General features: G+C 51.2%; 59 protein-coding genes, 1 pseudogene and 1 riboswitch (2 of these 61 only partly in view). Of the genes and pseudogenes, 44 read left to right on the top strand and 16 right to left on the bottom strand.

Annotated features, from left to right (window positions below; genetic code table 11):
- The 3 genes from I8U18_RS10555 to I8U18_RS10545 form a co-directional block, all read right to left on the bottom strand.
- Positions 1-78, bottom strand: partial view of a DUF2512 family protein gene (locus tag I8U18_RS10555; RefSeq protein WP_033100067.1) — the 5' end (the start) only. It extends 279 nt beyond the left edge of the window; 78 of the gene's 357 nt are visible here — the first part of the coding sequence; the start codon lies at positions 76-78; the stop codon falls past the left edge of the window.
- Between the two features lie 70 nt (positions 79-148).
- The gene (locus I8U18_RS10550; RefSeq protein WP_232330909.1) at positions 149-370 is read right to left on the bottom strand and encodes a YbdD/YjiX family protein; all 222 of its coding nucleotides are present in this window, start codon (positions 368-370) and stop codon (positions 149-151) included.
- Positions 367-2,448, bottom strand: a complete 2,082-nt coding sequence (locus I8U18_RS10545; protein ID WP_033100068.1) for a carbon starvation CstA family protein — start codon at positions 2,446-2,448, stop codon at positions 367-369. Before I8U18_RS10545 ends, I8U18_RS10550 begins: the two co-directional genes overlap by 4 nt.
- A gap of 237 nt (positions 2,449-2,685) precedes the next feature.
- Between I8U18_RS10545 and gatC the strand changes: the two genes are divergently transcribed.
- From gatC to I8U18_RS10515, 6 genes are all read left to right on the top strand, one after another.
- Entirely contained in the window at positions 2,686-2,976 is a 291-nt protein-coding gene (gene gatC / locus I8U18_RS10540; RefSeq protein WP_198064747.1) for an Asp-tRNA(Asn)/Glu-tRNA(Gln) amidotransferase subunit GatC, read from the top strand.
- A gap of 11 nt (positions 2,977-2,987) precedes the next feature.
- Positions 2,988-4,454 carry an Asp-tRNA(Asn)/Glu-tRNA(Gln) amidotransferase subunit GatA gene (gatA, locus tag I8U18_RS10535; protein ID WP_198064746.1) on the top strand — a complete coding sequence of 489 codons (1,467 nt, stop codon included), beginning with the start codon at positions 2,988-2,990 and terminating at the stop codon, positions 4,452-4,454.
- Complete coding sequence (gene gatB / locus I8U18_RS10530; protein WP_198055852.1) at positions 4,451-5,881, top strand: Asp-tRNA(Asn)/Glu-tRNA(Gln) amidotransferase subunit GatB; 1,431 nt, start codon at positions 4,451-4,453, stop codon at positions 5,879-5,881. The genes gatA and gatB overlap by 4 nt, the downstream gene beginning before the upstream one ends.
- 186 nt (positions 5,882-6,067) lie before the next feature.
- Positions 6,068-6,370: a hypothetical protein gene (locus I8U18_RS10525; protein WP_033100072.1), complete on the top strand. Its 303-nt coding sequence runs from the start codon at positions 6,068-6,070 to the stop codon at positions 6,368-6,370.
- A gap of 47 nt (positions 6,371-6,417) precedes the next feature.
- Entirely contained in the window at positions 6,418-7,197 is a 780-nt protein-coding gene (locus I8U18_RS10520) for a sirohydrochlorin chelatase (RefSeq protein ID WP_033100073.1), read from the top strand.
- Positions 7,198-7,297: 100 nt separating this feature from the next.
- Complete coding sequence (locus I8U18_RS10515) at positions 7,298-7,501, top strand: hypothetical protein (protein WP_033100074.1); 204 nt, start codon at positions 7,298-7,300, stop codon at positions 7,499-7,501.
- Positions 7,502-7,585: 84 nt separating this feature from the next.
- Here I8U18_RS10515 and I8U18_RS10510 read toward each other — a convergent pair whose 3' ends face one another.
- A complete protein-coding gene (locus tag I8U18_RS10510; protein ID WP_033100075.1) occupies positions 7,586-7,837 on the bottom strand; it encodes a YkuS family protein in 252 nt (83 codons plus the stop codon).
- A 410-nt stretch (positions 7,838-8,247) separates the two neighbouring features.
- On the opposite strand from I8U18_RS10510, the gene I8U18_RS10505 reads away from it, so the two are divergent.
- From I8U18_RS10505 to I8U18_RS10475, 7 genes are all read left to right on the top strand, one after another.
- Complete coding sequence (locus tag I8U18_RS10505; RefSeq protein ID WP_033100077.1) at positions 8,248-8,931, top strand: YidC/Oxa1 family membrane protein insertase; 684 nt, start codon at positions 8,248-8,250, stop codon at positions 8,929-8,931.
- A 209-nt stretch (positions 8,932-9,140) separates the two neighbouring features.
- The gene (gene gndA / locus I8U18_RS10500) at positions 9,141-10,559 is read left to right on the top strand and encodes an NADP-dependent phosphogluconate dehydrogenase (RefSeq protein WP_198055855.1); all 1,419 of its coding nucleotides are present in this window, start codon (positions 9,141-9,143) and stop codon (positions 10,557-10,559) included.
- A 246-nt stretch (positions 10,560-10,805) separates the two neighbouring features.
- A complete protein-coding gene (locus I8U18_RS10495; RefSeq protein WP_033100079.1) occupies positions 10,806-12,104 on the top strand; it encodes an NCS2 family permease in 1,299 nt (432 codons plus the stop codon).
- A 301-nt stretch (positions 12,105-12,405) separates the two neighbouring features.
- Entirely contained in the window at positions 12,406-13,290 is an 885-nt protein-coding gene (locus I8U18_RS10490; RefSeq protein ID WP_033100080.1) for a YegS/Rv2252/BmrU family lipid kinase, read from the top strand.
- A gap of 132 nt (positions 13,291-13,422) precedes the next feature.
- On the top strand, positions 13,423-14,799 hold the full coding sequence (gene rlmD, locus I8U18_RS10485; RefSeq protein WP_232336363.1) for a 23S rRNA (uracil(1939)-C(5))-methyltransferase RlmD: 1,377 nt from the start codon (positions 13,423-13,425) through the stop codon (positions 14,797-14,799).
- 167 nt (positions 14,800-14,966) lie between these two features.
- Positions 14,967-15,617: a nitroreductase family protein gene (locus I8U18_RS10480; protein ID WP_052154021.1), complete on the top strand. Its 651-nt coding sequence runs from the start codon at positions 14,967-14,969 to the stop codon at positions 15,615-15,617.
- 154 nt (positions 15,618-15,771) lie between these two features.
- A complete protein-coding gene (locus I8U18_RS10475; RefSeq protein ID WP_052154022.1) occupies positions 15,772-16,368 on the top strand; it encodes an N-acetylmuramoyl-L-alanine amidase family protein in 597 nt (198 codons plus the stop codon).
- Between the two features lie 126 nt (positions 16,369-16,494).
- Here I8U18_RS10475 and I8U18_RS10470 read toward each other — a convergent pair whose 3' ends face one another.
- Positions 16,495-16,932, bottom strand: a complete 438-nt coding sequence (locus I8U18_RS10470) for a peptidylprolyl isomerase (RefSeq protein ID WP_033100082.1) — start codon at positions 16,930-16,932, stop codon at positions 16,495-16,497.
- Positions 16,933-17,085: 153 nt separating this feature from the next.
- On the opposite strand from I8U18_RS10470, the gene I8U18_RS10465 reads away from it, so the two are divergent.
- The 4 genes from I8U18_RS10465 to I8U18_RS10450 all read left to right on the top strand — a co-directional run bounded on the left by I8U18_RS10465 (position 17,086) and on the right by I8U18_RS10450 (position 18,747).
- Entirely contained in the window at positions 17,086-17,517 is a 432-nt protein-coding gene (locus I8U18_RS10465; RefSeq protein ID WP_033100083.1) for a hypothetical protein, read from the top strand.
- Between the two features lie 63 nt (positions 17,518-17,580).
- Entirely contained in the window at positions 17,581-17,820 is a 240-nt protein-coding gene (locus tag I8U18_RS10460; protein WP_033100084.1) for a hypothetical protein, read from the top strand.
- Between the two features lie 17 nt (positions 17,821-17,837).
- Complete coding sequence (locus I8U18_RS10455; protein WP_033100085.1) at positions 17,838-18,137, top strand: imm11 family protein; 300 nt, start codon at positions 17,838-17,840, stop codon at positions 18,135-18,137.
- Between the two features lie 145 nt (positions 18,138-18,282).
- A complete protein-coding gene (locus tag I8U18_RS10450) occupies positions 18,283-18,747 on the top strand; it encodes a hypothetical protein (protein WP_033100086.1) in 465 nt (154 codons plus the stop codon).
- 917 nt (positions 18,748-19,664) lie between these two features.
- On the opposite strand, the gene I8U18_RS10445 is transcribed toward I8U18_RS10450, so the two are convergent.
- The 3 genes from I8U18_RS10445 to I8U18_RS10435 all read right to left on the bottom strand — a co-directional run bounded on the left by I8U18_RS10445 (position 19,665) and on the right by I8U18_RS10435 (position 20,813).
- On the bottom strand, positions 19,665-19,892 hold the full coding sequence (locus I8U18_RS10445; RefSeq protein WP_033100088.1) for a helix-turn-helix domain-containing protein: 228 nt from the start codon (positions 19,890-19,892) through the stop codon (positions 19,665-19,667).
- Positions 19,893-19,905: 13 nt separating this feature from the next.
- Complete coding sequence (locus I8U18_RS10440; protein WP_198055860.1) at positions 19,906-20,382, bottom strand: DUF2975 domain-containing protein; 477 nt, start codon at positions 20,380-20,382, stop codon at positions 19,906-19,908.
- A 158-nt stretch (positions 20,383-20,540) separates the two neighbouring features.
- Positions 20,541-20,813, bottom strand: coding sequence for a hypothetical protein (locus I8U18_RS10435; protein WP_152568490.1), 273 nt, complete (start codon positions 20,811-20,813; stop codon positions 20,541-20,543).
- Positions 20,814-20,960: 147 nt separating this feature from the next.
- Here I8U18_RS10435 and I8U18_RS10430 point away from each other — a divergent pair, with 147 nt between their 5' ends.
- From I8U18_RS10430 to I8U18_RS10385, 10 genes and pseudogenes are all read left to right on the top strand, one after another.
- Complete coding sequence (locus I8U18_RS10430; RefSeq protein ID WP_198064745.1) at positions 20,961-21,938, top strand: DUF3048 domain-containing protein; 978 nt, start codon at positions 20,961-20,963, stop codon at positions 21,936-21,938.
- Between the two features lie 82 nt (positions 21,939-22,020).
- Positions 22,021-22,341, top strand: coding sequence for a YerC/YecD family TrpR-related protein (locus I8U18_RS10425; protein ID WP_033100169.1), 321 nt, complete (start codon positions 22,021-22,023; stop codon positions 22,339-22,341).
- Positions 22,342-22,436: 95 nt separating this feature from the next.
- A pseudogene (gene pcrB / locus I8U18_RS10420) lies at positions 22,437-23,123 on the top strand (heptaprenylglyceryl phosphate synthase); the annotation flags it as partial.
- 109 nt (positions 23,124-23,232) lie between these two features.
- Positions 23,233-25,422, top strand: a complete 2,190-nt coding sequence (gene pcrA, locus I8U18_RS10415; RefSeq protein WP_198055863.1) for a DNA helicase PcrA — start codon at positions 23,233-23,235, stop codon at positions 25,420-25,422.
- An 18-nt stretch (positions 25,423-25,440) separates the two neighbouring features.
- The gene (ligA, locus tag I8U18_RS10410) at positions 25,441-27,477 is read left to right on the top strand and encodes an NAD-dependent DNA ligase LigA (protein WP_198055864.1); all 2,037 of its coding nucleotides are present in this window, start codon (positions 25,441-25,443) and stop codon (positions 27,475-27,477) included.
- A gap of 218 nt (positions 27,478-27,695) precedes the next feature.
- On the top strand, positions 27,696-29,381 hold the full coding sequence (locus I8U18_RS10405) for a transglutaminase domain-containing protein (RefSeq protein ID WP_033100172.1): 1,686 nt from the start codon (positions 27,696-27,698) through the stop codon (positions 29,379-29,381).
- Positions 29,382-29,616: 235 nt separating this feature from the next.
- Entirely contained in the window at positions 29,617-30,555 is a 939-nt protein-coding gene (locus I8U18_RS10400) for an RluA family pseudouridine synthase (RefSeq protein WP_033100092.1), read from the top strand.
- Between the two features lies 1 nt (position 30,556).
- Entirely contained in the window at positions 30,557-31,009 is a 453-nt protein-coding gene (locus I8U18_RS10395; protein ID WP_033100093.1) for an NUDIX domain-containing protein, read from the top strand.
- A gap of 285 nt (positions 31,010-31,294) precedes the next feature.
- Positions 31,295-32,944 carry an esterase/lipase family protein gene (locus tag I8U18_RS10390; protein ID WP_198064744.1) on the top strand — a complete coding sequence of 550 codons (1,650 nt, stop codon included), beginning with the start codon at positions 31,295-31,297 and terminating at the stop codon, positions 32,942-32,944.
- A gap of 235 nt (positions 32,945-33,179) precedes the next feature.
- Positions 33,180-33,956 carry an SDR family oxidoreductase gene (locus I8U18_RS10385; protein WP_198064743.1) on the top strand — a complete coding sequence of 259 codons (777 nt, stop codon included), beginning with the start codon at positions 33,180-33,182 and terminating at the stop codon, positions 33,954-33,956.
- Positions 33,957-34,040: 84 nt separating this feature from the next.
- Here the strand turns inward: I8U18_RS10385 and I8U18_RS10380 are convergent, their stop codons facing one another.
- A complete protein-coding gene (locus tag I8U18_RS10380) occupies positions 34,041-34,220 on the bottom strand; it encodes a hypothetical protein (protein ID WP_198055867.1) in 180 nt (59 codons plus the stop codon).
- Between the two features lie 151 nt (positions 34,221-34,371).
- On the opposite strand from I8U18_RS10380, the gene I8U18_RS10375 reads away from it, so the two are divergent.
- The 3 genes from I8U18_RS10375 (at position 34,372) to I8U18_RS10365 (ending at position 38,811) form a co-directional block, all read left to right on the top strand.
- On the top strand, positions 34,372-37,077 hold the full coding sequence (locus I8U18_RS10375) for a transglycosylase domain-containing protein (protein ID WP_198055868.1): 2,706 nt from the start codon (positions 34,372-34,374) through the stop codon (positions 37,075-37,077).
- 100 nt (positions 37,078-37,177) lie between these two features.
- Entirely contained in the window at positions 37,178-38,224 is a 1,047-nt protein-coding gene (locus I8U18_RS10370) for a YkvI family membrane protein (RefSeq protein WP_033100097.1), read from the top strand.
- Positions 38,225-38,241: 17 nt separating this feature from the next.
- Positions 38,242-38,811, top strand: coding sequence for a glycerol-3-phosphate acyltransferase (locus I8U18_RS10365; protein WP_198064742.1), 570 nt, complete (start codon positions 38,242-38,244; stop codon positions 38,809-38,811).
- A gap of 41 nt (positions 38,812-38,852) precedes the next feature.
- On the opposite strand, the gene I8U18_RS10360 is transcribed toward I8U18_RS10365, so the two are convergent.
- Positions 38,853-39,647 carry a DUF2797 domain-containing protein gene (locus tag I8U18_RS10360; protein ID WP_033100099.1) on the bottom strand — a complete coding sequence of 265 codons (795 nt, stop codon included), beginning with the start codon at positions 39,645-39,647 and terminating at the stop codon, positions 38,853-38,855.
- A 256-nt stretch (positions 39,648-39,903) separates the two neighbouring features.
- Between I8U18_RS10360 and I8U18_RS10355 the strand changes: the two genes are divergently transcribed.
- Complete coding sequence (locus I8U18_RS10355; protein ID WP_160173816.1) at positions 39,904-40,071, top strand: hypothetical protein; 168 nt, start codon at positions 39,904-39,906, stop codon at positions 40,069-40,071.
- 22 nt (positions 40,072-40,093) lie between these two features.
- Positions 40,094-40,975 (top strand): SDH family Clp fold serine proteinase, encoded by an 882-nt coding sequence (locus I8U18_RS10350; RefSeq protein ID WP_033100100.1) that lies wholly within the window; start codon positions 40,094-40,096, stop codon positions 40,973-40,975.
- Positions 40,976-41,140: 165 nt separating this feature from the next.
- On the opposite strand, the gene I8U18_RS10345 is transcribed toward I8U18_RS10350, so the two are convergent.
- Positions 41,141-41,473, bottom strand: a complete 333-nt coding sequence (locus tag I8U18_RS10345; protein WP_033100101.1) for a metal-sensitive transcriptional regulator — start codon at positions 41,471-41,473, stop codon at positions 41,141-41,143.
- A gap of 993 nt (positions 41,474-42,466) precedes the next feature.
- Positions 42,467-43,306, bottom strand: coding sequence for an alpha/beta hydrolase family protein (locus tag I8U18_RS10340; protein WP_033100103.1), 840 nt, complete (start codon positions 43,304-43,306; stop codon positions 42,467-42,469).
- A 74-nt stretch (positions 43,307-43,380) separates the two neighbouring features.
- A riboswitch (cobalamin riboswitch) is annotated at positions 43,381-43,570 on the top strand.
- Between the two features lie 148 nt (positions 43,571-43,718).
- On the opposite strand from I8U18_RS10340, the gene I8U18_RS10335 reads away from it, so the two are divergent.
- The 11 genes from I8U18_RS10335 to I8U18_RS10285 all read left to right on the top strand — a co-directional run bounded on the left by I8U18_RS10335 (position 43,719) and on the right by I8U18_RS10285 (position 52,355).
- Positions 43,719-44,660 carry an ABC transporter substrate-binding protein gene (locus I8U18_RS10335; RefSeq protein ID WP_198055870.1) on the top strand — a complete coding sequence of 314 codons (942 nt, stop codon included), beginning with the start codon at positions 43,719-43,721 and terminating at the stop codon, positions 44,658-44,660.
- Positions 44,657-45,691, top strand: a complete 1,035-nt coding sequence (locus tag I8U18_RS10330; RefSeq protein WP_198055871.1) for a FecCD family ABC transporter permease — start codon at positions 44,657-44,659, stop codon at positions 45,689-45,691. Before I8U18_RS10335 ends, I8U18_RS10330 begins: the two co-directional genes overlap by 4 nt.
- Positions 45,692-45,706: 15 nt before the next feature.
- On the top strand, positions 45,707-46,495 hold the full coding sequence (locus tag I8U18_RS10325; RefSeq protein WP_052154027.1) for a heme ABC transporter ATP-binding protein: 789 nt from the start codon (positions 45,707-45,709) through the stop codon (positions 46,493-46,495).
- Positions 46,492-47,085, top strand: a complete 594-nt coding sequence (locus I8U18_RS10320) for a cob(I)yrinic acid a,c-diamide adenosyltransferase (protein ID WP_033100107.1) — start codon at positions 46,492-46,494, stop codon at positions 47,083-47,085. The genes I8U18_RS10325 and I8U18_RS10320 overlap by 4 nt, the downstream gene beginning before the upstream one ends.
- A 40-nt stretch (positions 47,086-47,125) precedes the next feature.
- Positions 47,126-47,482 carry an arsenate reductase family protein gene (locus I8U18_RS10315; protein ID WP_033100108.1) on the top strand — a complete coding sequence of 119 codons (357 nt, stop codon included), beginning with the start codon at positions 47,126-47,128 and terminating at the stop codon, positions 47,480-47,482.
- Between the two features lie 116 nt (positions 47,483-47,598).
- On the top strand, positions 47,599-48,042 hold the full coding sequence (locus tag I8U18_RS10310; protein WP_235281618.1) for a ferritin family protein: 444 nt from the start codon (positions 47,599-47,601) through the stop codon (positions 48,040-48,042).
- A gap of 268 nt (positions 48,043-48,310) precedes the next feature.
- On the top strand, positions 48,311-49,912 hold the full coding sequence (locus I8U18_RS10305; RefSeq protein ID WP_198055872.1) for a thiamine pyrophosphate-binding protein: 1,602 nt from the start codon (positions 48,311-48,313) through the stop codon (positions 49,910-49,912).
- Between the two features lie 191 nt (positions 49,913-50,103).
- Positions 50,104-50,643, top strand: a complete 540-nt coding sequence (locus I8U18_RS10300) for a peroxiredoxin (RefSeq protein ID WP_033100109.1) — start codon at positions 50,104-50,106, stop codon at positions 50,641-50,643.
- A 79-nt stretch (positions 50,644-50,722) separates the two neighbouring features.
- Entirely contained in the window at positions 50,723-51,163 is a 441-nt protein-coding gene (locus I8U18_RS10295) for a TlpA family protein disulfide reductase (RefSeq protein ID WP_033100176.1), read from the top strand.
- A gap of 14 nt (positions 51,164-51,177) precedes the next feature.
- The gene (gene gcvH / locus I8U18_RS10290; RefSeq protein WP_033100110.1) at positions 51,178-51,561 is read left to right on the top strand and encodes a glycine cleavage system protein GcvH; all 384 of its coding nucleotides are present in this window, start codon (positions 51,178-51,180) and stop codon (positions 51,559-51,561) included.
- Positions 51,562-51,929: 368 nt separating this feature from the next.
- Positions 51,930-52,355 (top strand): hypothetical protein, encoded by a 426-nt coding sequence (locus tag I8U18_RS10285; RefSeq protein ID WP_198055873.1) that lies wholly within the window; start codon positions 51,930-51,932, stop codon positions 52,353-52,355.
- Positions 52,356-52,391: 36 nt separating this feature from the next.
- On the opposite strand, the gene I8U18_RS10280 is transcribed toward I8U18_RS10285, so the two are convergent.
- The 3 genes from I8U18_RS10280 to pckA form a co-directional block, all read right to left on the bottom strand.
- Positions 52,392-53,150, bottom strand: a complete 759-nt coding sequence (locus I8U18_RS10280; RefSeq protein ID WP_160173817.1) for a DUF3050 domain-containing protein — start codon at positions 53,148-53,150, stop codon at positions 52,392-52,394.
- 301 nt (positions 53,151-53,451) lie between these two features.
- Complete coding sequence (udk, locus tag I8U18_RS10275; RefSeq protein ID WP_033100112.1) at positions 53,452-54,081, bottom strand: uridine kinase; 630 nt, start codon at positions 54,079-54,081, stop codon at positions 53,452-53,454.
- A gap of 203 nt (positions 54,082-54,284) precedes the next feature.
- Positions 54,285-55,868, bottom strand: coding sequence for a phosphoenolpyruvate carboxykinase (ATP) (gene pckA, locus I8U18_RS10270; protein WP_198055874.1), 1,584 nt, complete (start codon positions 55,866-55,868; stop codon positions 54,285-54,287).
- Positions 55,869-56,201: 333 nt separating this feature from the next.
- Here pckA and I8U18_RS10265 point away from each other — a divergent pair, with 333 nt between their 5' ends.
- Positions 56,202-56,582 (top strand): S1 RNA-binding domain-containing protein, encoded by a 381-nt coding sequence (locus tag I8U18_RS10265; protein WP_033100113.1) that lies wholly within the window; start codon positions 56,202-56,204, stop codon positions 56,580-56,582.
- Between the two features lie 263 nt (positions 56,583-56,845).
- Here I8U18_RS10265 and mnmM read toward each other — a convergent pair whose 3' ends face one another.
- A protein-coding gene (mnmM, locus tag I8U18_RS10260; RefSeq protein ID WP_033100114.1) for a tRNA 5-(aminomethyl)-2-thiouridylate-methyltransferase MnmM crosses the window boundary here: on the bottom strand, positions 56,846-57,028 show its 3' portion. Its footprint extends 387 nt past the window's final position; the window shows 183 of its 570 coding nt (coding positions 388-570); its start codon lies off the right edge, out of view; it ends in the stop codon at positions 56,846-56,848.

Here is a 57,028-nt window from a genome sequence, read left to right as displayed (position 1 = left end):
GTACACTTCGCTCAGGACCCGGTCTGCGAAGATTACGACGAGCGGACAGATGATCAATTTAAGCAACAATCCGGCCATTCTTTCTCCTCCTCTACTTACATCATCTCAGACCGGGATTCTTTTTATGCAAGAAGAGGTTGGAGAAAGGTTAACAACAGCGGCGGATAGAGCCTCCCCCGTATTTTTCGTCGATGGCCCGCCGGTGAAATTCCGCTTCGGTCAGCGGGGTTTCATCCGGATGAGCTTTCCGGAAATGTTCCAGATAGCGTTCATAGTTGGGCACTCCCGCGATTTCATTCAGCACATAGGCGATTTTTCGGAAAGCCCGTTTCCATTTGGGGCAGGCCTGATCGCCATTCATGCGCATCATCCCCCGATCACCCCGGATTGACGGCCGATATAGGGAGATTCTTTTAATGGAAGCTTTTCACGCTTGACCAGGATTTTGTACCAGACGCGGATTGCATCAATGACGATCACGGCCACCAAAATCATGAAGATCGCAGTAAGAATGGCATCGATCTGATTATTCAGCACGATTCTTTGCATTTCTTCGACCGACTTGGCCGGGTTCAGCACCTGTCCGGAGGAAATTGCTTTTTGGTAGACATCGGCCGCTTTCAGAAAACTGATCGACGCTTTTTCATGGAAAAGCTTTTGCCAGCCGGCTGTCATGGTTACTGCCGTCAGCCAGGCAAGCGGGACGATGGTGATCCAGGAGTAAGCCGTTTTGCCCATTTTGATCAATATGGTTGAGCCGACGACCAGGGCGACGACCGCCAGCATCTGGTTGGCGATTCCAAACAGCGGCCATAACGTGTTAATCCCGCCAAGCGGGTCGACTACACCCTGATAGAGGAAATATCCCCAGGCGGCGACGATGAGCGCGCTGGACAGGACGTTGGCCGGGTACCAGTCGGTTTTGCCCAGTTTGGGGGCAAAGCGGCCTAGCAAGTCCTGCAGGATGAAACGCCCCACCCGCGTTCCGGCGTCGATGGTGGTCAGGATGAAGACGGCTTCAAAGAGAATGGCAAAATGATACCAAAAAGCCATCATTGTTTTGCCGCCGATGATGCTCGAGAATATGGTGGCCATTCCAATCGCCAGCGTCGGAGCGCCTCCTGTGCGGGACAGGATGGTTTTTTCCCCGATCGATTGCGCCAACTGCTGAAGATCTTGCGGCGTGACTTTAAAGATGTCGCCAAATTGGGAAATCGTATGGGCGGCGGTTGCCAGATCCGTGCCGATCACCGAAGCGGGACTGTTCAGCGCAAAGTAGGTTCCCGGCGTCAAGACACAGGCGGCGATCAAAGCCATGATCGCGACAAACGATTCGGTCAGCATGCCCCCGTAGCCGATCATCGGCGCATGCGATTCGCGCATGATCATTTTCGGCGTTGTTCCCGAAGAGACCAGCGCATGGAATCCGGAGATGGAACCACAGGCGATGGTGATAAACACAAACGGGAACAGATTGCCGGCGAAAACGGGACCGGTTCCGTCGATAAAACGGGTAAACGCAGGCATCTGCAAATCCGGCATCACCAGCAGAATTCCGAGCGCCAAAGCCCCGATCGTTCCAACCTTGAGAAACGTGCTGAGGTAATCGCGAGGAGCCAGCAGCAGCCACACGGGCAGAACCGAAGCGATAAAGCCGTAGATGATCATCATCCAGGCAATCGTCTTTCCGTCAAACGTGAACAGGGCTGCGAGCGAAGGATGCTGGGAAACATACTGGCCGCCGTATAAAGCGAGCAAGAGCAGAACAAAGCCGATCAGGGATACTTCCAGCACCTTGCCGGGGCGGATATACCGCATGTACAGTCCCATGAACAAAGCGATCGGGAGCGTCATGGCGATGGTAAACATTCCCCACGGGCTGTTTGCGAGCGCTTTCACGACGACCAATGCGAGGACGGCAATCAGGATGATCATAATGCCCAGGATGGCAAACATCGCAGTAAATCCGCCGACCGGACCGATTTCTTCGCGGGCCATGTCCCCAAGCGATTTGCCGTTGCGGCGCATTGACCCGAACAAGATGATAAAATCCTGTACGGCTCCTCCGAGGACAACCCCGACGATAATCCATAAGGTTCCCGGGAGATAGCCCATCTGGGCAGCCAGAATCGGCCCTACCAGCGGTCCGGCCCCGGCGATCGCCGCAAAATGGTGTCCAAATAAGATCCATTTGTTGGTCGGCACAAAATCTTTTCCGTCATTATGAATTTCTGCCGGAGTTTTTCGATTGTCATCCAATTCAAAAACTTTTCTGGCCATAAAACGGGAATAAAACCGATAAGCGACTGCATAAGTGCAAATGGCGGCGACGATGAGCCACATGGCGTTGACCGATTCGCCCCGGTGCAGGGCCAAAATGGCGAAACCTGCTGCGCCGAGGGCGGAGATCGCAGCCCAAACGAGGATCGAAATCCAACGATTTTTCACGTCCGAGCCCTCCTGATTTCATAAATTCGATAAAAATAATGGAATTATACTTATTATACTGAAAAGATTTCAACATTTCGACACAAAAATATATTCTAACTCTACCCATTTGCCATTTTGTCGCAAGGGTATGATGAGGAATCAGCCCGTTTTGTGCTATACTGTTGAAAGATTTGAATGGGAAGACTGGAAATAGGTTTCCAATGTACCGATTGAGCGAATTTCGGAGGTGAAACGATGACGATTTCAAAAGAACAAGTGCAAAAAGTGGCTGCCTTGGCCCGCTTGAAACTGACCGAACAGGAAGCGGACCAATATACGGTTCAGCTTAGCAATATTTTGCAATTCGCCGAGAAATTGAATGAATTGGAGACGGAGCAGGTGGAACCGACGAGCCATGTGCTTCCGATGGCAAACGTTTTGCGTGAAGACGAAGTGATGCCCTCGCTTCCGCGTGAGAAAGCCTTGGCCAACGCACCGGATCAGCAGGATGGCATGTTCCGCGTTCCGGCAGTATTTGAAGAGTAAGGGGGAGAACGATGTCGCTGTTAAGAGAATCGCTCAAAGAAATACATAAGCGGCTTGCCAGCCGGGAACTTTCCGCGCGGGATCTGGCAGAAGAGTCGCTCAGGCAGATTGAACAGAAAGATAAAGAGGTGGGCGCTTTTCTCCTCGTCGATCAGGAAGGGGCCATGGAGCGCGCCGCCAAGTTGGACGAGCAATTGGCCGCAGAGGATCAGCGGGGGATTTTGGCCGCGTTGCCGGCGGGCATAAAGGATAACTTGTGTACCGAAGGAGTGACGACCACCTGCGGGAGCAGACTGCTCGCCAATTATGTGCCGATTTACAATGCGACAGTGGTGGACAAGTTGAATGAGGCCGGCGCAATCGCCATGGGCAAGCTGAACATGGATGAGTTTGCAATGGGGTCTTCGACGGAGAATTCCGCTTTCAAGCTGACGCGTAACCCATGGGATCTGGAACGGGTTCCCGGCGGTTCGAGCGGGGGTTCTGCCGCAGCTGTCGCAGCAGGCGAAGTCTATTTTGCACTCGGTTCGGATACGGGTGGTTCGATTCGCCAGCCTGCAGCATTTTGCGGAGTGGTCGGGCTGAAGCCTACTTACGGACGCGTTTCCCGGTATGGTTTGGTCGCTTTCGCCTCATCGCTTGATCAAATCGGCCCGCTGACGAAAAATGTCGAGGATGCCGCCTATGTGCTGCAAGCGATTTCCGGCTTGGATGTGAAAGATTCCACTTCCGCCGATGTGGAGGTTCCTGATTATTTGAGTGCGTTGACCGGGGAGATCAAGGGTCTTTCCGTCGGGGTGCCAAAGGAAATGATGGGGGAAGGCGTGTCAGCCGGCGTCCGCGCACGTGTGGAAGAGGCAATTCAAAAGCTGGAACAGATGGGAGCCACCATCAAGGAGGTATCGCTGCCGCATTCCGAGTATGCTGTCGCCACCTACTATTTGCTCGCTCCGGCGGAAGCTTCTTCCAACCTGGCCCGCTATGACGGAGTGCGATACGGAGTACGCAAACCCGGCAAAAATCTGCTGGACATGTACCTGGAAACACGGAGCCAGGGTTTTGGCCCGGAAGTGAAGCGCCGGATCATGCTCGGGACTTATGCGCTCAGCTCCGGTTATTATGATGCTTACTATCTCAAAGCGCAAAAGGTCCGCACCTTGATCCGTCAGGATTTTGAACGCATCTTTGAAGAAGTGGATGTGATCGTCGGCCCCACCGCCCCGACAACCGCCTTCAAAATCGGGGAAAAGATGGATGACCCGCTGACCATGTATATGAACGACATTTTGACGATTCCGGTCAACCTGGCGGGATTGCCGGCGATCAGCGTTCCCTGCGGTCTGGCGGACGGACTTCCGGTCGGATTGCAGGTGATCGGCAAAGCGTTTGACGAGTCGACGATCCTGCGTGTGGCGCACGCTTATGAGCAAGCAACGGAACGCTTACCCGTTCCGCCGTTGGGAGGGATCGAGGCATGAGCAAATATGAAACAGTAATCGGACTGGAGGTTCACGTTGAGCTCTCCACCAAGACGAAAATCTTCTGCAACTGTTCCACCGAATTCGGTGCGCCGCCAAATACCCATACCTGCCCGGTTTGCCTGGGGCATCCGGGAGTTCTTCCCGTGCTCAATCGCGAGGCGGTCAACTTCGCGATCAAAGCGGCGATGGCCTTAAATTGCGAGATTGCCGAATACAGCAAGTTCGACCGGAAAAACTATTTTTATCCGGACTTGCCCAAAGCGTACCAAATCTCGCAATATGACCAGCCAATCGGAAAAAATGGCTGGATTGAGATCGAAGTGAACGGGGAGAAAAAGCGCATCGGCATCACCCGTCTGCACTTGGAAGAAGATGCCGGGAAGCTCAACCACATTGAAAACGGAGAAGGCTCCCTGGTCGACTTTAACCGCGTCGGAGTTCCGCTGATCGAAATCGTCTCCGAACCGGATCTGAGATCGCCGGCTGAAGCGCGGGCTTATCTGGAAAAATTGAAAACGATCATCCAATATACCGGCGTCTCCGATGTAAAAATGGAAGAAGGTTCGCTGCGCTGTGATGCCAATATCAGTTTGCGTCCGGTGGGGCAAACGGAGTTCGGCACCAAAACGGAAATGAAAAACCTCAACTCCTTCCGCAACGTGGAACGGGCTTTGGAATATGAACAAAAGCGCCAGGCGGAACTGTTGGATCGCGGTGAACAGGTGGTACAACAAACGCTGCGCTGGCTGGAAAACGAAAACCGCACCAAAACGATGAGAAGCAAAGAGGAAGCGCATGACTACCGCTACTTCCCGGAACCTGACCTGGTTCGCCTGCACATCGACGAAGCGTGGAAAGAAGAGATCCGCCGTTCGATTCCTGAACTGCCGGATGCCCGCAAAGCGCGCTATATGCGTGAGTTCGGGCTGTCGGATTATGATGCGGCCATCCTGACCGGATCCAAAGCGGTGGCCGATTATTTCGACATGACCGTAATGGAAAAAGCGGATCCGAAAACCGCTTCCAACTGGATCATTACCGAGTTGCTCGGATACCTTAACGCTGAGGGAAAAGAAATCGGCGAAATCAAAATGAAGCCGGTTCATCTGGCCGGGATGATCAAGTTGATCCAGAACGGAACCATCAGCAGCAAAATCGCGAAAAAAGTATTCAAGGAAATGCTGCAAACCGGGAAAGATCCGGAACAAATCGTGAAGGAAAAAGGGCTCACGCAAATCAGCGACGAAGGCCAGATCAAGGAGATCGTCGTGAAAGTGCTGTCCAATAACCCGCAGTCGATCGAAGACTTTAAAAACGGGAAAGACCGGGCGCTCGGTTTTCTCGTCGGCCAAGTGATGAAGGAGACGCGGGGCAAAGCGAATCCGCAGCTTGTCAACAAACTCATTCTGGAAGAAATCAAATAAAATTCTTGTTTCGGAGGGCTCGCCTCGGATGAAGGCGGGCTCCTTTTCGCAAAAAAACATTGATCTTTTCCCGGCATACCCAGGGATAACAGGAAAGCAAACACGGAGGGGAGCGGTTCCCCGTGGCTGATCATCGGGCGCGAAAACCCGAGTTGAAGCTTGTTTGCAGAAAAAGGAGGCTCATGATTGCAGATTTTTCATATCGTAATCGTCATTTTCTTTCTTTTATCGGGGATTTATCAACTGTATACAGGGGATATGCCGGTCTTGGCCATCCACTATTTTTTGATCGCCTTATATTTTTTCATCACCTATCAGGAATGGAGAGGGAACCCCTTTTCGCGACTGATCTATTGGCTGGCCATCTGCCTCTTGACGGCAGACGGACTCGCCAACCTGTTCATCTATTCGTACAGTCTGATCGGCGGGGTGATCAGTTTGATTTTTGCCTTCTTGGTATGGAAGTCCTCCCAGCGCCTTACGGGTTGAGAACAGGGCAATATCTTCTCACAGTTTAGCCAGGATGAGGTGATATCGTGGGAAAAAGAGGGATTCTGGTCATCGCTCACGGATCGAGTAAACCGGAATGGGTCCAACTGGTGGATGAAGCGGTAAGCCGGGTGGAAGTGGACCTGCCTGTGGCGACAGGTTTTCTGGAAATGGTGGAGGGACGGACGATATTGGACGGGATCCGGGCGCTCGAAACCGCGGGAGTCACCGAGATCATCGCTGTTCCGCTGTTTGTTTCTTCCGGCAGTACGCATATCGTAGAGATCGGATATTATTTGGGGCTGGTGTCCGAGCCGCAGATTGAAACAGAGGGAGAGAGATTGCCGATCAAGGCGCAAGTCCGGATGACGGACGCGATGGACGATCATCCCTTGATTGCGGAAATCTTGCTCGAACGTGCCCGTGAACTTTCTGAACAGCCGCAGCAGGAAGCGCTGTTATTGGTTGGGCACGGAAGTGAACTTCCCGGCTTTAAGGAGAAATGGGAAAACAGTATGAACAGCCTGGCCAGGCAACTTCAGGAAAAAATGGGCTTCCGGAAGACTGCATGCGCCACCCTGCATCCCGACAGCGTCCGGGAAAAAGCGGAAGCATTGCGTCGCACCTTTTCCCGCGTCATTGTGCTCCCGCTGTTCTTGAGCGAAGGTTATTTTACGAGAAAGGTGGTCCCCGGTCGGTTGCAGGGGCTTGATGTGCAATATTCCGGCAAAACCTATCTGCCGCATCCCCTGATTTCCCGCTGGATCGCATCCGTTGTCAAAGAGCAAAAGGCTGCTGCGGAAAATCCCACAATCCCTTCTGTTTAAGTGTTCGACAGCTTCCGGACGGCGAAGGCATTTTGGCCCAGGCTCATTGCGGATAAGACGAACATACAATAGTGAAGAATTGAACAGGAGGTGGATTGATTTGCAAAAGTATGTTTGCAGTCCTGAGCATCCCGATTACTACCTGCTGTGCCAGGCGTTTTATCATAACCGGGAAGCATACTGGGAATTAAAGCGCTTTTTGAGATCACAACGTTATGGACTGCCGCCGGATCCTCCTGCCCGCAACAATAATCCCGATCCGTCGCCAACCCCTGTGACGCCGGTACCGACCCCCGGTTTTTAAGCAGGAGATTGGAAGCGAAAAAACGTTCGAGGCTGCTGATCTGATCGGTCAACAGCCTCGAACGTTTAAAACAGGCATTTATTCTCATTGGGGGAGCCGGTTTAATCGATCGCATACTTGTTCGGGTGTAAGCCCGTCGCAGTTGATCACCGGGCAATTGTGGACGATGTCTTCCATGCCCATCATGTTCCGGTCCTTCCCGGAAATGAGAATCGCGGAGTATTGGCCTTGATTTTGATTGGCCGTGCTGTTGTTCAGATCTTCCACTTGGAATCCTTCCCGGCTTAAGTATTCGCGGATGGGGGTAAGACCTGACTCAATGGCAACGCGTTTCATGAACGACCCTCCTAAGTAAGAATCTACGAATGTAGTTTGATTCAAAACGTCTGGTTTATGCAGGGAAAGAGAAAGAATTGTAGCCCTTCCCGAAATTCCGGGTTATAATGATAAACGACGATAGGATGAAAGGGGTGGCGAAATTTGGACTGGGACCTTTCCGCATTTGAATGTGTTCTGCTGTTGCTGACCGCTTGTGCTTTTTTATGGTCGGTCCGGTTTCAGTTTCATTTTTCACACACCCGGGTTCAGCCGACTTGCGCCAGCAAAGCAATACTTCCCCGTGAACGGCAATGTTTGCCTTCGCGTGAAAGCTGGCTTCTCGTCACTCGCATGAAGATGGGAAATGCCGATGGGGAAGGACGGATGGATTCCACCTTGTTTTCATAAAAAAACGAGGAGGAATCCGGATGACGAATTGGACAATCATTCAAAAGTTGGCGCATTTGCTTCAGCCCGCGTTTGACCAGCTGTATCAGTGGCTGGGCGACTGGGGGTTGGCGCTGATCTTCTTTACTCTGCTCGTACGCGTTTGCCTGATTCCCGTTTCGCTCAGAACCGCCCGCTTGATGGCCAGTCAGTTTGTTTTTTCCCGGAAAGCGGCTGAATTGCAAAAAACATGGACCGGCTCGAAGGAAGAACTGAGCGGGGAGATCGCAAACCTGATGCAAAAACATAAATTCAATCCTTTCTCCATGCTGTTAAATGCCCTGTTGCAGTCACCGATTCTCGTGGCGGTTTTTGCCGTATTTTCTCATCTTGGAGCACAGGCGTCCTCCGTGCTGGTGCCATGGGTGGACAGTATTGGTTTACGGGACCCGTGGCATTTGCTGCCGCTGATCATCGCACTGCTGACCGGTTTGGCGAGTCGGGTCTCCCTCATTCCAAGGGAGTATACCCCAAATGTGAATGGTCAGGCGAAAATGAACTTTTTCCTGATGGCCGGGATCGCTCTTTTTATTCTTTGGTCAGCCCCGGTCGCAACCGCCCTTTATTACGGAACGTCTAGCTTGTGGGGTGTACTGGAACGAAAGGCTCTCTCCCGGTATACGCGAAAACTGATCGAAGCGCAGACAGAGGTGTCCACAGGGTAAGCTGAGGAGCATGGAAACTTGATTCATACAGGGGAACCGTTTGGCTTGAAAGAGCGAAATCGGTTCCTTTTTGTCTCTGATTGTGGAGGCAACATTCTCCTTTCCATGTTTTTTATTACGATGAAAATTTTAGTGGATAACAGGAGTAAGGAGAATGAGGAATGGGAAAATAGGTATAGAAATTCAGCGTGAATGAGGAGGGAAAATCGATGGCAAACAGCGATATTGGCGTAATCGGTCTGGCCGTCATGGGAAGAAATCTGGCACTCAACATGGAAAGCAAAGGTTTTACGGTGTCTCTATTTAACCGCTCGCCGGAGCGAACCAAAGCACTTATCCATGAAAATCCGGGGAAAAAACTGGTTGGAACCTATACAATGCAGGAATTTATTGATTCCCTGAAAAAACCGCGAAAAATTATGCTCATGGTCAAAGCGGGGAAACCGACGGATGAAATGATCACGCAACTGAAGAAATATGTTGAACTGGGCGATATCATTATCGACGGTGGAAATGCCTATTATGAGGACACAATTCGGCGCAACCGCGATCTGGCCAGTTTGGGAGTTCATTTTGTCGGCACCGGCGTTTCCGGCGGAGAAGAGGGGGCGCTGAAAGGCCCGGCGATCATGCCCGGGGGGCAAAAAGAAGCGTACGAACAGGTTGAACCGATTTTGACGGCCATTTCCGCCAAAGTGAACGGCGAACCGTGCTGCACCTATATCGGTCCGAATGGAGCCGGCCATTATGTGAAAATGGTACATAATGGAATCGAGTACGGGGATATGCAGCTCATCAGCGAAGCCTACTTCCTGATGAAAAATCTGTTGAAAATGGAAGCGCAGGAGATGGCCGAGGTTTTTGCAGAGTGGAATCAAGGGGAGTTGGACAGCTATCTGATCCAAATCACGGCCGATATTCTTGCCAAAGTGGATAAAGAAACAGGCAAACCTTTGGTCGACCTGATCCTTGATACGGCAGGGCAAAAAGGGACCGGAAAGTGGACGAGCCAAAGTTCGCTGGATCTCGGTGTGCCGCTGACGATTATCACGGAGTCGGTCTATGCCCGCTTCCTGTCCGCGATGAAAGAAGAAAGAATTCGGGCGAGCCGGGAACTGAAGGGACCCAACCTGCCCTGTACGGTTGTGGAGGATCGCGCTGCGTTTATCGAGTCGATTCGCAAAGCGCTCTATGCCAGCAAAATCTGTTCCTATGCTCAGGGATTCGCACAAATGAAGACGGCATCGGATGAATTTGGCTGGAATCTGAACCTGGGGGCCATCGCCAAAATCTTCCGCGGCGGATGCATCATCCGGGCCCGCTTCCTGCAAGAGATTACCAAAGCCTACGAAAGCGATCCGGCCCTTCCCAACCTGCTGCTGAGTCCGTATTTCAAAGAGATTGTCGAATCCTATCAAGATGCATGGCGCGATGTCGTGGCCACCGCTGTGTTAAACGGGATTCCCGTTCCGGCGTTTGCCAGCAGCCTGAGCTATTACGACAGCTACCGTTCGGCTTCGCTTCCGGCCAACCTGCTGCAAGCTCAGCGCGATTATTTCGGTGCCCACACTTACCGCCGGATCGACCGGGAAGGGGTATTTCACACAAATTGGCTGCAAGAAGATTAAGATGAAGATTACCGAACAAGACGGGCCGAAGCTGTTGACCAAGGCGGGCAACAGCTTCGGCCCTTTTATGTTGTTGTGAAAGAATGCAACTTTGGTGTTCCATCTTTTCCAACCATGCCGACTTGTTTTTGGCATGGTTTTTTATTGAAAGTGCATTTTATAAAATAAACCTTGCATCGTTTAATATAAACGAATATTATATAACATGGCTATGGCTAATATTCGTATTTGGAGGAACAATCGCCGATGTTTAAGATACAACAATATGGATCAACTGTTCGGAGAGAGATTGTCGCCGGGATTACGACCTTTGTGACCATGTCCTATATCATGGTTGTCAATCCGATTATTCTGTCCGATGCCGGTGTCCCCTTTGAAATGAGTTTTATGGCCACGATCATTGCCACGGTTGTGGGCACGTTGATCATGGGCTTGTTTGCAAATTATCCGATCGCAATCGCGCCGGCCATGGGGCTCAATGCCTACTTTGCCTATTCCGTGGTCAAGGCGCACGCCGGGCTCGGTTATCAGGCCGGGTTTGCTGCCGTGTTCGTGGCAGGCCTTTTGTTTGTCCTCTTATCCCTGACACCGGTGCGCACCAAACTGATTGAGGTGATACCCGGCAATCTGAAAAGTGCGATTACCACCGGAATCGGGTTGTTTATCGCTTTTATCGGTTTGCGCATGTCCGGTCTGATTCAGGCACACCCGACCAATTTGGTTCAGTTGGGAAATGTGCATTCACCCTCGGCCATCCTTACTCTGATCGGTTTGGCTGTCACGCTGATCTGTCTGGCGCTGAACATTAACGGGGCTTTGTTTATCGGGATGATCGTGACGGGAATTTGCGCTTATTTTATGGGTTTGCTCTCTTTTAAAAAAGGATTTGTCTCCATGCCGCATCTGCCCGATCATCTGGCCATCAGCCCGGTACACGCCTTCCAGGATGTCATTCATTTCGGGCTGTATGCCGTGGTATTTTCCTTCTTGCTGGTTACGTTGTTCGATACGACCGGGACGGTTCTGGGGGTGGCCAGGCAGGCCAATCTGATGGAGGGAGACAAACTGCCGCGCGGGGAGCGTACGTTGCTGGCGGATTCGCTGGCTACCCTGGTCGGTTCACTGTTTGGTACAAGCCCCACCTCCGCCTATATTGAATCCGCTTCGGGTGTCGCTTCCGGCGGCCGAACCGGTTTGACGGCAGTGGTCATCGCGATCCTGTTTGCGATCTCGTCCTTTTTCAGCCCGTTGATCGGCGCAGTTTCCGGCATTTCGGCCATTACTTCCCCGGCTTTGATCATCGTGGGTTCGCTGATGGTCAGCCATGTGAGCCAGATCAACTGGAAAGAAATCGACGAAGCGTTTCCCGCTTTTCTCGTTATTTTGAGCATGCCGCTCACATCGAGCATCGCAACGGGAATTGCCCTTGGCTTCATCTCCTATCCTTTGATGAAAATTTTTAAAGGGAAGTGGAAAACGGTTCATCCGCTGGTGTATATCTTTGCAGTCCTGTTTATCCTGCAACTGGTTTACCTTCCGCACTGATCTCTTCCTGTGGAAAAGGCTTGGATCCCAGCTTCAAACGGATCCAGGCCTTTTTTCCGTAAAGGTTTGCCTCCCTGCCTTCTGATCCATCCCCGGGTTGTGCCTGTCGGTTATGATCGGTTTATCGCGTTATTGGGAAAGATAATAAAGGAAAATGAAGAAAAATCGACACAGGTTTGATCAGAATCACTTTGAAGTGAGCGGGGACGATGAGTAAACTTAACACTGGGAACGTTGATAAAAGTCGATGGAAGGCAGATTGTTGGAAGGATTTTAAAGCCGAGAAAAGGGGTGGGCAGAAATGAAGCGTGCTCGCCTGATTTACAATCCGACCGCCGGTCGCGAACTGGTGGAGAAAAAATTGCCCCTTTTATTGAAAAGGTTGGAAAAAGCGGGATATGAAACTTCTTGTTATGCGACGAGTAAACCGTGGAGTGCCGCGGAAGAAGCTGCATTGGCGGCTGAGCGCGGTTTTGATATAGTGATTGCCGCCGGCGGGGATGGAACGATTCACGAAGTGGTCAACGGATTGGCCCGGGTTCCCGACCCGCCCAAGCTGGGCATTCTGCCGGGGGGAACGACCAACGATTTGGCTCGGGCCTTGAAACTTCCGCGCGATCTGTGCGATGCTTGTGATGTGGTGGCCAGCGGGAAAACGATGATGGTGGATGTGGGCAAATTTGGCGGGCGCTATTTTATCAATGTAGCAGCAGCCGGGCGGATCACCGAGGTGACGTATGAAGCACCGAGCCGGCTGAAAACGGTGATCGGCCCGCTGGCCTATTATGCGAAAGCGATTGAAAAGTTGGGCACGATCAGCAAACCGTTTCCGATCAAGCTGAAAACGCCGCAAGGAGAGTGGGAAGAGGAGATTCTCTTGTTTATCGTGGCGAACAGCGTTTCGGTCGGCGGCTTTGGGCGGCTTGCTCCCGCTGCCGATCTGAGCGACGGCATGCTGGATGTCCTGATCGTGCCCAAAACCAACATCTCCGATTTGCTGCAATTGGCCGCCCTCGCATTTAAGGGGGAGCACGTTCGCGATTCCCGGATCGTCTATTTTCAAACAAACGAGCTTGAGATTGACACACCCGAACCGTTGAAGCTGAATCTGGACGGAGAGTGGGGCGGCGAGTTCAACGGACGGGTGGAGACAGTGCCGAACCATTTGGAAATTTTTTGTCCTTAAGGGCGTTCATCTCATTTGGTGAACGCTTTTTCTGTGAGGCGCCGGCCGGGGCGCAGGTGTCCCCCCTTCCGATATTGATTAAGCTCACGGGAATTCTGTTTGACAAGAGATGATGAAGGAGTTGGAGATGATTTGCAAAAGCTACCTGTTACCAAAGGGCAAGTGATTGAGCTTATGATCACCGGGCATGCGCATGACGGGGCGGGAGTGGGGAAAGTGGAAGGGTTTACCGTCTTTGTTCCGTTGGCCGTGCAGGGGGAAACAGTGCGCGCAAGAATTACGCAGGTGAAGAAAACGTATGCCAAGGCGGTCTTGGAAGAGATCGTCTCAGCCCATCCCGACCGAACTCGGCCGCTTTGCCCCATCTATGAACAGTGCGGCGGCTGCCAGTTGCAGCATCTGTCCTATGAGGCGCAGTTAAAACAAAAGCGGCAACAGGTGATGGACCATTTTATGCGGATTGGGGGAATGACGGATGTTGTCATTCATCCCGTGCTGGGGATGGATGAGCCTTGGCGTTACCGAAACAAAGCGCAAGTTCCCTTTGGCTGGATCAACGGGCGGGCTGTCGCCGGGTTTTATGCTTCCGGCTCCCATGAAATCGTCGACATGGAATCATGCCTGATTCAGCACTCCGCCAACGATCAGGCTGTGGCCAAGGTGAAAGAGCTCGCACGGAAGCTGAAAATTCCCATTTATGATGAGGTCAAGCATCGTGGTGTGTTGCGCCATGTGATGGTGCGGACGGGGTATCACACCGGGGAAATGATGGTCGTCCTCGTCACCAATGGCGAGCACCTTCCACACAAAAAGGAGTTGGTGAGGGAACTGGTTGACTCCCTTCCGCAGCTCAAATCGGTCATGCAAAATATCAACACAAAGCGGACCAATGTGGTGCTGGGAGAAAAGTCGCGCGTCTTGTGGGGAGAAAACGTGATCCATGACAAAATCGGCGATGTGGTCTTCGCCATTTCACCGCACTCTTTTTTCCAGGTAAATCCTGTACAGACTAAGGTTTTATATGATCAAGTTGTTCGTTATGCCCAACTTTCCGGCGAGGAGACAGTCATTGACGCTTATTGCGGCATCGGAACGATTGCCCTCTATCTGGCCAAAAAGGCTCGCCGCGTTTACGGAGTGGAAATCGTGCCGCAAGCGATTCAGGATGCCAAAGAAAATGCCGGGCTGAACCATATGAACCATGTCCATTTTGAGGTGGGCCGTGCGGAAGAGGTAATGCCCCGCTGGCTGCGGGAAGGGATTCGCCCGGATGTCATCGTCGTCGATCCCCCGCGCAAGGGATGCGGCCCCGCAACATTGGATGCCGCAGTCGGCATGGGCCCCGAGCGCCTTGTCTATGTCTCCTGCAACTCGGCCACACTGGCACGGGACGCCAAATACTTAAAGGAAAGAGGATATCAGGTTACCGAGGTGCAGCCGGTCGATATGTTTCCCCATACCGGCCATGTGGAATGTGTCGCTTGTTTTGTGAAAAAGGAAGAGAACTGAAAAACCGTCAGAATGAACATACATGCCGCAACGGCTTCTTTGGCAGAATACAGGAGACAAGATCGCGGGGAAGCAATACACTTTCATGAAAAAAACTTGTATTTATCTACTAAGTTACTTTTTTAAAGTATAATAGAAGCAACCGCAGCAACCTGCGGGAGAAGGTGATGAAGCAGGGGGTTATCAAGGTGGAAGCGAAGGTTTATGATGCAATCGAAGTGATTAAAGCACGGGGAAGCGTACGCAAATTTACGCCCGGGGTGGAAATTCCGGCCGAGGAGCTGGATGAAATCTTGACCCTGGCGGCTAAAGCGCCTTCAGCCTGGAATTTACAACACTGGCGTTATCTGGTGATTACGAAACCGGAGGTGAAAGAGCGCATCCTGCCGATCGCTTTCAATCAGGATCAGGTGGTGAACTCTTCCGCCACCGTGGTGATTCTGGGTGACCTGGAAGCGAATCGCTCTGTTCACGACGTATATGGAACGGCCTACAAACAAGGGCAGCTTCCCAAGGAAGTATATGAGACGATGGTCAGACAGGTGAACGCCGCTTATGAAAATAATCCGCAAGTGGCCCGGGATTCGGCGATCTTAAACGCTTCCCTTTCCGCGATGCAGTTGATGCTGGCGGCAAAAGCGAAAGGATACGACACCTGCCCAATGGGTGGATTTGACCGCGAAGCGTTGATCAAGGAGTTGAACATTCCTTCGCGTTACCTTCCGGTCATGCTGATTTCGATCGGTAAAGCAGCGGAACCGGCACGGCCGACAACCCGCTTTTCCCTTGATCAATTGGTGATTCGCGAAAGCTTTTAAGCAAGAGGCTGCCCGTCTGAGGGCGGCTTTTTGCCGTTTTATCGCCGCAAAAGATTCTTTTTTTCAGGTTTTTTTGGAGTTTGGGGGTGGGAAAAGTCGGGAACTGAGTAGTGAATCACATTTGAGAAAACCGGTGAAAGGGGGGATTTTGGTCATGTTGGTTTGTCTTGATCCCGGACACGGAGGGGAGGATGTTGGCGCGATCGGCTTTTCCCTGCTGGAAAAGAACGTCTGTCTGGATATCGCTTATCGTCTGCGGCGGAAACTGCTTGCCTATGAGGGGATCAAAGTAACCATGACCCGCTCCATCGACATCAATGTCAGTGCGGAAGAGCGGAGCCGGTGGGCCAATGAACAGGATGCGGATTTATTTTTGAGTATTCATACCAATGCATCCCCTGATTCTTCCTTGTCGGGATTTGCTTCTTATGTCAGTGTGATCGCCGGTTATGAAACGCGGCGGATTCAGTGCTGGCTTCACAATCAGATCGCCTGTTTTTTGCGCCGGTACGGGGTTGTCGATCTGGGCAAAAAGAATGATACGGAGATTTTCGGCGGACAGCTTCCGGTGTTGAGAAAGACAAAAATGCCGGCCATTTCCATTGCCTCGCTGTTTATCACGCACTCAAAAGAAAATCATCTCCTGGCCGATTCGGCATTTTTGGATCACTATGCCCAATGTATGGCTGAAGGAATTGCCAGGATTTACAAATGCAAACCCAGAGAAAACGTGAATTCTTTTTGTGAATAAAAGGATATTTGATCCTCGGCGATCGTTCCCGCGCATGACCGGAGAACGGTCGCCCGGAGCGTTTGTCCATAAACCATTTCAACACAAAAAGGCCGGCCCAACAGCCGACCCATGTGTGATGGCGGGTTATTCTTCCCAGACTTTAACTTCCTTCATCACAGTGCCCTGCTTCATATTCAGCACGTGTTCCATCCCTTCCGTCACCCGGCCGAACACGGTATGAACACCGTCGAGATGCGGTTGCGCTTCATGGACAATAAAAAACTGGCATGAACCGGTATCTTTCCCGCGGTGTGCCATCGACAGCGCGCCCGGCACGTGTTTGTGCGGGTTACCATTCGTTTCGCAGGGAATGGTGTAGCCTGCATCGCCCGTGCCAATCCCGTGAGGGCATCCGCCCTGGCTCACAAATCCGGGAATGACGCGATGAAAGATCAGGCCGTTATAAAAACCGGAATTGGCCAGCTTTTGAAAATTTTTAACCGTAATCGGCGCGGCTTCCGGGAAAAATTCGAGATGAATTTTTTCTCCATTTTCCAGTTCAATCGTACCTTTAATCGCCACGGATCAATATCTCCTCTCTCGATTCGTTCCTTCTCATTCTAGCTTACCTCGCTGGGCGTTTCAATCAGTTCCCTGCATGATGCCGGTGCTTAAAAAGATAAGAACAATGTTAGTCCAAGATTTCAAAATCCTTAATGACTGAGGAGGGATGAAATGAACAAGGTTCTGATGTTTTTTGTTATTTTTGGGCTTTTTCTCACAGGCTGCAGCGATCATTTGGAAGGCAATAAAGCCCCGTCTCCGGTTATTAAAATCAATGATCAGCCTGTAAAATACAGAGAACAAACGATCTGTTGGGACACACCATGCAATGACATTGATTTGAATAAAATAAAGGTTACACAACAAACCACGGCAAAACCGGGCGACCCATTAACAATTGTATTTGATCAATCTCCCCAACCAAGTACCATTAACCTGATAAGTAGAAAAGATCGAAAAATAACTAAACTAAAACCTGAAGATACCTTTCGTTTACCTCGGGAGCATGGAGATTACATTTATGATTTATTCGTCTTTTGGAATGACAGTAACGGAAGAACTGATGGGCAGGCCGTGTACAGTTTTTTAATTAAGATTCATTAGGAGCCTGGCCCGGGGAAAACGCGGATTTAAAACCCTGCGGCAAATGGCGATGGCGGGATGATCATGAAACTGTGGCAATTGAAAAGTTCATTGGATGGTTTTGAAACATTAGGGTATCGAGATTTTGATCGCTATTCTAAATTGGATGAGCTGCTGATTCAAATCGCGCCTCTTGCAGATCAATGGGGTTTTGTGGAGGTATGTACGATCGATGAAGGCGAGGATAGTGACTGTCCTCATTTTTGGGATTGTCCTATTCCTGTTTTTAGTGAAAAAGCAGTCCGTGTTTTAGTGATTTTTTAAAAGGCAGGGCAGAGGTATTGCCACTTCATCATGTGGAAAAGAGATTTTATGGGATACATGTCATTAATGCAATTAATGCGATTGATTACGATCGTGCAGTTATTAAACAGTTGGAAACAGGACTTCGGGTTGGTTTGCAAAAACATGCATTTGTTCAAGAAAAAATTGCAAGTGAACATATTTTCCGGATATATTTGGATGACCGGGTGCAGTGGAAGGTGTTTGTATCTAATGAGTTTAAAGAAGCCGTCGAGTCTGGCGGATTGGTTGGATTTCATTTTATCGAGGTTTGGGATCTGGAAAATACGGAAGCTTGATTTTTTCAATCAATCCCCCGTGCTTGGGGGGTTTTTCTTTATATAAAGGCGGTACATGTTTCAGCCGTTTTTAGCCAAACTACTCACACTACGGAATTTGTTAACACCTATGTGTTTGCCGTGAACTTACAAGGGAGAGTTGAAAATGGCCTATATCGTTGATTTTAAAAATGTATCTGCCGTTGGTTTGGAATCTTCACCTGTGGCAGAAGCGCTTGCCGGGTTACGGGCGAATGAAGCGCGTTACTTTATGAATAAATACAAGCATGCATTTACGGTTGTACCGGCTTTCGAAAGCCAAGAAACCCTTGATTACGTGAATCGGATTTTGAAAGAAGAACGTGGCATTGAGTTGCAGGCCAAACCTTTGGAAACGTCGCGTTTTCAAGTGGAAAATATCAAAATGGCTTACGTCTTTTATGAGAACGGCCTTGTGGTCAACGTCATGTATTCGATTGATGAACCGAAGAAGCGGGCCGTTGGTTTTAAGCTTTCTGAGGGGATGGAAGTACCGGCGGAATTGGAAGGGAAGTTTAAATTTGCCAGGCAGAAGTCTAAACTGGCCGGAACCATTCGGGGCTCCTTTTTTGTCATAAAAGGAGAATATTGAAGTAAGGAATATGGAATCGTCAGGTTCCGTAAACACCCCTGAATCCAAACACCGAAAACGGCTCCCTTGAGGGGTACAGCTTGTCGGTAAAGTTTGTTTTGTCCGACAAGGTGTAAAGGTACATGTTTATACCATTTCAATTAAAAAAGAATATTTTATAGAGAAAATGAGAAGAGGAGGAGTATGAATGGCGATACTCCAAAGGGGAGCGTGTGTAGGGGTTTATTTTAAGGGACCGACCGGTGTTCATAACGGGAAATTTATAGGACCTGTGACGAGTTATGTACCGTCGAAAGGGATTATCCGGGTATCAAAGAAAAGATACGATACGCTTCATGATGTAAACAAATACAAAGGGGTTTTAATAAGTCACTGGACGATCAGAAATCATAAAAGCAAAGCCTTTACCGGAAATGTAATTGGCCCCCGAGGAAGGGAATTCCTGTCTCCTTGATGAAAGCCGTCCCGATGAGAAGAGGACCGAAAGTGTGACGGCATGACCGGATTCTGGGTGTCTTCAAGACATCTGTTCCAAACAATCATAAGGTAATCACAGTAAGAGAGGTCGGCGGTAAAACAAGAACTGTCACTATTACCTATGTATAATAAAAAGCATAGATCAGCAAGGAGAGTTTGATTTTTATTATTTTTCAAATTTCCCTGAATCACTGAGGAGGAAAGGGCATCTGAAGATAAAGGAACATCAATGAGTAAAAGCAGTTATTCGTAAACAAAATTACGACTTACAAATGTTGCGCAAGGTGATCCCTGAGGCTGTTGACAAAAGAAGGTCAACAGCCTTTGTCTGTGAAATCGGGTATCTGTCTGGCATTCGTTCTGAAAGACCTTGCCGGCTTTAAGCCTGGGATGCCGACCAGGAAAAGGCGTGTCGCCGGTATTTCGGAAACAAGTAAATGTCAATGTGATTCTTTCGTGTCTTCGTCGCTTTTGTATTCTAAAATATCTCCGGGCTGACAGTCCAAAGCCTTACAAATTGCCTCCAAAGTTGAAAATCGAATCGCTTTTGCCTTTCCATTTTTCAAGATCGAAAGATTGGCCATCGTTATCCCGACCCTCTTTGAAAGTTCCGTGACGCTCATTTTCCTTTTAGCCAGCATCACATCAATATTGATTATTATTGCCACGTTGTTATTCACCTCAGATCGTTAAATCATTTTCTGATTTTATATTAATAGCATCTTGTAAAAGTTTTTGAAGAACAGTAGTAAAAACAGCGACCACCATAGAGGCGAATATAATAACCAAGTCGATTGGCATAAAACTTGGAGGGTCAATTTTTTTTGACATCAGATAGTAGAGTGGCATTCCCAGCAGGTATAGGGTACTGATAGTGATGGCACAGAATTTTATATTCTTTAAAGCTTTTACCGACAATTCCGAGAACGCTTGCTTCTTATCTATATAGCTTAAAAGGTTAAAGGATTGATACAGAGCAATGTAAAAAGGGATCGCTGCCGCGTACATATCAATTAAAATGAGAGGTTTCAAATAAGAGAGATCCGGATACAATTCTGCAGCAAAATTCCCGATCTTGGGAACCAAAAAAATGCACAGTGCAAGAACCATGATTCCGATAAAAATAAGAGTCAGTTTTAAAAAAAGTGTTTCCTTCATATCGAAAGCCCCCCGCTTACATATTGTCGGTTTGATTATAAAACATATCTTATCGTTTTGGAATATATTTTTATTGAATTTCAATACAAGCAGGGGGATGGCATCATACATTCACCCAGAGGAAAAAATGAAAACCCCAATAAGACGGGGTTTTATGGTCATCCTTGCTTATTGTTTAATTCCTCAGCCAAACGTGCGCCTTCTTCCTTGATCACGCGTTCAATTTCATCGATCATCTTCATTCCGTCAGGCTGGCGTTGCAGTTTTTTCATGTCCGGTTCCAGAAACTGCACTTTGGACCCGTTCAGGGTTTGAATGTAGCGGGCCACGCTGGCCAAAAGTTCTTCTCCGTCTTGCACGACGGCATAGCGGATCACGTAAAACGGGTGCTGATGTTCTTCGAGGCCGCGGGTTTCCACATGGTAAGCCACTTTTTTCACCTCCGGTCACTTCTTCCTGTCTTTGCTAATTGTATCAAATTTTTTGCAAAAAAATGCAGGCTTTTCCCCGTGTGGGCGGAGTATATGGTAAGGGATGGCGATTTTTCCGGGCAGGCAACAGAAAAAGGAGGGCTTCGTATGAAAAGAAAACGTTGGCCATGGATCATGGTGATCGCGTTGTTGCTCACTGCTTGCGCCAAACCGCACGCCCCGTCCGAGCCGAAAGGAGAGCAGCCTCCGCCGGCAGCGTTGAGCCCGTTAACCGGTACGCCGATCAGCGAGGGAAAGCGTCCGCTTTTGATGGTGATGATCAATAACCATCGCCAGGCGCGGCCGCAGTCGGGGCTCCAGCGGGCGGATGTGGTGGTGGAGATTCTGGCGGAAGGGGAGATTACGCGGTTTGCCGCGTTTTATTTCAATGATCTGAACGGAACGGTAGGGCCGGTGCGCAGTGTTCGCCCTTATTATCTCGATTTGGCTGAAGGGGCGCATGCGGTGGTCGTCCATGCAGGAGGGTCGACCGGTGCCCTGAAGCAGATCAGGGAAGGGGATATTCCGCATCTGGACGGGATTCATCAGGATGCGCGTTATTTTACGCGGGTATCATTTCGCAAGCCGCCGCACAATCTGTACTCCCGGCTGGAGGAGTTGGAACAGGCCGCCGAAAAAAAGGGAGAAGTGCCGTCCATCCGGGGAGGTTACCATTTCGCAGATGCTCCGGCCACAGAAAACGGGCAGGCGGCCTCCGAAATCCATCTCGTTTACCATCCGCTTTATGCCGCGGGTTATCAATATGATCGTGCCACAAACGCTTATATCCGGTATACTGAAGGTGAGAAGCAAACCGACCGTGACACGGGGCAGCCTCTGTCGATGCAAAACGTGTTGGTGATCTTCGCCCGGCATCGGGTGCTTGATGCGGCCGGCCACCGGGAGGTCGATGTGACGGGAAAGGGAAAAGGTTACCTGTTCCAGCGAGGGAAAGGGATTCCGATCGAATGGAGATTCCGCGACGGCTGGATTGTTCCCTTCAAGGACGGAAAAGAAGTCGGCTTGCTCCCGGGGAAAACATGGGTCAATATTTTGCCGGAGACCGGGAAAGTCTCTTTTCGATAAACGGGATTTTTTGATATACTTGTCGAAGGTGATACGTTAAAGGATGAAAGGATTTTCCTTCCGCCAAGAGGAGGATGGACGCATGCAACTGAATAAGCTGAATAAGAAAGAAGTCGACCAACTTTTTCATGCGATTCTGAAACTGGAGACGATAGAGGATTGCTATCGTTTTTTTGATGATCTCTGCACGGTCGGCGAGATCAAGTCGCTGGCCCAGCGTTTGGAAGTGGCCCGCATGCTTCAGGAAGGATATACGTACAATCAGATTGAAACGGAAACCGGGGCCAGCACGGCGACGATTTCCCGGGTTAAGCGGTGTCTTCATTACGGAACGGATGGTTACAAACTGGCGCTGGACCGGCTGTATGGAACGCCCGGTACGCCGGATCCGGCGGGTGAGTGAGAAAGAATCAAAAAAGGTCGCTGACCGAGTAGGAGGTTGGCGCTCTTTTTTTGTATAATAGGATTTGTAGTTTTGGGCGGAGGGAACGTGACAATATGATCAAGCAAATGGCAGCTGGCTGGCGGCATGTGTTTAAGCTGGACCCGAACCGTGCTTTGTCCGATCTGGCCCTGAAGATGATTTGTCTTTCGGAGACGGATGCCATTGTCGTGGGAGGGACGGATGGCATCACCTTTGCCAATACATCCGCTCTGCTCGAACGGATTCGCCGGTATTCGGTCCCGTGCGTGCAGGAAGTATCCGATTTGTCCTCCGTCGTTCCGGGATTTGACGGATATTTGATTCCGACCGTACTCAACACCGAAGAGATGAAATGGGCGCACGGCATGCATTTTGAGGCGATCAGGCAGTATGGCGATTTGATTCCGTGGGAAAGATGCCTGCTGCTCGGCTACGTGATTCTTAATCCGGATGCCAAGGTCAGCCGTTTGACAAAGGCGGATGCCCTGCTGCAAGAGGCTGATGTCACTGCGTATGCCCGTTTGATCGAACACCTGTTTGAGTGGCCGGTTATGTATATCGAATACAGCGGACGGTTTGGCGATCCGCAGATGGTGCTGGCGGCGCGCAAACAGTTGAAACGGGCACAGTTGTTTTACGGCGGCGGGATCAGCAACCGGGAACAGGCTGAAAAAATGGCTGAGCTTGCTGATACGGTAGTGGTGGGCAACCTGATATATCGCAATGTGGAAATGGCGGTGCGAACAGTGAAATGGGTGCAGGAAACGAAGAAGCGTTTGACCGAACCGGAGCAGGGGCCGGCGACGGACAAGGCGGATGCCGTGCCCCTCGAACCAAAAGATTTGAAAAATGATGTGAAAGGGTGAAAAGATGCTGGATCAGCGCTCGACGGAGAACTTGCTGGCGGGGTTGAACCCGATGCAGAGAAAAGCGGTGGAGACGACGGAAGGTCCCGTCCAGATCATCGCCGGTGCGGGCAGCGGAAAGACCCGTGTATTGACGCATCGGGTTGCGTATCTGCTGGCGGAGAAACGCATTCATCCCTGGAATATTCTCGCCATAACATTTACCAATAAAGCAGCCCGGGAAATGAAGGAACGGATCACTTCACTGGTGGGGTCGGCGGCTGAGGAGATCTGGATTTCCACCTTCCACTCGATGTGCGTGCGCATTTTGCGGAGGGATATTGACCGCCTCGGATATTCACGCAACTTTACCATCCTCGATACCTCAGACCAGCTGACGGTGATCAAGCAGGTGCTGAAGGAGGAAAACCTCGATCCGAAAAAGTTTGAACCCCGTTCGCTTCTCAACAAGATCAGCCAGGCGAAAAACGTACTGCTCGGACCTGAGCGCATGAAGATGCAGGCTCGGACATTGCTGGAAGAAGTGGCGGCCGATGTGTACGCGAAGTATCAGCAGAAGCTGAGAACCAATGAATCGCTCGATTTTGATGACCTGCTGATGGAAACCGTTCGTTTGTTTGATCTCAATCCGGAAGTGAAAGACTATTATCAGCGCAAATTTCAGTACATTCATGTCGATGAATACCAGGATACCAACCATGCTCAGTATGTACTGGTCAGACTTTTGGCAGGACATCATAAAAATATCTGCGTCGTCGGGGATTCGGACCAATCGATTTACCGCTTTCGCGGCGCCGATATTTCCAATATCCTCAACTTTGAACGGGATTATCCGGAAGCGACCGTCATCAAGTTGGAGCAGAATTACCGCTCCACGAAAAACATTCTGGCGGCGGCCAACCATTTGATCGCCCATAACACGGAGCGGAAACCGAAAAACTTGTGGACGGAAAACGACCGGGGGGAGCCGATCTGCCAGTTTGAGGCGGGAACGGAGCATGAAGAAGCGTATTATGTGGCGGAAACCATTTTGAAAGGACGCCGGCAAGGAAATCATTATCGTGATTATGCCGTTTTGTACCGGACCAATGCGCAGTCCCGCGTGGTGGAGGAAGTGATGCTCAAATCCAATATTCCTTACACCGTGGTCGGTGGAATGAAATTCTACGAACGGAAAGAGATCAAGGATATCCTGGCTTACCTCCGGCTGATCGTCAATCCGCACGATGACCTGTCGTTGATGCGTGTGATCAATGTGCCGCGCCGGGGAATCGGAGCAGCCTCGCTGGAAAAGATTGAACGATACGCCAGGGAGCATCAGCTCTCGTTGTTCAGCGCCTTGCTCGAGCCGGAACATATCGGCCTGACGAAGCGGACGCTCGACCCGATCAGCGAATTTGTCAGCATGATCCGCGAGTTCCATGCGATGATTGACTATCTGTCCGCTTCGGAAATCACGGAGGAGATGCTGGAGCGCAGCCGATACCGGGCTGAGTTGAAGAAGGAAAATACGCTGGAAGCAGCGGGCCGGTTGGAGAACATCGAGGAATTTCTCTCGGTGGCACAGGAGTTTGAGAAGAAAAACGAGGATAAATCCCTTGTCGCCTTTTTAACCGACCTTGCCCTGATTTCCGATATTGATGCGCTGGATGAAGAAGCGGAGAAGGAAGACGGGGATGCGGTTGCGCTGATGACCCTGCACAGCGCAAAGGGATTGGAGTTTCCCTATGTCTTTTTGATCGGGATGGAAGAGGGGATTTTTCCACACGTTCGTTCCCTGGATGATGAAACGGAGATGGAGGAAGAGCGCCGCCTCGCATATGTCGGCATCACCCGTGCCGAGCGGGAGCTTCATCTTACGCGGGCACGGACGCGCACGATTTACGGTCAGACCAATTCCTATCTGCCGTCCCGGTTCCTGGAGGAGATTCCCAAGGAACTGGTGCGGGCCGTCGGAGGAAATGAGAACGTGACCCCGCTGGCATCCGTGCAGAAGCGAAGCCCTGTGCGCCGGGAGCCGAACACCGACTTTGACTGGATGGTTGGAGACAAGGCGAAACACGGAAAATGGGGAATCGGGACAGTGGTAAAAGTGCAGGGGGAAGGGGAGGATCTGGAGCTGAATATCGCATTCCCCGCTCCGATCGGCGTCAAAAAATTGCTGGCCAAATACGCCCCGATTACCAAAGCTTGATTTCTTCCCTTAAGGAGGATGAACGGTTTGAATTTGGACGATGCAAAAAAACGGGCTCAGGAATTGCGCCAACTTTTGCATGAGCACAATTACCGCTATTATGTGCTGGACGATCCGGTGATTTCCGATGAGGAATACGACCGGCTCATGCGTGAGCTGACGGAGATCGAAAAGGAGTTTCCCGAACTGATCACCCCTGATTCCCCCACGCAGCGCGTCGGTGCCGAGCCGTTGCCGTATTTTGAAAAAGTGGTGCACAGCTCGCCGATGTTAAGCCTTGGAAACGCGTTTAATGAGGAAGATTTGCGCGAATTTGACGAGCGGGTGCGAAAAGCGGCGGGGGAGCGTCCGGTTCGCTACGTGTGCGAATTGAAGATCGACGGTCTGGCCGTTTCGCTCCGCTATGAGGACGGTTTGTTCGTACGCGGGGCGACGCGGGGCGACGGGACGACCGGAGAAGATATTACGCAAAACTTGAAAACGATTCGTTCCCTGCCGCTGCGTCTCAATGAACCTGTGACCCTGGAGGTTCGCGGGGAAGCGTTTATGCCCCGGGCCGCGTTTGAGCGTCTCAACAGCCGGAGGGAAGAACGCGGGGAGCCGTTGTTCGCCAACCCGCGTAATGCCGCTGCCGGTTCGCTGCGCCAGCTTGACCCGAAACTGGCGGCAGAACGGACGCTTGATTTGTTCATTTATGCCCTAGGTGAGGCGGATGAGGAACATTTGTCCACCCATGCGGAAACGCTGGAATGGCTTTCGCGGCTCGGGTTCAAGGTGAATCCGGCACGCCGCACGGTCGGGCGGATCGAGGATGTGCTCGCTTTTATCGAGGAGTGGAAAGAGCGGCGTCCCAACCTGTCGTATGATATCGACGGGATTGTCATCAAAGTGGATGATTTGCGTCTGCGCGAAGAGATGGGCAATACGGCGAAAAGCCCGCGCTGGGCAATTGCCTACAAATTTCCGGCGGAAGAAGCGGTGACCGTTTTGCGCGAGATCGAACTGAACGTCGGCCGAACCGGCGTGGTCACTCCGACTGCCGTGTTGGATCCGGTCCCCCTGGCCGGAACTATCGTCAAGCGCGCCTCCTTGCATAACGAAGACATGATCCGGGAAAAAGGGATTATGCTCGGCGACCATGTGATTGTGAAAAAAGCGGGGGATATTATCCCCGAAGTGGTCGGTGTGCTCAAAGAGAAGCGCACGGGGGAGGAAACGCCGTTTTCCATGCCGACCGAGTGCCCGGAATGCGGGAGCCGGCTGGTCAGGCTGGAAGGAGAGGTCGCTCTGCGCTGCATCAACCCGGAATGCCCGGCCCAAACCCGTGAAGGGATTATCCACTTCGTCTCCCGCGGGGCGATGAATATCGACGGATTGGGAGAAAAAGTGGTGACTCAGCTGTTTGAGCACGGGTTGGTTCGTGGGGTCGCCGATCTCTACTACTTGCAAAAGGGAGATTTGCTGAAGCTGGAACGGATGGGCGAAAAGTCGGTGAACAACCTGCTGCAGGCGATTGAAGCGAGCAAGGAAAATTCACTGGAGCGGCTCATCTTCGGCCTCGGCATCCGCTTTGTCGGCGCCAAGGGGGCGAAAATTCTCGCCCGCCACTATAAACGGATGGAGCGCCTGCTTGAGGCCGGGGAAGAAGAACTGACGGCGTTGGAGGAGATCGGGCCCAAAATGGCGGACAGCATTGTCACCTACATGGCCAAACCGGAAGTTCGCGAGACGATCCGGCGCCTCAAGGAAGCGGGCGTCAATATGGAGTACAAGGGGGCGGATGATGCGGCTTTCCCTGCTGCGGAAGGTCATCCCCTGGCCGGAAAAACGGTGGTGATCACGGGAACACTGGAAAGCATGTCCCGCAATGAAGCTTCCGCCCGGCTCGAATCGCTCGGCGCCAATGTGACGGGAAGCGTCAGCAAGAAGACCGACTTGCTCATCGCCGGCGAGAAAGCAGGTTCCAAGCTGGAGAAAGCGCAAAAGCTCGGAATAGAAATCTGGGATGAAGAACGGTTTTTAAGCATTCTCCCGGAGCCTGTGTCGCAAGTATGAGAAATATGCCCGGATATAATCCCCCTGGCAAAGGCAGTCAGGGGGGTTTTTTATTTGAAATCACTGCCCTGAAAAAGCCCGTCCGACGATTGGCTCACGATTTTTTCAAAAATAAAAAGGGAAAAGGATGATCGATGACAAAAAATAGTAGGAGTCAAAATGGCGGGATGATCAGGTATAATGAGAAAAAAAGAATGAGGGTGAAAGGCCGGAGATTTATGAGTTGGAAATGGTTAGCTACCGGTTGTGCGCTGCTTACTGCCTTCCTCCTGGGAATGTCGTCCGTCGGAGATGGATTCGCGCAGTTGCCCCACCAGCCGAAAGAGGGCTTTTCTTTTGTAAAATGGATTAAACAGTTGGAAGAATCATACATAAGTCAACCAATTGTCTTGCAGCCATATGCCAAGCAATTGAAAGCACGGCTGGACGCACCCAAATACGATCGGGTTTCTGCCAACGGATCTTTGCCGATTTCGGGAACGGTGGAAGATTACGGCAGATTGGCCTCTCCCTATGTTTGGATTCATTTGCAATACGAGGGGCATTCCAAGGGAAATCTTCCAGACACGATGGATTACTATGTGCCGATCAAGGAAGGGCGTTTCAAGCAGACGGTCCGCTTTTTTCAAGGAAAAGGGGATTACCAGGTCTCCGTGCGCCTGCCGGATCTGAAGAAAGAGAATTATTACTATCTCATGACCTCTTTTACGGCAGATAACCAGAGCGATGAGATCAGCCGCGACATCGTTTACAGCGTGACGGCCAGACAAGCAGGACTTTCGCTTGCCAATCCTTCCCAAGGCTATGTGCAGGCGGACGATGAGGTTCTGGTAAAAGGAAGTGTGGGCAGCGGCATCCAGCGTGTGCTGATTCAGCTGAAAAAAGGGAATCAGGTGTGGCACAAGGAAGTCAGTACGGACCGCGGCCGGTTTGCCGAACGGGTTCCCTTGCTGTACGGGCAGGGGATTCACGAGATTCAGGTGATGGTTCCGGCCCGAAACAAACCGGATACGTTTATTGAAGGAGCCACTTTATTTGCCGAGCACACGAAAAATGTGGAGCGAAGCCCGGTCATGTTTACCTCGCTCTACAGCAAGCGCGGCATCCATTTGCTCTCTCCCGAGGTCAGCGGAGACATCGCTGATTTGTCCTTCCGCATTGCCGGCACGATTGATCCGTCGGCAGAGGATGCAAAACAGACCCGGTATATGGTCGTGCGCACGCAAAAAGGAGAGGACAAGGCGACATACTTCATCCCGGTTCACGACTATCGCTTTGACGGGAAAGTCTGGCTCCGTTTCGGCCCCGGAACATATAAAGTGACGCTGTATGTCCCGGAGATCACGCAGAAGCAGCGGGATTACTTCCGCTTCTTTACGGTGGCCGAGTTTGATGTGAAGAGCACGGCGAAGGAAGATCTGCGCGATCTGCTGCCGTCAAGGGGCATCCAGTCCGATGATCCGACGATCGAGTGGCTGGCGCAGCATATTACCGAGGGGGATCAATCGGAACGCTCCAAAGCCAGGGATATTTATCTGTATGTGGCCAAAACGATGAACTATGATGTGGAAAAGTTTCGCAAAAACGAATTTGCCTGGGATGACAGTGCGTTAAAGTCGCTGCGAACCGATTCCGGCGTTTGCCAGGATTACGTCTTTTTAACGATTGCGCTGCTTCGTGCCGAAGACATTCCCAGCCGCTTTGTGGAAGGAATGGCCGGAGGTCAGCGCCACGCCTGGGTGGAAGCGAAAATCGGGGGGCGCTGGGTGACGATGGATCCGACATGGGGTTCGGGTTATATCACGCCGGGCGGCCAGTTTGTGAAGAAGCTGGACATGCGGTATTTTGATCCGGACCCGACCTTTTTTGCCAAAACACATAAACGAACCGGTGTGGTTTACTGAGCATGGGGAAACGTCTCCATGCTTTTTTCTGTGGGGTATAACGCATATCGGGTCGTAATCTCCTCCCTGTGTTCCCAACGGCCGGCCAGGGGCACGACTCTTTTTCCGGGTTTGCTTAAATCCCGCTTCGGGTGGGATCGGTCATGATTGTTTTTCTTGCAAGGAAATGAAACATGGTATACTACTTGATGGCCGGATTGAGTGAATGACCTATTGGAAGCAATTGAGGTGTTTGATGAATACGACGATGTTTCACCATGAGGTGACAGAAGAAGAGAGCGGCAAAATGCTGCATCAGGTGCTGAAGAATCGGTTTCGCTTTTCCAGACGGATGATGAGCCGGCTCAGATTGGGCCGTTTTGTGACCGTCAATGGAGAAGTGATTTATTTTACTGCGCGCGTGCAGGAAGGGGACCGGATTGAAATCCGTTTTCCCGAGGAGGAGACGGATCATATTCCCCCGCAGCCGGTGCCGTTTACTGTCCGGTATGAAGACGAGGATCTCATCGTCATCGAAAAACCGCCGGGGGTGGTGGTTCATCCGACACGCGGGTATCCCGACCAGACTCTGGCCAACGGGCTGATGCATTATTGGCAGAAAAAAGGGGAAAAACACAAAGTCCGCCCGGTTACCCGTCTCGACCGCGACACTTCCGGGCTGATGGTGGTCGGAAAGCATGCGTATGCCCATGCCTTTCTGGCCGAGCAGATGGCTGCGAAACGCTATGAACGCAGCTATCTGGCGATCGTGCACGGTGCGGTGAAAGAAGAGTGTGGAACGATTGACCGGCCCATCAAAATCGATGTGGAGCGCAAAGTTTACCGGTACGCCGGGGAAGGAGAAGGAGGGACGCCGGCGGTTACTCACTTTGAGGTGGCAGAGCGCTTGCCCGGGGCCACTTTGCTGCGCTTGCGGCTGGAAACCGGGCGCACGCACCAGATCCGCATCCATCTCTCGTCAATCGGCCATCCCATCATCGGAGATGAGATGTATGGAATCGCCGAAGAACCGCCGTTGATCGACCGCCAGGCGTTGCATGCGTTCCACCTGCGCCTGTTTCATCCCCGCTTTCGCGAGTGGCTGGAATGGGAAGCGCCGCTGCCGGAGGATATGCAACAGTTATGGGAGCGGTTGAAAACGGGCGGGTTTCCGGCATCTGAGGGGGAGAGATAACGTGCAGCCTGACAAAGAGCGCATCGATGAAATCCGCCCGGCAGTCGCAGTGATCATCTTTGACCGCGAGCGACGCATTTTACTGCAAAAACGGGCGGATGTACAACGATGGGGGCTTCCTTCGGGCCATGTCGAACCAGGGGAAACGGTGGAGCAGGCAGCGATCCGCGAAATCTGGGAGGAAACAGGTCTCAGGGTGCGGATTGTGCGGCTGATCGGAGTTTATTCCGAACCGGATTCACAAATTTTTCATTACCCTGACGGGCGAACGGTTCATTTTGTCACCATCTACTTTGAAGCGGAAATCATCGGCGGTGATCTGTCCGTCCATTCAAGGGAGTCGATGGAGATCCGTTTTTTTCCCTGCGATGAACTGCCGCAAGAGATGATTCCGATGCATCCGAAGTGGCTGGAGGATGCCTTGGCCGCGGGGCACAATGGATTTGTCCGGTAGCAGGCTCCGCTTGTGTCCGACGGTTCATCTTGGCCGGAGCGCTTGCGGGAAAGCGTTTAGTAATCATTTTATTGGATCAGTGCATTCATGTGATAACCAAGACGTGTGGATGAAGCGATTTCCGCTGTCAGAGAGTGAATCCGGCAGTGGGAATCGCAGCTAAGGAATGAAAAGTCTGGTTTTTGAAGCATATTTTTATTATTATTTAGCAGGTTTTTATTAATTATATACTGAATATTATTAATATATTGATAACAATACCCCGATAAAGGAGATGACTGCGACGTGAAAGCGCGATGGCGTTTGGCGCTGGTTTTGACCCTTTGTCTGTTGCTGGCATTGCCGATGAGTATCGTGCAGGGAGCAAAGGCGGAAGTGCCCCCGCCGAAAGTGATGGGACATGTCACTGTTTCCGGTTCTGCCGGTACGGAGTCATTGTCGCCGCCATCCAATTCCACCACGCCGGGAACCTGGTTTGTCGGAGCGACTCCGCCCAATGCCGATTTGAGCAAGCCGCCGATCGTGTTTGTGCAAGGGATGAACGGCAAGGCGCAGGACTGGTGGAGCGATACAAGGTATCACGGGGTTAATGATATGTATGAACTCGCTTATGCAAACGGTTACAGAACGGCTTTTGTCCAGTTGTATGATGCGGCGGGCAACGGATCGGCCAGACCGGAGGACAACGGCAAACTGCTCGCGCAAATGCTGGCGCAAATCTCCGCCTATTTCGGTCAGAAAGTGAATATTGTCGCCCACAGCAAAGGCGGGCCGGATACCCAGGCAGCTCTGGTTGAGTACGGCGCTTATCCTTACGTCAACAAGGTGGTCACCCTTTCCTCACCGCACTACGGTTCGGATCTGGCCAATCTGGCATACAGCTGGTGGGCCGGGTGGCTGGCCGATCTGTTGGGGCAGCACAGTCCCGGGGTCTATTCGCTCCAGACGGGTGAAATGGAGAAATACCGGCAGCAGATCGACTCCAATCCCAATGTTTCCAAAAACGCCTATTTTACTGCTGCGGGCGATGATTGGGGACCATTTATGTCCGCGCTCTGGTTCGGGGGCCTTTATCTCTCCCAATACGGGGCCAATGATGGCATGGTAAACGATTGGAGCGCCGATCTTCCTTACGGGCGACACCTGTTTACCTCCCATGCTGACCATGATTCCATTCGGACGGGATCAGCCTCCTTCAGTCAAATCGATCCCGTCCTGCGCACCGCTGCCGCTTCATCAGTCGTGACGACGGCGGCAAAACCGGCAACACAGGATACTGATCCGGCGGCTGATCAGACGTATGTTCATGGCGGTCCGCTGACCACCGGGAAAACGGAAGTGCAAACCGTTCCGGTTGAGACGGGGCTGGCGCAAGCTGTTTTTGCCGTGCTGACTAAAGGTTCCGATGTAAACGTTTCCCTGGTTTCCCCCAGCGGAAAAGTATACAAAAAAGGAAATCCCGTTTACTCGTCGGGAATCGACCAGGATTTCTTCAAAGGGGCAACAGTTCAGGAATTTCGGGTGGAAAAACCGGAAAGCGGAAACTGGCAGGTTCGCCTCTCCAGTTCCCATGATGACGCCTATCTCTTGACCACGATGTTTTCCGGCGGGGAAGCAGCTTCCTTTTCCGTCGATCTCCCGCGCAGGTGGAGCCGCAATGCCCTGCCGATGTCTGTCCGGTTCAAGAATCCGGAAAAATGGGACCTTGCTGCCCTTCAGGCTCAGGTGAAAGTGCTGACTTCTGCCGACATGAAGAACAAGAAGACGAAGGGACTGCAATTTTCCCTGAAGCCAACGCAGGGTTCCGCTTTATCCGGAGCATTCAAGGGGGCAGAGCCGGGCGTCTACAACTTTACCATCGAGGTGCGCGGGAAAACGAAGCAGGGGTCCCCTTTTGCCCGCACCATCATCCGCTCGGTCTATATCGGCAACTAAATCATCCACTCTGTTCGCAAAACAAAGGGAAGGGGTGCGACGAGACCAATCGGAAATAAGAAACGGGATGAACCGGATCATCACATGGGTGATCCGGTTTTTCTGTTCAGGGCGGTCATGACTGATGGCCGGATAGCCGGATTGGCCAATGGAATTCCGGGCCGATGCAGATTTTTTTGCCACTTTTTTCATATAGATTATGGAAGAGATGAAAGAATGAGAGGGTGACGTGAACATGGCGAAGCCGGATCGGCCCGTCGCATGGGTGGCAGGCGGCCCGAGGGGCTTGGGCGTGCAGGTGGCAAAAGGATTGGCCCGGGACGGATACCGAATTGTGATCAATTATCGAAAGAGCGCGGAAGCGGCCCGAAAGTTGGCAGCAGAGATCGAACAAATAGGAGAAGAGGCGTATCTCATCCAAGGCGATCTGAGCCGGTTGGAGGAGATCCGGGACATGGCCCGCCGGGTTTTGAACCATTGGGGCAGGGTTGATGTACTCGTGCTGATGGCCGGGCCTTTCATTTTCAATCATACGCCTGTTGCCGCGTTTACGGATGCGATGTGGCGGGAAATGATAGAGGGAAATCTGTCCGGGGCTTTTTACTTGTTCAGGGAAATTATTCCATATATGCGCAAGCAGGGAGGCGGGCGCCTGATCACCCTGGGTTATCCGGATGCGGAAATCGCTCCGGCATGGGCGGGATTTGGGCCTTATGCCGCGGCCAAGACGGGTCTGGTCACCCTGACGCGCACCGTGGCCCTGGAAGAAGCGGAAAACGGCATCACCGCCAATATGGTATATCCCGGCGACATTCGCGATCCTTACAAGGAAGCGACGATTGCCGAAGCGCGGGGCAAAAAAGATCCCCGCACACCGATCGGGCGTCCGGGTACGGGGGAAGACGTGGCACGGGTGGTCCGTTTTCTCGCCCATCCTGATTCCGATTTTATTACCGGTGCTGTGATTCCGGTGACGGGGGGTTTTACAAATCCGCGATTTTATGTAAAATAGGCATAAGTTTTGTGTAATATTCCTGTAATAATTTTAAAAACCGACAAACCCTGTTCACATGATTTAAGCTATAATGATGAAGTGCTATTTAGAAGAATTCTTTTCTTTTCTATTTATGTAAAAAGCCAGCCAAAACCAGAAAGCGGAGCCGGCCAAGCCCAGGATCAGACCGGTCATGCCGGCTGTTTTCCAAAGGAACAGGGAGGCGGCGATCCCGATCACCCCGGTTGTGCGGCTCGCAAAAATGACAGCCTGTGTATGCATGTTTTCTCACCTCTGCTATTACTATAGCACAGATGAGAGGCTGGCAAAAATGCAAGATCGCAGTCCTGGAAGTGGATGATTCGGCGGATCCCGATGCTGGGATACAGATGAAGCAGTGTGCAGGTAACACGTGTTTCAGGAGGTTAACGCAATGGACGATTTTCGCAAGGTGAGCATGAGGAGTGGGTATTCGCCCATGCCGCCGCGTTCTCGCAGCGAACGAGTCGGTCCCCGCTCCCGCTCCGGCGGACGAGGTACCGGGGGCCCCGGGAAGCGCGGGAAGAAAGCGGGATGGAGACGTTTTTTCACATGGAAATGGTTCTTATTGGTTCTTTTAACATCTTTTCTGCTCATGGTCGGTGGATGTTCCGCCATCATGATGTCAGCCAACCCGAACGAATTGAACAAAGTGAACAAGAACAATATCGCGGCCGCGTCGAAAATCTATGCTTACAATAATAAGCAAGAGCCGGTCGACTCCTTCGGGTATGACAACCGCGAATGGATCAGTATGGATGAACTGCTCAAGCATAATAAACTGATGGTCAACACATTTGTGAAGACCGAGGACCGCCGTTTCTACCAACACCACGGGGTGGACTTCCAGGGGCTGGCCCGGGCGGTTGTCAAGGATGTCATCTCCATGGGTAAAGCGGAAGGGGCCAGTACGATCACCCAGCAGGTCTGCAAAAACATCGTGTTGGAGAACTCTGCCAAAACGTATACCCGTAAAATTAAAGAGATCGGTTGTGCGCTCAACCTGGAGCGAAAACTGAAAGAAGAGGGAAAAGATCCGAAAAAGCAGATTCTCGAAGCGTATCTCAACTACATCAGCTTCGGCGGCAACATCGCCGGGGTGCAGATGGCGGCCAAATCCTATTTTGGCTACGATTTGAAAAAGCAAGAGCTTCCGGTGCAGGATGCGGCCATGCTGGCCGGGATGCCGAAAGGGCCGTCGTTGTATAACCCGATCCGGCACAAAGAAAAAGCACTGGAACGCCGAAACGTCATTTTGACGCAGGTCATGCCGGTTGATGATGTGATGCCTCCGCTGATTTCGCAGGCAGAAGCGGATAAACTGGCGCAAACGCCTTTGAACCCTTGTGAAAACTGTGCGGAGAAATACGCCAAGAAGAGCGATTTTGACGCGTACAAGGATCTGATTCAAAAAGAGCTGAAAGAGGAATATGGCATCGATCCGGATGATTTGGCAACGGGAAGCTACCAGATTTATACGGCGCTTGATCCCAAGGCGCAAGGTGCGGTGCAGGAAGCTCTGAAGAAAGACAGCCTCTTTACCAACGCTTCCGGCACAAAGCTGACAGCGGGCGGAGGCAAAGTGGATGCCGATGCGGGAATTACCGTGATTGACCCCAAAACAGGCGGGATTCGTGCCATCGGCGGCGGACGGAACTTTGTCCATACCGCTCATATCCGGGCTTTGGAACTGCATCAGCCGGGTTCATCGATCAAGCCGCTCACGGTCTATTCACCGGCGATTGAGAAACATGATTACAATGAGTATTCGATTGTTCACGACAAACCCGTCGACTGGGCCGGTACTTGGCATCCGCAAAACTATGAACCGGGCAGCTTCGGTGATATCCGGATGGAAAAAATGGTGGAGGAATCGTACAACCTGTCGACGCTTAACCTGTTGCACGATGTCGTGACATTGCCTGTGGCCTTCGAATATGCCCAAAAACTGGGCCTCAATCTTGTACCAAATGACCAGGCGTATGCTGCCTTGGGTCTTGGCGGTTTGACCAATGGGGTAAATACGGTGCAAATGGCCGGAGCCTATTCCGTCTTCCCCAACGGTGGTTATTATTATACCCCGCATGCCATCGTGAAAGTGGTGGATGCGGATGGCGACGTCAGGAAACGAAAACATCCGATTGAAGACACTCCTACCAATGTATTCTCGAAGAAAACAGCTTACTATATGACGAGGATGCTGAAAAAAGTAGTGAGTGAGGGTACGGGTTCCACATTTGCCGGATTGCATAACGGTTGGGATGTGGCCGGTAAGACGGGAACGATTAACGGAGAGAAATCCGGCTGGTTTGTCGGCTATACGCCTGATCTTGTCTGTGCGGTTGACGTATTCTACCCGGGTTACTCCGGTGACGACTACGTCAAGATGACCGGGGGAACGGCGCCGGCAAAAATCTTCTCCTACGTGATGAAGAAGTTGACCGACGATAAACCGCCGAAACACTTCAGCAATTTTGGGGTTCCTGATCCACAGCCGCCGTTTGAGCTGCATGCTCCGCATCTGACTGCCGTATCCCAAGAGGATGGCGTTCTGCTGCAATGGCAGGCTCAGCCCAACCGGGTGAAATATCAGGTGTTCCGCGACGGGCAAATGATTGCGGAGCTTGGTCCGGGTTCGACCAGCTATAAAGATACCGATGCCAAACCGCCGGCAGCTTCCGGAGGAGATGGCGGAGACGGCGGATTCTGGGATAAAATCATCGGTGGCGGTGCTGCTCAGTCCAAATCCTACACGTATAAAGTGGTAGCGATTGACACGCAGGCAACCGATCCCGGTGCAGCGCAAAAAGAAAGTAATTCGGTGACGGTGACCCTATCACCAAAAAAGCCGGAAAACCCGGATCCAAACGGAAACACGAACGACCAAAACGGCCAGAATGGCCAAAACGGGAACGACCAGAATGGCCAGAATGGTGGCCAAAACGGGAATAATCCCGGCGGCATTTTCAATCCTCCTCCGTCTGATGGCGGCCAGAATGGCGGTGGTACCCAAGATGGTGGCGGCCAGGATGGCGGCTCAACCGGAGGAAACGACAAACCGCCAAAAGGTGGCGGTGGAGGTGGCGGCGGCTGGTGGTAGTCGCAGCCCTGGAAAAGACCAGCGAACTTTCGCTGGTCTTTTCTTATGCCCGTTTTCATAAACTAGTCCTAACCAGAATAGAGAAGGGACGTGGATTGCCTTGCATGCATTTGGCAGATGGCAGCGTGCCAGCCGCGTCGGGTTTACCTATATCGGAACGGTGATCGGGGCCGGATTTGCATCCGGGCAGGAGATATTGCAATTTTTTACCTCCTTTGGCGAGGAGAGCATCTGGGGAGTGCTGCTGGCAACGGGCCTGTTCGCCTGGTTGGGATCGCGCATGATGTTGATGGGCGCCCGGTTGAGGGCGTTTTCTTATGAAGAATTCAATACGTATCTGTTTGGTGAGCGCTGGGGGCGCTTGATGACCTTATTGGTGGGGCTGATGCTGTTTGGCGTCACCACGGCGATGATGTCGGGGACAGGGGCACTGTTTCAGGAGCAGTTGGGTTTTTCCTTCCATCTGGGCGTCATTTTAACGGCTTTATTCTCCTTTATTGTGATTTTGCGCGGGATGGATGGCATTTTATCGATTAACACTCTGGTCGTTCCGTTCATGTTTTTGTTCACCGTTCTCGTCGCGATTTACGCATGGGGCAGCCATCCGGGATCACTTCTGATTACTTTCCCGGAAGAGCCGCTGCACCATCACTGGTTTCTGGCCGCCATTGTGTATGTCGCTTTTAATTTGGTCATGATGCAGGCCGTGCTGGTTCCGCTCGGTGCCGAAATCGAGGATGAAAGCACCATCCGCCTGGGCGCCTGGATCGGCGGCCTTGGACTTGGTGTGATGCTGCTTGCCTTCAATTTTGCGATGCAAGTGCATTGGAGTGAAGTGGCTCATTTGGAAATCCCGATGGCCTATGTGATCAGCACTTTGGGGGCGGGAATGAAATATTTATTTTTGGTGACGATTTGGGCGGAGATTTTCACCACCCTCGTCGGCAATGTGTACGGCTTGACGGCCAATCTTCGACAGATGATTCCGCTTTCCGATCGTCCGATCGTTGCCCTGATTTTTGTATTGGGCTATCTGTTTTCCCTGTTTGGCTTTCCCGCATTGGTTCGTTACTTATACCCGCTGTTCGGCTATTGCGGATTGATGCTGTTGGTGCTGTTGATCTTTCGCCGGTTGCCCAATCTGTAGAAAGGAGGAAGAGAGGGATGGCCTTATTCATATCGATCATCATCGCCTATTTCATCGGCGCCCTCCCGTTTGATTGGTGGGTGGTCACGAAGCCGGCCTATCGCCTTCGTCCTCCTTCCTTTTCCGTATTGAACCGGCGGGAGGCATTTGTCCTGATCGTCATTGATCTGGTAAAGGGGATGGCGGCGACGCTGATCGGCTTTTCGGTCGCCGGCTGGATGGGAGCCTACCTGGCTGCTGTGGCTGTAGTGGTCGGCAGTTTGTATTCGGTGTTTCTCGGCTTCCGGGGGGGCACCGGGATCGGCGTGGCTGCCGGGGCGCTGCTGATTTTAAGCCCTCTGCTGATTCTCATCGGCATCTTGATCTACCTTTTCAGTCTGCTTACGACACGGGTGCTGTTTGTTTCCACGTTGCTGACCACGACGGCGATGATTATCTTTGCCGTTGTGCTGGCCACCCAAATCTATGTGTGGATGGTGATTATCGTGGTCGGGGGGCTGATCTTGTACCGGATTCGGCCGAAATGGAAACGGATCAAGCGCTTTGAACCACCCTACCGCTTTAGAAACCCGTTTCGGCTGAAATAAAATGGATGCGCACAAAAAAAAGCAGGTTTTTTCCCTGCTTCTCAAAATTCCAGCGCCACCTTGAACCCCGCATGTTTGCGCACACCAAACACGCCGTTGTCCAGGATGAGGTACTGCGCTTTGACGCCGATCAGTTTTCCGCTGATTGTCTCCTGTTTTTCCAGATTAAACGAGGTGATCTTCGTCGGGGTGCCGATGTGCGGGTAATCGAACTGAAGCACTTGCGGCTCCTCGATCAGATAGCGGCGGTATGCGTCCGGCAATTTTTCGATTAAATCAGCCCGGGTTTGCAGCAAATCGATGTCGGCTGTTTCGTTTTTCAACATTTTGCGCCAGTTGGTCTTGTCGGTGATGTATTGGGAGAGGAAAACTTCGATTTCGCCGGCATCTTTTCGGGTGGGCACTTCCATCAACGGCAGGGCCGCGACCGCTCCCTGATCGACCCAGCGTTTCAGCCGGTTGGTTTTTCGCGTGATGCCCACTTTGACATCGCTGGACAGAGCCAGGTAGACGATATGGGGCTGCATGCAGTGATGCCGGCCAAATTCGGGGTCACGGCAGGTTCCTTCATGAAAATGGCAGCGTTCCGGCCTGACGATGCAAATGTCATTGTCCGGCAGTTTGCGAAAACAGTTAAAACAGGAGCTGTTGTTGCCGTAAAACTTTTTCGTTTTGCGGCCGCAAAAGATGCAGTTTCGCTCACCGAGGAACGTGATTTGTACTTCTTGTCCCAACCGCGCGTTCAGCCCGATTTCCTGGTCATCCAGTTGCAGGGCGTATTCGACGGGGGCCGCCCCCTGATGAACAAGCGGACGTAGGATACCGATTTTTTTCACGGAAAAAGCTCCTTTGCATAAGTATATTTCAACGATCGAGATTCGCTCTGGCAGAATCGATTAGTTTCAGTCTAGCAAAGATCGGGCAAATCGATCAATAGAATTCAAGATGTGGAAAATCGGGGGAGATCGGGAGGAACAGCGGCGAGGAAGTGTCAAAAAAGGATTTTTTGCCGGTGAGAATTACCTGCATCTTTCTGAAATGTTTCGCATATAGTATACTTAAGGTATGCTGGCTGGAGGAGGGTTGTATGCCATGTTCGATGCTTTATTGGCCGCGAAAGAAGACGCGCTTGTCAAATGGAAAAAAGAAAGCGAATACGAAAATTTCACGAAGTCGGTACAAAAGCTGAAAAGAGATATGGAAACGATGGGAATCAAGCCATCCAAAGAAAAGTTGTACGGTCGCCCGTACCGGGTCTAATCCAAAGAGAAAAGGGGATTCCATGGATTACCAACAGCTTTCTTTGCCAAAGCAGACACCGCTTTATCATGCCGTTCACCGCGACCGTTATGAAAGGCAGGAATTTATCAAGGAGATTGAACAGGCGACGGGGCGAAGAATCCTGGTTTATTTAGCCAATTTGTCACATCCTGACAGCGCGATCACCAGAGAAGATATCGCTCCGTTTTATGAAATTGTTTCTTCCCTTGATGAGAACAGCGATGTCGATCTGGTGATCGAAAGTCCGGGCGGTGATCCGAATGCTGCCGAAACCCTTGTGCATACATTGCTCTCCAAGACGAAGCATTTGCGCGTTGTAGTTCCCCAGGCGGCCAAAAGTGCAGCGACATTGATCAGTTTGGCGGCCGATGAAATCATGATGAGCAATACGTCGGAACTGGGGCCGATCGATCCGCAAATTTCCATTCCCACGGTTTTCGGTTATCAGTACCGGCCGGCCCAAGCGTTTCTGAATGGATTGGAAATCATCAAGAGAGAACATGCCAATGGACAACCCCTCAACTCGGCTTATCTGCCGTTTTTGCAGGGAGTTGACGCAGCTTTGATCGATTTCTGCCACAAATCGATTGAACATTCCAAACGTTTGGCGGTGAAGTGGCTCCGGCGGTCGATGTACAAGAATCATCCGCTCAAGGCCAAACAGATTGCCGAGACATTGATCAACATTGACAAATACCCCAATCACGGTTCGGTAATTAACTATCAGGAGGCGCAAGCAATCGGGTTAAACGTTGTCTACAAACCGTTTACGGACCCGGTTTGGCAGGCGCTTTGGCGGCTATATACCCAATACCTGGTCATGATGCGGGAGAAAGCAGGCGTAAAAATATTTGAAAGCAATGTCTCCTCCGTCATGATTTAAGTTTGGATAAAAATTCGGGTAAATCACCCGGATTTTTTTATTTTACCGAATTCGCAGGCCGGATAGCGGTGCCTCTCTGATCGGCCGGCAGGGGTGTGGGAAGAATCAGGGAAGCACCGTGTACCTCCCGGTTTTGCCATGATTCGGGGATCCGGCGACTGCCGTTCATTTCATCAGTTTTTTCACCGTAATGAGCAATTCGTCGATCACTTCAATGTCGCCTTCCTGCAACCGTTCCACCACGCAGCTGCGCAGATGCCCTTCGAGAAGAATTTTCCCCACACTGTTCAATGCGGATTGAATTGCTGCGATCTGATTGAGCACATCGTCGCAGTAGGTATCATTTTCAATCATTTTTTTTACGCCGCGAATCTGCCCTTCCACCCGGTTGAGTCGGGAGATAAGGTTGTTTTTTATTTTCGGCGGGTGGTGGCTTTTACGCCCTTCGGCAGGGCAGCATTTTTCCTCATATGGAGGTTCAACCATCATTTCACCCATTTCTGACTGATTTCTCTTAGACGTTCCTATGCTATTTTTTTATTATATCTCGAATCAAGGCAGTATGATAATTTCTTTTTATGATGGACATTCATAAAGATTATTTCCAGTACGACAGTTGCGATTGTGGGTTATAAAATACATGGCAACTATAAGGTTTTTTAGGAATAAAATTCGCTCCTTCATATTTTAATGAATCAAAGTTTATTTGGTAAAAGAGAAGGTACATGATATGAGAGATTTTCAAATCAATAAGCATAATTTTTTGTTTAATATTATTATATTGAATAATAGTGAATTTATTACATAATGTAATTATTAAATTATATCAGGAGGGTGGATCTTTGAAAAAGATAAAACCGATCGTTTTATCTCTTCTTTTTTTCATCTCCATTCTCAGTTTGCCTTTTGTGAATGTAAGTCAGGTAGAAGCAGCTTGTTCGGATTGGGCTGCACAATGATTATTTACGCCTCCCCCCCGAATGGCCATATTGGAACCAGTAATCTGTGCTATTCTAGCGGGGATAAAATCTATGCTCGCGTGATTGCAAATAATGATGGCAATAAAAATGAAACAGTGGGTGTATACTTACAAAAATTGAGTGGCGCAGTTGGGTAACCTTGTCTAGCACACGAGTATATAAAGATGGTGATAATCATTATTTTACATTTTCCAATCTTTCCAGCGGAACCTATCGTTATCTTGTAGAGAATGACCGGCCCCATGATGCCTGGGTGAGAGCAGATTTATCAACCGATAAAGATATCGCCGCATTGTGGGGGCATCCAGGTAAATAAACAGGCTGTAACTCGGTCTTTTGCAATCATTTGATCCCAATCAAACCACATAAATTTTGTTCCCTTGAAAAACGCCATTCCTTCAAATACCTTCAGAAAGAATGGCGTTTTTTTATAAATATGTTGGATGTGAAATGAAAACCAACAGAATCGAAAATACCAGAGAAACAATGCCGATATTTTTTCAGAGATTCTCTAAAACTCCGCCAGGAAAAAGTCTGTTGTCAGGTTCAGCGCCTCTTCCAGCTGCGGGGAGATTCCGGCAAAAGGATGCACCGAACGAAACGTGTGATCAGCCCCGCGGATGATATGCATCGACGCATGGGGAGCGCGTTTGGCCATTTGTTCGGCTCCTTGCAAAAAGCCGGGGAGATCTTCGTCGCCCTGGATGATCAGCAGGGGCTGCTTCAGTTCAGGCAGTCGGTCCATGAACTGGAAGCGTTCCCGGTTGGCTTCAATGTCGTCCAACACTTCACGGTCGATCGGAAGCTGTTGTTTCGTCCGCGCATTGGTGACATAGCCGATTCCCTTTTGCCGGATTTCCTCCATCACTTCCGCAGCGAAAAAGTCGGGGCGGTGGATGCTGTTGAAAATGGCTACGGCACGGATTTCCCCGGGATGATCAAGGGCAAAGATGAGGCTGTTTCCCCCGCCGCGGCTGTGGCCCAGAAGGCCGATGCGCTCCACATCCAGTTGCTCTGCCCCGGGCAGACGGCCTTGTTTCAGATGGCTGAGCAAAACGGACAAGTCTTCCTGCTCCCGGGTAAAGGTCAGGTGAGCGAATTTGTCCAGCTGTGTAAAGCTCTGCAAATCTTCACCGATGCCGTTCATGGAAAAATTAAACGTGATCGCTGCGATCCCTTTGCCGGCGAGGCGCTTGCCGATCACCGGAAAAAAAGACCAGTCCTTGAATCCTTTGAAACCGTGGCAAATGATGACAACCGGATGTTTGCCCCCGGCGGAAGGAAGAAACAGATCCCCGCGGATCACCCGGTTTTCCTTGTTCAATTCAATTGTAAATGGATGTGCCGGCATTGAAGAATCCTCCTTTTTTCATCTGGTTTGAAAATTGCCAACCCTCATCCTCTTCTTCTATAATGATAACGAACGAAGTGCATGGAGAAAAAGGTCTTTCTTTTTACGGGAAAGCGAAGAGGGAAGCCGGTGAGAATCCGGCGCGGTCCCGCCACTGTGATTGGGGAGGACGGCTGCCGTTGATGCCACTGTCCGGACGGATGGGAAGGCGCGGCCCGACGATGAACCATAAGCCAGGAGACCTGCCTTTTTCAATCCATCTGCGTTCTCCTTCGAGGTAAAGGAGAGACGTATGCGCAAAGGGGTTGTATCCGAACCCCCCTGTTTTCGCATGCCATTCTCCTTCCTGTGCCCTTTAAGGCCGGCACAGGTTTTTTCATGAATCGAGCCGAACAGGAGGGGGTTGATCAGATTGCGTAAACTTAATCGTGTCATGGTCTTATGTTTATCGTTTGTGCTCTTGTTTACGTTGGCCGGATGTGCGGGCGCAAATAATCCTGCCGGGCAAACAGCGCCGAAAGCGTCGGGGACCAGCTATCCGGTGCAAGTGAAGGATATGGCCGGAGAAGTGACGACGATCAAAAAAGAGCCGAAGCGGATCGTTTCGCTTATTCCGAGCAATACGGAAATCGCCTTTGCCCTTCATTTGGACAAAGAAGTGGTCGGGGTGACGGCCAATGACGATTATCCGGCCCAGGTGAAAAAATTGCCAAAAGTGGGAGACTTCACGATCAATGTGGAGCAGGTGGTCGCGCTCAAGCCTGATTTGGTGCTGGCCAATACGGCGAATGACAAGCAGACGATCGAACGGTTGAGAAAGCTGGGCATTCCCGTGTTGGTACTGGGGGCGAACAGCATTCAGGACGTTTATCGCTCGATCAACGTCACAGCTGAAGCGACCAATCATCTCCCGGAAGCCAAACAACTGATTGACGGAATGGAAAAAGAGCGGAAAGAGATTGCCGACAAGATTGCCGGGGTTCCCAAGGACAAACGGATGAAGGTATGGATCGAACTGGATCCCAATCTGTTCACCACGGGCGGGGATACCTTCATGAATGAGCTGGTCACCGCTGCCGGAGGGCAAAACGTGGCCGGCGGATTAAAGGGCTGGCCCAAGGTTTCTCCCGAACAGGTAGTCAAATGGAATCCCGACGTAATCATCACTTTTCACGGCGGGGAAAAAGAGATTTTGTCCCGTCCGGGCTGGTCTTCGATCAGTGCCGTGAAAAATCACCGCGTCCACGCGCTTGACCCTGATTTGACCAATCGCCCGGGGCCGCGCATATTTCAGGGCGTGAAACAGATCGCATCGCTTCTCTATCCTGAACTTTTTGGCGGGAAGTCAAAGTGAAGGGCCGGCCAAAGAAGCTGATCTGGGGCGGGGGACTTTTCCTCTGCCTCCTTTTCACTTTCTCACTGTCGGTCTCGCTCGGCAGCACACATATTGACATGATGACCGTCTGGAAAGTGATCGGGGAAAAATGGGGCGTGGGCAACGGAAGCGGAATTAACGCCACCGATGCCGTGATCATTTGGCAATTAAGGCTGCCGCGGGTGTTGTTGGTGGCTTTGGTCGGGGCGATTTTGGCCATCGCCGGCGTGGTTTATCAGGGGATATTGCAAAATCCCCTGGCTGATCCCTATATTCTGGGGGTTTCCTCCGGGGCATCGGTCGGGGCAGTTTTGGCGATTGTGACCAGTTGGGGTGCGGCATTGCTGGGAGGCTGGTCGCTGCCCGGCTTTGCCTTTGCCGGGGCCTGCCTCGCACTGGCGCTGGTGCTGATGCTTGCCCGCGGGCGTTCAGGACTCAACGTGATCTCCCTCATCTTGTCCGGAGTCGTTGTCCAGAGTTTTTTTGCCGCGCTGCTCACCTTTGCCCTGTCATTTAAACCGGAAGAGATGCAGCGGATTCAATTCTGGCTGATGGGCGGGTTTTCGCTGGGGGACTGGAACCAGGTGGGTGCGGTATTTCCCTTTTTACTCATCGGTTTTCCTGCCTGCTGGCTGATGAGCGCCGATCTCAATCTGATGGCACTGGGGGAACGCGCGGCGGCCCATCTCGGGGTCAATGTGGCAAAAACGAGAGTTTGCCTGCTTCTCATCGCATCGATGATGACCAGCGCGGCCGTGGCCGTCTCCGGCATGATCGGCTTTGTCGGATTGGTGATCCCTCACATCATGCGCATGTTGACCGGCGCCGACCATCGCTCTCTGCTTCCCCTGTCTGCATTGGCCGGGGCGATCTTGCTTCTGCTGGCGGATTGTCTGGCGCGGACGCTGATCGCTCCCGCCGAGTTGCCGATCGGAGTGATCACCTCTTTTGTCGGGGTGCCTTTTTTCGCATTGATCCTCAAGCGGCATCAGCGGAAAAAAGGGGAATAGAAAGGAGGGGGCACCATGCTTCAGGCAGCCCGGTTGGGGAAAAAAGCCGGCGGCCGCTGGCTGTTACAGGAGATCGATCTGTGTGTGGAGAAAGGGGAAATGGTTGGCGTTCTGGGGGCAAACGGCAGCGGCAAAAGCACGCTCATCCGTTGTCTTACGGGCGAATGGAAAGCGGACAGCGGCGAGGTGAGGCTGAAGGGAGAGCGGATCGACACGTATTCGCCCAAGGAAAGAGCGCGGATTGTCGCCGTCCTGGCCCAGGAACCGCTGGGAGAGATCGAATTTACAGTCGAAGAAGTTGTGAAAATGGGCCGTTATCCGTACCAAAGCAGGTGGTCATGGGCCTCCGGGCGTGATTTCGATGTGTGTGATTCCGTGCTGCGGCAAACCGGGCTCTGGCCGATGAAACAACGGCAACTGGCCGAGCTGAGCGGCGGGGAACGGCAGCGGGTGGCGATTGCGCGAACGATGGCCCAGGAACCGGAATTATTGGTTTTGGATGAACCCACGACTTTTTTGGACATCCGGCATCAGCTGGCGATTTTAGATTTACTGAAAAAGTGGCAGTCTGAATGCGGCCTCACCATCCTGATTGTGCTGCATGACCTCAACTTGGCAGCGCAATATTGCGACCGGCTGGTTTTGCTGAAAGAAGGCCGGATGGTGACCAGCGGTGTTCCAAAAGCGGTTATCACCCGGGAGAGGATCGAAGAGGCATATGGGGTGACGCCACTGCTTATGACGCATCCGACGCTTCACGTTCCGCAAGTTTTTTTGCAACCCGCAAAGGAGGAGAAAAAATGAAAATCTACACCCGAACCGGTGATGAAGGGAAAACCGGCCTGATCGGAGGGCGTGTCAGTAAGGATGATGTCAGGGTTGAAGCATACGGGACGGTGGATGAGTTAAATGCTTTCGTCGGCGAAGCGGTGATCCGCCTGGACGCAAAACGGGATGAGGATCTGATTCAGGATCTGACGGAAATCCAGCACGAACTGTTTGATGCCGGTGCAGACTTGGCGCAAGCGGGCAAAAGCCGCCAGTACAAGGTTTCTGCGGAAATGGTGACCCGTTTGGAAGAGTGGATCGACAAATACGATGCTGAATGCAAGCCGCTTCAGCGCTTCATTTTGCCCGGTGGTTCCCCGGGAGCATCTGCGCTTCACGTCTGCAGGGTGGTCGCGCGCAGGGCCGAGCGGCGCGTGGTCACACTCTGTGCGCAGCAGGAGACCAATGATGAGGTACGCCGTTACCTCAATCGTTTGTCCGACTTTTTCTTCACAGCGGCCCGTGCCGTCAATGCCAGAGCCAACGTTTCCGATGTGGAATACAAGCGGGGCAGTCAAGTGTTTAGGCAGGCGGATGCGGGGAAAAATGAAAAGGATAAACAGTAGAGGCTGAGGTCTTTGTCAACAGGAACAGGAGGAATGACCGATGTCCCTGATCATGTACCAATACCCGAAGTGCGGAACATGCCGGAAGGCCAAGAAATACCTGGAGGAACACGGCATTTCGTTTACCGATAAAAATATCGCCGAGGAGCCGCCTTCGCGTGAGGAACTGGAAAAACTGATCAAAAAGAGCAGTTTGCCGATCAAAAAGTTTTTCAACACCAGCGGGCAAAAATATCGCGCCCTCGGATTGTCGCAAAAGCTGAAAGAGATGAGTGAGGAAGAAATGCTGGATTTGCTCGCTTCCGACGGCATGCTCATCAAGCGCCCGATCGTGACAGACGGCAACAAGGTGACGGTTGGGTTTAAAGAAGACCTGTATAAAGAAACGTGGGGTTAGAAAGAGGTAACATCCTCGACCGTCATTCGGTCGGGGTTTTTTTGTGCACGAGGTACAAGTGGCGTACATACACTTTCCATAGCATTGTCGTTACTTACTGCGAGGAGGAACGAATTGTGTATAATATTCCCTATCTGCAAATATCGCAAGCACTGGATACGCATCTGGTTCAGGATATCGCCCACGCGATCAACGGAGAATACAGTGCGATTGCCTGCTATGCCCAACTGGCAGAATTGGCGGATACTCAAGAGGAAAAAGAGCGTATTTCAGAAATAAGAGAAGATGAAATCAAACATTATCGTGCCTTTTCCAATATTTATTTTCAGCTTACGGGTAAACAACCGGAACCGAAGATCACGGAAAAATGCCCCGATAACTTTAAAGAAGGATTAAAGTTTGCAATCAAGGATGAACAGAAAACGGTTGACTTTTACCTGGATCTGGCTGACCGGACAAGAAACCGGAATATAAAAAGAGCGTTTCAGCGCGCCGCAGCAGACGAACAGAATCACGCGGTCTGGTTTTTATATTATTACACATTGCAATGTTGCGGATAATTTATAGAAACCGGTGTGTTGATTGATTAAATACGGTACGGTATTAAATTCCGTCAAGGCGACAAGAGTCCAAGACTCATACCGGAAAAACGAAGCCTCCTGTTATAGTGGGGCTTTGTATTTTTTAGGAGTGAAAGTGATCCCGTTGCCTGTTTAATGCGATGGCAGCGTTGAAAATTCCGGAGCATGATCAAGCGAAGCAGATGTTTTTCGTGATCGGTTGTGTAAGATAAAACGGAAATAGGCACAATAGAAAGGGAGGTGTGAAATGGGGATTCATGTCGCCGGGCATTTGCTCAAACAGCTGGATATTTGGGGATGTCAGCGAATTTACGGTGTGATCGGGGATGCCAATCTTGATTTGCTTGGCGAACTGGCGAAACAGTCCGGGGTGAACTATATCGCATGTCGTACGGAAATGGGAGCTGCGCTGATGGCCTCGGCAGAAGCGAAATTGACAGGAAGGCCTGGCGTTGTTCTGGCGACAAGCGGTCCGGGGATCGTTTCGCTTTTGAATGGATTGGCGGATGCCGCGGCTGACGGTGTTCCGGTACTGGCCATCACCGGTCAGGTGGAGCGAAGCAAGTTGGGAACGGGCAGTAAACAGGAAATCGACCAGCAGCGGTTAATCGAGCCCATCGCCCTCTTTTCCGCACTGGTCGCTGACGGGAAAGGATTTTCCACACAGTTGAATCTGGCCTTCAAAGCGGCGGTAAACCGGGGCGGTGTTGCCCATTTGTCGATTCCCAAAGAGATGTGGCGGGAAGCGACGGATGAAATCTTTTACCCGAATCCGCCGCTTATGCCGCCGCTCCAGCCGCAACCTGAGGTGATGGCAGAATTGCTCTCCCGGCTGGGGCAGTCGACGCGGCCTGTATTTTTGGTGGGGCGGGGGATTGCCGGAGCAGAAGAAAAGGTGATTCGCCTCGCAGAAACGGTTCAGGCGGCGATCATTGCGACGATGCCGGCGAAGTCGCTCATACCAAATGATCACCCTCTGTTTGCCGGCGGATTGGGACAGGCGGGCAGCCAGTCGGCAACGGATCTCCTGCAGATGGCGGATTTATGTGTGATCCTGGGAGCAACCTGGTGGCCGCAAGCGTTTGTGCCGCAAAAGATTCCGGTGATCCAGGTGGACCGGATCCCGGAGAATATCGGGCGAACGCGTCCCTGTGTCACCTCGGTGGTTGGCGATGTGTCGTATGTGGTGGAGGTTTGTTTGCAGGAGATGCCGCAGAAGGATCAGGCGGAGTGGATGGAACTGATTCAAAAGCGCAAACAGAGCTGGCAGAAACGGATCGAGGAGGAAACCTCGCCTTCGGCCGGCATGCTTACCCCTGCCAGGCTGATGTCTGCTTTGGGCACGCTTGTTGATCCGCGGGCAGTCATTGTCCTTGATGTCGGAGACCATACTCTTTGGTTTGAACGAACCTTTCCCTTAAAGCAACAGGAAATTCTGATCTCCGGGAAGTGGAGGACGCTCGGATTTGCCCTGCCGGCAGCAATTGCCGCTGCTCTCAATCATCCCGGGCGTCAGGTGATTGCCATCGTCGGTGACGGGGGTTTTCCGGTGACGATGGCTGAGTTGGCCACGGCAGCTGCCCGCCGTCTCCCGATCAAGCTGGTTTTGCTGAATAACGGATGTTACGCGATGGAGAAAAACCGCATGAAAAGCGCCGGTTTGCACACGCTTGGAGCTGATTTGGACAATCCGGATTTCGTGCGTCTGGCCGAAGCGTTCGGGTTTAGCGGATATCGCATTCAGAAGGAGCAAGACTTGCCGCTGCTAAAAGAAATGATCGCGATTGACCAACCGGCACTGGCCGAAGTGATCTGCGCAGATGGGATGCTTCCTCATACGCGGATTTAGGGAAAGACTTTGGCGTAGTAAATGACAAAAGATCTCAATTTATAATTAATATAAATTAGTATTGACTTTAATCTGGGGGCGTGTTATTTTTAATTTGTACCAAACAGGCCTTACCCGCTGTTTAATGCTAATCCAAATTGGGAAAGGTAAGTTTGGATCAAAAGTATACTTAATCTGAGGAGGTTATTCTCGTGGCACATCGTCTTGTAGGATTGCCAGCTCCCGATTTTGAATTGGAGAGCACCAAAAATCTTGAAACGCTTGACGAAAAGGTGCGCCTCTCCGACTATAAAGGAAAATGGCTCGTTCTGTTCTTCTATCCGCTTGACTTCACTTTCGTATGCCCGACGGAAATCACTGCGCTTTCCGATCGCTACGAAGAGTTTGCCGATCTTGATGCGGAAATTCTCGGTGTAAGCACCGACAGCAAATATTCTCACCGCGCTTGGATCAACACTCCGCGCGATGCCAATGGTCTCGGTAAAATCAATTATCCGTTGGCTGCGGACACCACCCATAAAGTAAGCCGCGACTACGGCGTTTTGATCGAAGAGGAAGGAGTTGCGTTGCGCGGGTTGTTCATCATCGACCCGGAAGGCATTGTTCGTTATCAAGTCGTGCATGACAACGATATCGGACGCAGCGTTGATGAAACCCTGCGCGTATTGCAAGCATTGCAAATGGGTGGACTGTGCCCTGCCAACTGGAAACCGGGGGATAAAACCCTTTAATCTTCACATCGATTCCGAGGGCCTAACTAGTGCGTTAGGTCCTCTATTTCCATAAAAGGGGAGGCTGAAGAGAATGGCGTTGCGTTTGCGTACGGAAATGCCCGAAATCAAAGGGATTACGGAATGGGTCAACGGCGAAGTGACCAATGAAGATCTGAAAGGACAACCGGTGATCGTTCACTTCTGGTCCATCAGCTGCCACATGTGCAAGAAGAGCTTGCCGGAAGTGAACAAGATGCGTGAAGAGTATCCGCAAATCAAGTTTGTCGGGATTCACATGCCGCGTTCGGAAAAAGATACAGATGTGGACGCAGTCAAAGAAACCATAGTAAAATACGAACTGAAGCATCCGCAAGGGATCGACAACAGCCACAGCGTCGTGGATGCTTTTGAAAACGAATTTGTTCCTGCTTTTTATCTGTTTGATGCCAACGGATTGCTCAGACACCGCTCTGCGGGCGAAAAAGCCCTGTCGATGTTGAAACGTCCGTTGGAACGCGTATTGGGAGAACTTGAGTAAGCGGAGGGTCCGACATGAATTTGCCAAAAGAGCTGCGTTATTCAGAAGAACATGAGTGGGTACAGCGCCTGGAAGGAAACAAAGTGCGGATCGGGATTACCGACTTTGCGCAATCGGAATTGGGAGACATCGTCTTTGTCGAATTGCCGGAAGCAGGTGCCGAGCTGAAAGCCGGGGAGCCCTTTGGCAGTGTTGAATCGGTTAAGACCGTCTCGGAATTGTATGCGCCGGTCAGCGGAAAAGTGTTGGAGGTAAATGCTGCTTTGGAAGGGTCTCCGGAAAACGTAAACGATTCTCCTTACGAAGACGGCTGGATGATTGTTGTGGAAATGGCGGATTCTTCCGAACTCGAAAACCTTCTTGACGCTGAAGGTTACGAAAAAGTGGTCAGCGAATAAGTTGGCTGACAGACTTTTCGCCCCTGTGGGAACTGTTGCCAGGCTTTGGCCGGCTGTCGGTCCTTCAGAAGGGGCGTTTTTGTTTTTCTGTGGACGGATTGCCACCATCGCACTCGGTTTGGCAGATTGCAAGGATGAGAGAAGAATTTTTGAAGGAGATTACATCGTTTCATATGGTTGCTGGTTTGCACGGAAGAGGCAATCGTGAGTTTGTCGGCGCACGGGAAGGAAATGGCAGTCTATTTTCTTTGGTATAGGTTGTTTTGAACTTACTGATTTGTGGTAAAATATATACACATCCATCGATTCTTGATCGGATCTGGAGAATGGATGATCCCGATCATGAGTGGGAACAGGAGGGAACGCCCATGAGTTACTGCTGTGGAGCTTCAACGATTGGTTTTATCGGGTCTTACCGGCAGCAGTCCGTCATGGTGCATCAGGTGCCATTGCTCTATTGCCCGGTATGCCATGATGTGCAAGTTCATCCTGCCGTAAAGGAAGAGTTTGAGCTGGTGGTAGATTATGCGAAGGAAGATCGCGTCAGAGAGGTAACCCTCCGTGAAACGATTACCCCCGAAATGATCGAGGAATGGAAAGAGTACGGAATCAGTTTTCAAGAAGATGCCGATTTTGAACCGATTTTGCGTGAACAAATTGATCATTCGCTCGATCTGCTCCGAGTTTCCAAGATTTTGAATGATAAAGAGTGGGGAGAAGAACTGAAAAAACGTTTGAAAGTGCTTACAACGCAATTGAAAAAACTGGAAGAGCAAAAAGAGGAAAGCAGATAGACAAAAATGGAACCCGGATTGGCCCCGGGTTCTTTTTCATTGGCGCTTGATTTCGGCCAGGATTCCATCCAACACTCCGCGCCAGGCCGCCAGTGTGGCGTGCGCCACTTTTTCGGCCTGCCCGATCTTGACCGGATCTTCCCCGCACAGGGTGAGCAGCAAATTCTCCGCGATCGGGGCCCGTTTGTTGGAGCTAATCTGGGTATGGCGATTGAGAAAGTAGATGAGCCGCTCTGAAACGGAGATTTTGGAAAAGCTTTTGGCCAGACGGGCATACAGTTCCGGCACCAAATATTCGTATCCGTAGCAGAAGGCAGAGGCGACTTCATGCAACTGACCATTGCCGGCAAGTTCAAGACACTGCTTGGTGAAATCAGCAGCAGAAGGCGGGATTTCGCTCTGAAACAGCGACTCGACCGGATGGTAGCCAGCCTGCAACATTTGCAGGTATGTCTCAATCGGATTCGTGTCTGCTTTCATTTCCTCCATGGCTTGAAAATAAATTTCAAAATGGCTGGCATAGTTGCCCTTTCCGTCTTTGTCGGTTTCTTCCCAGACGGCCAATTCATTGAGAAAGCGGGCAAATGAAGCATTTGTCCGCGGCAGCCAGGGCAGGGAGACACAAGTGAATGACTGTTGCAATTTTTTAAGCAAAGACATATAAACCCATACCACAAAAATATGGTGCTTCATAAAGATTCGCACATTTCCCTCTGTATGGAGATGCGACAGCAAAGCGTGAGTCAAAATTTCCTTGCGGGCGGCTTGAAGTGATTGGGTTTCTAACGTTTTCAACGGTTTCTCCTCCCGGTTTTGCGATTGATCAGCTCCGAATCCCATCCCCCGACTCGCTCGCGGTCAACGGGATTCTCCGTTTATGTTCGCATTGGATTGATCAACAGGTGATGATATCAGTGAAATCAAAGGATATTTTAACGTATTCCTGACATTGTTACAATTTGCGCCGCTAAGCAATCAGGTCTTTTCGGCATAACCCGGGATGAAATCTTGAAATGAGGAAGGAAAGGCGGGCATGATGCCCCGGCTTGTGACGCACTTTACAGAAAAAGCCCTCCAAGTCGGGATTGGAAGGCTTTCAGATCGTATCGGCAATTCGGAGAAAGGTCCGGATCTGATTGATTAACAGATTGATCGCCACTTGGTTGTGACCGCCCTCAGGGATGATGAGATCGGCGTAGCGCTTGCTCGGTTCGACAAATTGCAGGTGCATCGGGCGCACAACATTTAAGTATTGTTCCATCACCGATTCAAATGTTCGCCCACGCTCCTGGATATCCCGCTCGATCCGCCGCAAAATCCGCACATCAGCATCGGTGTCCACGAACACCTTAATATCCATCAGGCTGCGCAAACGTTCGTCATCGAGGATGAGAATCCCTTCGAGAATGATGACATCCCTGGGATTGAGAACGACGGTTTCCTTGGCCCGGGTGTGGAGCTTGTAATCGTAAATCGGTTTTTCAATGGGACAGTAATTTAAAAGCTGCTGGATGTGGGAGTACAAAAGATCATTGTCAAAGGCGAGCGGATGGTCGTAATTCGTTTTTTTTCTCTCTTCCAGGGTGAGGTGGGATTGATCTTTATAGTAGGAATCCTGCTCCAGGTAAACCACCGATTCAGCAAACTGCTGAACCAGTTTTTTGGCTACGGTCGTTTTTCCCGAACCGGTTCCTCCGGCCACTCCAATTACTACGGGTCTTGTCATAAGTCGCTTCCCTTCCTATAGCAATAAAACCCTATATTTTACTGTTGAGATCATATCAATATTATAGTTTTATTGCAAGTTAAACATTGTTCCATTAAAAAATGATTAAGTCTATGTGAATGGAGTGCCGAGGATGAGGGGACGTGATGCCCCTTTACGAAAAAAAGCCAACAGACCGTTTTTGATCTGTTGGCTGTTCCGGTTCAGTCGGCGAATCTGGGACCGGATTGGCGGATGGAATCGCTCACATTTCTAAAGGATGCGAAATGCTGATGGAAGCGCTTGGCCAGTTCTCGCGCTTTTTGATCATATTCCGCTGGGGCGGCCCAGGTATTGCGCGGGTTCAGGATTTCGGCAGGCACGCCGGGACAAGAGACGGGAATTGAAAGGCCGAAGATCGGGTCTTCGATATATTCCACATCGCGAAGCTGCCCTTTGATTGCGGCATGAACCATCGCGCGGGTAAAACGGAGATCCATCCGGCGGCCGATTCCGTAAGGTCCTCCCGTCCAGCCGGTATTGACGAGATATACTTCCACCTGATGCTCGGCCACTTTTTTGCCCAGCATCTCAGCATACATTTCTGCCGGGCGAGGCAGGAAGGGAGCTCCGAAGCAAGTGGAGAAAGTGGCTTCGGGTTCTGTCACGCCACGCTCGGTTCCCGCCAGTTTGCTGGTGTAGCCGGACAGAAAATGGTACATGGCTTGCTCCGGTGTCAGTTTGGAGATCGGGGGCAGAACGCCAAAAGCATCGGCGGTTAAAAACAGAATCACGCTGGGATGCCCGCCGCGCCCCTCTTTTACCGCTCCCGGGATATAATCAACCGGATAGGCAGCACGCGTGTTTTCCGTAAGTGTGTCATCCTTGTAATCCGGGGATCGGTCTGCTGTCAGCACCACATTTTCCAGCACTGTGCCAAAACTTACGGCATTCCAGATCTGCGGCTCTTTCTCGGGATTTAAACCGATGCACTTGGCGTAGCAGCCGCCTTCGATGTTAAATACGCCCTGGTCTGACCAGCCGTGTTCGTCGTCTCCGATCAAAAAACGCTCCGGGTCAGCGGACAAGGTGGTTTTGCCGGTGCCGGAAAGCCCGAAGAAGAGAGCGACATCTCCGTCTTTTCCCATGTTGGCGGAGCAGTGCATCGGCATTACCCCGTATTCCGGCAGCAAATAGTTCATAACGCTGAAAATCGACTTTTTCATTTCCCCTGCATATTCCGTCCCGGCGATCAGCACCATGCGACGGGCAAAGCTGATTGCGATGACTGTTTCCGAGCGGGTTCCAAAGACGGCCGGGTCTGCTTTAAAACCGGGGGCGCAGATGACGGTAAATTCCGGGTTATGCTGTTGCAGCTCTTCTTTTGTCGGTCTGACAAACAATTGATGAACAAACAGATTATGCCAGGCGTATTCGTTGATCACGCGTACCGGAAGGCGGTAGGTTGGATCTGCTCCGGCAAATCCGTCGAAAACAAAAACATCTTTTTCCATTAAGTAATCTTGCATGTGTTTGAAAAGAAGTGCAAATGTTTCCGGTTCCATCGGCTGGTTGACCGGTCCCCAGTCAATCTGTTCCTTGATTGATTCGTCCGCTGCGATATATTTATCCTTGGGGGAACGTCCGGTAAAAGAGCCAGTCGTGGCCCGTAAGGCACCGTTCGCTGTGAGAACCGCTTCATTTCGCTTGAGTGCTTGCTCGACCAGTTCGGCGACAGTCAGCTGATAGTGCACTTTGGCGCCAAGCTTAAAGGTTGAGCCGCTGTTTGCGGGAATTACCATACTCATACGTAACATCCACCTTTTTTATTTTTGCAATTTTATGTTGGAATCGCGATTTATGATATACCGAATCAATAAATAGTATAACATAATGGTATACAGATGGTGAATATGTTATTTTTAATTGCCGCTGATTCCGAATCGTGATGAACCAAATGCCGAATCGGGCGATGCTTGAAAAAACGTTTATATTTAATTGGTTTGGGAATAAGATGGAAGTAATATGTGGAGATTGTCATAAAGCTTAAGGAAATTGTTTCTAGGTATTAATACCCATTGACTTTTACAAAAATAAATGGTACCTTTGTACAGAATGAATTCCACTTCGGGAGTGTTATAATGAGCGAGTTAAAGGAAGGGGCCGTCGTACAGGGAGAGGTGATCTCTACCAAACCATTTGGTGCGTTCGTCAAGCTTGAGTCGGGTGAAACCGGTTTGGTTCACATCTCTCAGATCTCGACAAAGTATGTAGAAAAAGTTGAAGACGAATTGCAGGTCGGTGCGGTAGTCAAAGCAAAAGTGCTTTCGATTGATCCGTCAGGAAAGATTTCCTTGTCGATAAAGGCGCTCCAGGATGACCGTCAGCGGGAACGCAGAGGCGGCGATCGTCGCGGTGGACGGAAAAGCCCTGCTGATTTCGAAGATATGATGAAAAAATGGATGAAGAGCAGCGAAGAACGCTTGAGCGCACTTGCGGCGAAGCAAAGAAGAAACCGATAGAAATTAAGAGAGCAACATCTTCCAGAGGGGAAGATGTTTTTTTATGCCTGCATCCTTGCCGGGAGAATCTGAACTTTACATCGGAAGCGCCGCACAACCCCGGATGGAAGTTCAGGCAATCGCAAAAGGGGAAGAGGTGCCTCTCTGCTGACTGACCGTTCGGAACGCAGTGATGTTCAGGGAGGCACCATGACCTGGCCTGCAACATGCTTTCACGGGCCTGGAATGGGAGGGACCGAACTGATTTGCTTCATTTATCGGGTTTACCTCTTTTCGATTATGACCAGCGAAGGGGCTTGCTTCCGATTGATCAGCTGTTGCCACAGCACTTGATAGGATTTCGGACATAAGCCTGTGGCAAAACGGATGACGTGGTCCGCTTCCTCCTGGCCGCCGGGATGTCCGGTATACAGTGCACAGGTGAGAATGCCGCCGGATTTGAGCCA

The organism is Thermoactinomyces sp. CICC 10522 (assembly GCF_016055075.1).
Classification (GTDB): Bacteria; Bacillota; Bacilli; order Thermoactinomycetales; family Thermoactinomycetaceae; genus Thermoactinomyces_A; species Thermoactinomyces_A daqus.
This window is presented reverse-complemented; position numbering and strand designations above follow the sequence as displayed.

What these genes read in the sequence shown, in the direction of transcription:
- I8U18_RS10550 (WP_232330909.1), bottom strand. Translation starts at nt 370, where the DNA reads ATGATGCGCATGAATGGCGATCAGGCCTGCCCCAAATGGAAACGGGCT.
- gatC (WP_198064747.1), top strand. Translation starts at nt 2,686, where the DNA reads ATGACGATTTCAAAAGAACAAGTGCAAAAAGTGGCTGCCTTGGCCCGC.
- gatA (WP_198064746.1), top strand. Translation starts at nt 2,988, where the DNA reads ATGTCGCTGTTAAGAGAATCGCTCAAAGAAATACATAAGCGGCTTGCC.
- gatB (WP_198055852.1), top strand. Translation starts at nt 4,451, where the DNA reads ATGAGCAAATATGAAACAGTAATCGGACTGGAGGTTCACGTTGAGCTC.
- I8U18_RS10510 (WP_033100075.1), bottom strand. Translation starts at nt 7,837, where the DNA reads ATGAAACGCGTTGCCATTGAGTCAGGTCTTACCCCCATCCGCGAATAC.
- I8U18_RS10505 (WP_033100077.1), top strand. Translation starts at nt 8,248, where the DNA reads ATGACGAATTGGACAATCATTCAAAAGTTGGCGCATTTGCTTCAGCCC.
- gndA (WP_198055855.1), top strand. Translation starts at nt 9,141, where the DNA reads ATGGCAAACAGCGATATTGGCGTAATCGGTCTGGCCGTCATGGGAAGA.
- I8U18_RS10495 (WP_033100079.1), top strand. Translation starts at nt 10,806, where the DNA reads ATGTTTAAGATACAACAATATGGATCAACTGTTCGGAGAGAGATTGTC.
- I8U18_RS10490 (WP_033100080.1), top strand. Translation starts at nt 12,406, where the DNA reads ATGAAGCGTGCTCGCCTGATTTACAATCCGACCGCCGGTCGCGAACTG.
- I8U18_RS10480 (WP_052154021.1), top strand. Translation starts at nt 14,967, where the DNA reads ATGAAGCAGGGGGTTATCAAGGTGGAAGCGAAGGTTTATGATGCAATC.
- I8U18_RS10475 (WP_052154022.1), top strand. Translation starts at nt 15,772, where the DNA reads ATGTTGGTTTGTCTTGATCCCGGACACGGAGGGGAGGATGTTGGCGCG.
- I8U18_RS10465 (WP_033100083.1), top strand. Translation starts at nt 17,086, where the DNA reads ATGAACAAGGTTCTGATGTTTTTTGTTATTTTTGGGCTTTTTCTCACA.
- I8U18_RS10460 (WP_033100084.1), top strand. Translation starts at nt 17,581, where the DNA reads ATGAAACTGTGGCAATTGAAAAGTTCATTGGATGGTTTTGAAACATTA.
- I8U18_RS10450 (WP_033100086.1), top strand. Translation starts at nt 18,283, where the DNA reads ATGGCCTATATCGTTGATTTTAAAAATGTATCTGCCGTTGGTTTGGAA.
- I8U18_RS10440 (WP_198055860.1), bottom strand. Translation starts at nt 20,382, where the DNA reads ATGAAGGAAACACTTTTTTTAAAACTGACTCTTATTTTTATCGGAATC.
- I8U18_RS10430 (WP_198064745.1), top strand. Translation starts at nt 20,961, where the DNA reads ATGAAAAGAAAACGTTGGCCATGGATCATGGTGATCGCGTTGTTGCTC.
- I8U18_RS10425 (WP_033100169.1), top strand. Translation starts at nt 22,021, where the DNA reads ATGCAACTGAATAAGCTGAATAAGAAAGAAGTCGACCAACTTTTTCAT.
- pcrA (WP_198055863.1), top strand. Translation starts at nt 23,233, where the DNA reads ATGCTGGATCAGCGCTCGACGGAGAACTTGCTGGCGGGGTTGAACCCG.
- ligA (WP_198055864.1), top strand. Translation starts at nt 25,441, where the DNA reads ATGAACGGTTTGAATTTGGACGATGCAAAAAAACGGGCTCAGGAATTG.
- I8U18_RS10405 (WP_033100172.1), top strand. Translation starts at nt 27,696, where the DNA reads ATGAGTTGGAAATGGTTAGCTACCGGTTGTGCGCTGCTTACTGCCTTC.
- I8U18_RS10400 (WP_033100092.1), top strand. Translation starts at nt 29,617, where the DNA reads ATGAATACGACGATGTTTCACCATGAGGTGACAGAAGAAGAGAGCGGC.
- I8U18_RS10385 (WP_198064743.1), top strand. Translation starts at nt 33,180, where the DNA reads ATGGCGAAGCCGGATCGGCCCGTCGCATGGGTGGCAGGCGGCCCGAGG.
- I8U18_RS10380 (WP_198055867.1), bottom strand. Translation starts at nt 34,220, where the DNA reads ATGCATACACAGGCTGTCATTTTTGCGAGCCGCACAACCGGGGTGATC.
- I8U18_RS10375 (WP_198055868.1), top strand. Translation starts at nt 34,372, where the DNA reads ATGGACGATTTTCGCAAGGTGAGCATGAGGAGTGGGTATTCGCCCATG.
- I8U18_RS10365 (WP_198064742.1), top strand. Translation starts at nt 38,242, where the DNA reads ATGGCCTTATTCATATCGATCATCATCGCCTATTTCATCGGCGCCCTC.
- I8U18_RS10355 (WP_160173816.1), top strand. Translation starts at nt 39,904, where the DNA reads ATGTTCGATGCTTTATTGGCCGCGAAAGAAGACGCGCTTGTCAAATGG.
- I8U18_RS10350 (WP_033100100.1), top strand. Translation starts at nt 40,094, where the DNA reads ATGGATTACCAACAGCTTTCTTTGCCAAAGCAGACACCGCTTTATCAT.
- I8U18_RS10345 (WP_033100101.1), bottom strand. Translation starts at nt 41,473, where the DNA reads ATGGGTGAAATGATGGTTGAACCTCCATATGAGGAAAAATGCTGCCCT.
- I8U18_RS10340 (WP_033100103.1), bottom strand. Translation starts at nt 43,306, where the DNA reads ATGCCGGCACATCCATTTACAATTGAATTGAACAAGGAAAACCGGGTG.
- I8U18_RS10325 (WP_052154027.1), top strand. Translation starts at nt 45,707, where the DNA reads ATGCTTCAGGCAGCCCGGTTGGGGAAAAAAGCCGGCGGCCGCTGGCTG.
- I8U18_RS10320 (WP_033100107.1), top strand. Translation starts at nt 46,492, where the DNA reads ATGAAAATCTACACCCGAACCGGTGATGAAGGGAAAACCGGCCTGATC.
- I8U18_RS10315 (WP_033100108.1), top strand. Translation starts at nt 47,126, where the DNA reads ATGTCCCTGATCATGTACCAATACCCGAAGTGCGGAACATGCCGGAAG.
- I8U18_RS10305 (WP_198055872.1), top strand. Translation starts at nt 48,311, where the DNA reads ATGGGGATTCATGTCGCCGGGCATTTGCTCAAACAGCTGGATATTTGG.
- gcvH (WP_033100110.1), top strand. Translation starts at nt 51,178, where the DNA reads ATGAATTTGCCAAAAGAGCTGCGTTATTCAGAAGAACATGAGTGGGTA.
- I8U18_RS10285 (WP_198055873.1), top strand. Translation starts at nt 51,930, where the DNA reads ATGAGTTACTGCTGTGGAGCTTCAACGATTGGTTTTATCGGGTCTTAC.
- udk (WP_033100112.1), bottom strand. Translation starts at nt 54,081, where the DNA reads ATGACAAGACCCGTAGTAATTGGAGTGGCCGGAGGAACCGGTTCGGGA.
- pckA (WP_198055874.1), bottom strand. Translation starts at nt 55,868, where the DNA reads ATGAGTATGGTAATTCCCGCAAACAGCGGCTCAACCTTTAAGCTTGGC.
- I8U18_RS10265 (WP_033100113.1), top strand. Translation starts at nt 56,202, where the DNA reads ATGAGCGAGTTAAAGGAAGGGGCCGTCGTACAGGGAGAGGTGATCTCT.